This window comes from Candidatus Methylomirabilota bacterium (assembly GCA_028870115.1).
Taxonomy (GTDB): Bacteria; Methylomirabilota; Methylomirabilia; order Methylomirabilales; family Methylomirabilaceae; genus Methylomirabilis.
The window spans coordinates 1-42,518 of the sequence record JAGWQH010000041.1 but is presented as its reverse complement, the minus strand read 5'-3'; the positions used below and the strand labels follow the sequence as shown (position 1 = coordinate 42,518).

General features: G+C 58.5%; 42 protein-coding genes and 2 tRNA genes. 12 read left to right on the top strand and 32 right to left on the bottom strand.

Features of this window, described 5'->3' with window-relative positions:
• The 4 genes from KGL31_04535 to KGL31_04520 form a co-directional block, all read right to left on the bottom strand.
• Nucleotides 1-376: hypothetical protein (locus KGL31_04535; GenBank protein ID MDE2321169.1), on the bottom strand; the 376-nt coding region annotated here is incomplete at its 3' end.
• Between the two features lie 143 nt (nt 377-519).
• Nucleotides 520-969, bottom strand: a complete 450-nt coding sequence (locus tag KGL31_04530; protein MDE2321168.1) for a response regulator — start codon at nt 967-969, stop codon at nt 520-522.
• Between the two features lies 1 nt (nt 970).
• Nucleotides 971-1,291, bottom strand: a complete 321-nt coding sequence (locus tag KGL31_04525) for a hypothetical protein (protein ID MDE2321167.1) — start codon at nt 1,289-1,291, stop codon at nt 971-973.
• 17 nt (nt 1,292-1,308) lie between these two features.
• Nucleotides 1,309-1,587, bottom strand: coding sequence for a sigma-70 family RNA polymerase sigma factor (locus tag KGL31_04520; protein MDE2321166.1), 279 nt, complete (start codon nt 1,585-1,587; stop codon nt 1,309-1,311).
• 417 nt (nt 1,588-2,004) lie between these two features.
• On the opposite strand from KGL31_04520, the gene KGL31_04515 reads away from it, so the two are divergent.
• The 5 genes from KGL31_04515 (at nt 2,005) to KGL31_04495 (ending at nt 7,332) form a co-directional block, all read left to right on the top strand.
• A complete protein-coding gene (locus KGL31_04515) occupies nt 2,005-3,150 on the top strand; it encodes a DUF3300 domain-containing protein (GenBank protein ID MDE2321165.1) in 1,146 nt (381 codons plus the stop codon).
• Nucleotides 3,151-3,217: 67 nt separating this feature from the next.
• Entirely contained in the window at nt 3,218-4,204 is a 987-nt protein-coding gene (locus KGL31_04510; protein MDE2321164.1) for a DUF2950 domain-containing protein, read from the top strand.
• Between the two features lie 145 nt (nt 4,205-4,349).
• The gene (locus KGL31_04505) at nt 4,350-4,859 is read left to right on the top strand and encodes a hypothetical protein (GenBank protein MDE2321163.1); all 510 of its coding nucleotides are present in this window, start codon (nt 4,350-4,352) and stop codon (nt 4,857-4,859) included.
• Between the two features lie 251 nt (nt 4,860-5,110).
• Complete coding sequence (locus KGL31_04500; protein ID MDE2321162.1) at nt 5,111-5,692, top strand: PEGA domain-containing protein; 582 nt, start codon at nt 5,111-5,113, stop codon at nt 5,690-5,692.
• A gap of 170 nt (nt 5,693-5,862) precedes the next feature.
• The gene (locus KGL31_04495; GenBank protein ID MDE2321161.1) at nt 5,863-7,332 is read left to right on the top strand and encodes an RNB domain-containing ribonuclease; all 1,470 of its coding nucleotides are present in this window, start codon (nt 5,863-5,865) and stop codon (nt 7,330-7,332) included.
• 60 nt (nt 7,333-7,392) lie between these two features.
• Here the strand turns inward: KGL31_04495 and KGL31_04490 are convergent, their stop codons facing one another.
• From KGL31_04490 to KGL31_04435, 12 genes are all read right to left on the bottom strand, one after another.
• Nucleotides 7,393-7,608: a hypothetical protein gene (locus KGL31_04490; GenBank protein MDE2321160.1), complete on the bottom strand. Its 216-nt coding sequence runs from the start codon at nt 7,606-7,608 to the stop codon at nt 7,393-7,395.
• Nucleotides 7,609-7,642: 34 nt separating this feature from the next.
• Complete coding sequence (locus KGL31_04485) at nt 7,643-7,900, bottom strand: hypothetical protein (protein MDE2321159.1); 258 nt, start codon at nt 7,898-7,900, stop codon at nt 7,643-7,645.
• Nucleotides 7,875-8,159 carry a BrnT family toxin gene (locus KGL31_04480; protein ID MDE2321158.1) on the bottom strand — a complete coding sequence of 95 codons (285 nt, stop codon included), beginning with the start codon at nt 8,157-8,159 and terminating at the stop codon, nt 7,875-7,877. Before KGL31_04480 ends, KGL31_04485 begins: the two co-directional genes overlap by 26 nt.
• Before the next feature lie 246 nt (nt 8,160-8,405).
• Nucleotides 8,406-9,845: a hypothetical protein gene (locus KGL31_04475; protein ID MDE2321157.1), complete on the bottom strand. Its 1,440-nt coding sequence runs from the start codon at nt 9,843-9,845 to the stop codon at nt 8,406-8,408.
• Between the two features lie 233 nt (nt 9,846-10,078).
• Complete coding sequence (locus KGL31_04470) at nt 10,079-10,849, bottom strand: hypothetical protein (protein MDE2321156.1); 771 nt, start codon at nt 10,847-10,849, stop codon at nt 10,079-10,081.
• A 115-nt stretch (nt 10,850-10,964) separates the two neighbouring features.
• Nucleotides 10,965-14,036 carry an Eco57I restriction-modification methylase domain-containing protein gene (locus tag KGL31_04465; protein MDE2321155.1) on the bottom strand — a complete coding sequence of 1,024 codons (3,072 nt, stop codon included), beginning with the start codon at nt 14,034-14,036 and terminating at the stop codon, nt 10,965-10,967.
• Between the two features lie 136 nt (nt 14,037-14,172).
• Nucleotides 14,173-14,751, bottom strand: a complete 579-nt coding sequence (locus KGL31_04460; protein ID MDE2321154.1) for a hypothetical protein — start codon at nt 14,749-14,751, stop codon at nt 14,173-14,175.
• A 281-nt stretch (nt 14,752-15,032) separates the two neighbouring features.
• The gene (locus KGL31_04455) at nt 15,033-15,782 is read right to left on the bottom strand and encodes a hypothetical protein (GenBank protein MDE2321153.1); all 750 of its coding nucleotides are present in this window, start codon (nt 15,780-15,782) and stop codon (nt 15,033-15,035) included.
• A gap of 288 nt (nt 15,783-16,070) precedes the next feature.
• Nucleotides 16,071-16,295, bottom strand: coding sequence for a hypothetical protein (locus KGL31_04450; protein ID MDE2321152.1), 225 nt, complete (start codon nt 16,293-16,295; stop codon nt 16,071-16,073).
• 131 nt (nt 16,296-16,426) lie between these two features.
• Nucleotides 16,427-16,502: transfer RNA gene (locus KGL31_04445), tRNA-Glu, on the bottom strand.
• Between the two features lie 133 nt (nt 16,503-16,635).
• Nucleotides 16,636-18,690 carry a penicillin-binding protein 1A gene (locus KGL31_04440; protein ID MDE2321151.1) on the bottom strand — a complete coding sequence of 685 codons (2,055 nt, stop codon included), beginning with the start codon at nt 18,688-18,690 and terminating at the stop codon, nt 16,636-16,638.
• Nucleotides 18,691-19,346: 656 nt separating this feature from the next.
• Nucleotides 19,347-19,601 (bottom strand): hypothetical protein, encoded by a 255-nt coding sequence (locus tag KGL31_04435; GenBank protein ID MDE2321150.1) that lies wholly within the window; start codon nt 19,599-19,601, stop codon nt 19,347-19,349.
• A 479-nt stretch (nt 19,602-20,080) separates the two neighbouring features.
• On the opposite strand from KGL31_04435, the gene KGL31_04430 reads away from it, so the two are divergent.
• Nucleotides 20,081-20,518 carry an SUMF1/EgtB/PvdO family nonheme iron enzyme gene (locus tag KGL31_04430; GenBank protein MDE2321149.1) on the top strand — a complete coding sequence of 146 codons (438 nt, stop codon included), beginning with the start codon at nt 20,081-20,083 and terminating at the stop codon, nt 20,516-20,518.
• Nucleotides 20,519-20,785: 267 nt separating this feature from the next.
• Here the strand turns inward: KGL31_04430 and KGL31_04425 are convergent, their stop codons facing one another.
• The 7 genes from KGL31_04425 to KGL31_04395 all read right to left on the bottom strand — a co-directional run bounded on the left by KGL31_04425 (nt 20,786) and on the right by KGL31_04395 (nt 26,070).
• Nucleotides 20,786-21,010 carry a CopG family transcriptional regulator gene (locus KGL31_04425; protein ID MDE2321148.1) on the bottom strand — a complete coding sequence of 75 codons (225 nt, stop codon included), beginning with the start codon at nt 21,008-21,010 and terminating at the stop codon, nt 20,786-20,788.
• Entirely contained in the window at nt 21,000-21,260 is a 261-nt protein-coding gene (locus KGL31_04420; protein MDE2321147.1) for a BrnT family toxin, read from the bottom strand. Before KGL31_04420 ends, KGL31_04425 begins: the two co-directional genes overlap by 11 nt.
• Nucleotides 21,261-21,575: 315 nt before the next feature.
• Nucleotides 21,576-22,373, bottom strand: a complete 798-nt coding sequence (locus KGL31_04415; GenBank protein ID MDE2321146.1) for an acyl CoA--acetate/3-ketoacid CoA transferase subunit beta — start codon at nt 22,371-22,373, stop codon at nt 21,576-21,578.
• Nucleotides 22,370-23,341, bottom strand: coding sequence for a CoA transferase subunit A (locus KGL31_04410; protein MDE2321145.1), 972 nt, complete (start codon nt 23,339-23,341; stop codon nt 22,370-22,372). The genes KGL31_04415 and KGL31_04410 overlap by 4 nt, the downstream gene beginning before the upstream one ends.
• A 12-nt stretch (nt 23,342-23,353) precedes the next feature.
• Nucleotides 23,354-24,319 (bottom strand): methylmalonyl Co-A mutase-associated GTPase MeaB, encoded by a 966-nt coding sequence (gene meaB, locus KGL31_04405; GenBank protein MDE2321144.1) that lies wholly within the window; start codon nt 24,317-24,319, stop codon nt 23,354-23,356.
• A gap of 38 nt (nt 24,320-24,357) precedes the next feature.
• Nucleotides 24,358-25,509 carry an acyl-CoA dehydrogenase family protein gene (locus KGL31_04400; protein MDE2321143.1) on the bottom strand — a complete coding sequence of 384 codons (1,152 nt, stop codon included), beginning with the start codon at nt 25,507-25,509 and terminating at the stop codon, nt 24,358-24,360.
• A gap of 66 nt (nt 25,510-25,575) precedes the next feature.
• Nucleotides 25,576-26,070 carry a heme-binding domain-containing protein gene (locus KGL31_04395; GenBank protein MDE2321142.1) on the bottom strand — a complete coding sequence of 165 codons (495 nt, stop codon included), beginning with the start codon at nt 26,068-26,070 and terminating at the stop codon, nt 25,576-25,578.
• A gap of 450 nt (nt 26,071-26,520) precedes the next feature.
• Here KGL31_04395 and KGL31_04390 point away from each other — a divergent pair, with 450 nt between their 5' ends.
• Nucleotides 26,521-26,736, top strand: a complete 216-nt coding sequence (locus KGL31_04390) for a hypothetical protein (protein MDE2321141.1) — start codon at nt 26,521-26,523, stop codon at nt 26,734-26,736.
• A gap of 18 nt (nt 26,737-26,754) precedes the next feature.
• On the opposite strand, the gene KGL31_04385 is transcribed toward KGL31_04390, so the two are convergent.
• The 9 genes from KGL31_04385 to KGL31_04345 all read right to left on the bottom strand — a co-directional run bounded on the left by KGL31_04385 (nt 26,755) and on the right by KGL31_04345 (nt 35,312).
• Nucleotides 26,755-27,780 carry a hypothetical protein gene (locus KGL31_04385; protein MDE2321140.1) on the bottom strand — a complete coding sequence of 342 codons (1,026 nt, stop codon included), beginning with the start codon at nt 27,778-27,780 and terminating at the stop codon, nt 26,755-26,757.
• 234 nt (nt 27,781-28,014) lie between these two features.
• Nucleotides 28,015-29,058, bottom strand: a complete 1,044-nt coding sequence (gene pheS / locus KGL31_04380) for a phenylalanine--tRNA ligase subunit alpha (protein MDE2321139.1) — start codon at nt 29,056-29,058, stop codon at nt 28,015-28,017.
• A 75-nt stretch (nt 29,059-29,133) separates the two neighbouring features.
• Nucleotides 29,134-29,493, bottom strand: coding sequence for a 50S ribosomal protein L20 (gene rplT, locus KGL31_04375; protein ID MDE2321138.1), 360 nt, complete (start codon nt 29,491-29,493; stop codon nt 29,134-29,136).
• Nucleotides 29,494-29,511: 18 nt separating this feature from the next.
• Nucleotides 29,512-29,715, bottom strand: coding sequence for a 50S ribosomal protein L35 (gene rpmI, locus KGL31_04370; protein MDE2321137.1), 204 nt, complete (start codon nt 29,713-29,715; stop codon nt 29,512-29,514).
• Between the two features lie 15 nt (nt 29,716-29,730).
• Complete coding sequence (gene infC / locus KGL31_04365; protein MDE2321136.1) at nt 29,731-30,222, bottom strand: translation initiation factor IF-3; 492 nt, start codon at nt 30,220-30,222, stop codon at nt 29,731-29,733.
• A gap of 10 nt (nt 30,223-30,232) precedes the next feature.
• Nucleotides 30,233-32,302 carry a threonine--tRNA ligase gene (thrS, locus tag KGL31_04360; GenBank protein ID MDE2321135.1) on the bottom strand — a complete coding sequence of 690 codons (2,070 nt, stop codon included), beginning with the start codon at nt 32,300-32,302 and terminating at the stop codon, nt 30,233-30,235.
• A gap of 129 nt (nt 32,303-32,431) precedes the next feature.
• A tRNA-Val gene (locus KGL31_04355) sits at nt 32,432-32,506 on the bottom strand.
• A gap of 120 nt (nt 32,507-32,626) precedes the next feature.
• Nucleotides 32,627-34,003, bottom strand: a complete 1,377-nt coding sequence (locus KGL31_04350; GenBank protein ID MDE2321134.1) for a sigma-54-dependent Fis family transcriptional regulator — start codon at nt 34,001-34,003, stop codon at nt 32,627-32,629.
• 19 nt (nt 34,004-34,022) lie between these two features.
• Nucleotides 34,023-35,312, bottom strand: a complete 1,290-nt coding sequence (locus KGL31_04345; GenBank protein ID MDE2321133.1) for a hypothetical protein — start codon at nt 35,310-35,312, stop codon at nt 34,023-34,025.
• A gap of 406 nt (nt 35,313-35,718) precedes the next feature.
• Between KGL31_04345 and KGL31_04340 the strand changes: the two genes are divergently transcribed.
• From KGL31_04340 to KGL31_04320, 5 genes are all read left to right on the top strand, one after another.
• Complete coding sequence (locus tag KGL31_04340) at nt 35,719-39,198, top strand: molybdopterin-dependent oxidoreductase (protein ID MDE2321132.1); 3,480 nt, start codon at nt 35,719-35,721, stop codon at nt 39,196-39,198.
• A gap of 89 nt (nt 39,199-39,287) precedes the next feature.
• On the top strand, nt 39,288-40,415 hold the full coding sequence (locus KGL31_04335; protein MDE2321131.1) for a dehydrogenase: 1,128 nt from the start codon (nt 39,288-39,290) through the stop codon (nt 40,413-40,415).
• An 11-nt stretch (nt 40,416-40,426) separates the two neighbouring features.
• Complete coding sequence (locus KGL31_04330) at nt 40,427-41,284, top strand: hypothetical protein (GenBank protein ID MDE2321130.1); 858 nt, start codon at nt 40,427-40,429, stop codon at nt 41,282-41,284.
• Nucleotides 41,285-41,371: 87 nt separating this feature from the next.
• On the top strand, nt 41,372-42,109 hold the full coding sequence (locus KGL31_04325) for a molecular chaperone TorD family protein (protein MDE2321129.1): 738 nt from the start codon (nt 41,372-41,374) through the stop codon (nt 42,107-42,109).
• Nucleotides 42,110-42,274: 165 nt separating this feature from the next.
• Nucleotides 42,275-42,518 (top strand): hypothetical protein (locus tag KGL31_04320; protein MDE2321128.1); only part of this gene is annotated, 244 nt, incomplete at its 3' end.

The following is a 42,518-nucleotide window of genomic DNA, read 5'->3' as shown; positions in this document are numbered from 1 at the left end:
CTTCCGAACTTCGGCTATTTTCCCGGTCGAATGCCACCGGTGTCCCGTGGCCCGGCAGGCCAACTGGATAATGAATTCCCAGTTTCTTGCCATCGTCAGGCTCCAGCCATACGGTCAACCCCCGTTCCATCATCTGCCGTCGGAATTGCCCCTCTGAGGACATGAGACAGACATAGAGAAAGTCCGAGTCGTTTTGTATGCCGAGAAAAACCTGAGCATCTTTGAGATAGAAGAAATGGGATGTCCACTCGGCGGCGATGCCGTCAATTACTATCTCACTATTATTCCATACACTCGACAGTTCGGCTGTCGTGCTGCATCCTCCCATAAGAACGCCGACAAGCGCGACAAGGCATGCCACACCAATGTGTGACACCGCTCTTGCGGATCGAGAAACGGGACCCCATGTGTCAGACAGTGACGTATACTGTTTCATCGGCAGAGCTGTCCGCGCTCCGCAATAACCTGGGCGATAAGCGTTGCCTGGAACAGGATGATAACGCCGACCACGAACGCTGTTTATTCTATCGTAGGGGAGTACGGAAGAATACGCCTGATGATTCCAAGCAGCCGCTCGAGTTCGCAGGGTCTCGGGAGCACCGCGAAGGCCCCCAGCCGTCGAGCCCTGGATGTGATCTCCTCCTCAAAGTGGCCGGTGACGAAAACGACCTTGATCCGCGGGTAGGCCGTCTGAACCCTCTCCAGAAGCTCAATACCGTTCACTCTCGGCATCATGAGGTCGGTGATGACGAGCTCGAAGAAATCTCCGGATTGCTCCAGGAGGCTCCACGCGATCATCCCATCGGGAGCCGTGGTCACGCTATACCCGCGCACGCTCAAGATGTTTGCCAAGAGAGCGCGATTTTCCGCGTTATCATCAACCACGAGAATTCGGCCGACCACTCGTCTCTCGTGAGAAGGATCATCGCCGCGGGTGATTTGGCAAATAGCCGTCTGCCCTCTCTCCACCCTAACGATCCTCCTCAAGCCGTTTCCGCATCTCCGTACGCAGTTCGTTCAATCGTTGCCGACGCTGTTTCGCCTTGGCCAGTTGCTGGAGGGTAAGCACGTTGCGGACCTCCAGGGCAATCTGTAGCGATTCTTGCGCGAGAGGTCCATGGAGCTTGCTGATCTGCTGGATCAGGGGTGTGAGGGATTCGGCCTTCACTGGATCCGGAGTATAGAGTTGCTCGGCCAACTGGTCGCGCGCGGCCCGGAGTTCCCGCTGCGTCGCATGGCCCTCGCCGTAATGGACGAGGAGTAAGGCTCGGTCACGTAGACAGCGCGTCATGAGTATTCCCAAAGCTCCTAGCGTAGGCGCGCCACAGCCCGGAACAGATGACGCTTCGCACTTCCGGTGCTAAGACTCAACGCCTCGGCCACATCTTGAGTCGGCCACCCTTCCAGGTGGCGCAGCACGAAGACCTCTCGCTGCCGCTGGTGCAGTTGGCGGAAGACGCGCCAGATATGCCCACGAGTTTCGAGCGGGTCATGCCAAAAGCACCACCAGGCCTTGCGCTGCCGGTCACGACAGGCATTGATCGCAACTCGCGTAAGCCACCGGTCCCACGCAACCGGGCGGTCCATGGCACTGACTCTGCCATGGCGGCGCGGTCGTCAAGGCGTCCATCCGATACGTGATCTCACTTTGAGTAACGAATGAGGCCCCCTGTTGGTTGACAGGGATCGCGTCCCTGTCCCTGACCCCCGTGCGACTTTCTGCACGTCAATCCGCGAATGGGTAGGCCACCCCTCTATTGACCTATTACGCTGGAACTATGGCGCAGGTGACGCCAACGACACGGTTCGGTCCTGATCTCGTACTTGGCCAAGTTGGCCACGCTGCACAGGGGAAGAGGAATGATGGAGCCCGGTCCGCCCAGCCCCGGCCGGAGAGGGCGGTATGGCGAATTGTTGTCAAAGGTGTTAAGATGAGCCCAGGGTCATCGACCGATCAGCCGTCATCGGGCTGAACGACACCAAGAAGAGCGAGGCAGCAGCGTGATGATGAAAGGTGCGGTACGGCGCGGATTGCTTGGAGTCCTGATCCTGGTGCTGGCAGCGCCACCCGGCGCTTTCGGGCAGTTCCAGCCGCCGCCCCCCGCAGGGATACCCGCGCCGCCGACCTTCCGGCAGGAAGAGCTGGATCAGCTTCTGGCGCCGATCGCCCTATATCCCGATGCGCTCCTGGCGCAGATCCTGATGGCGTCCACCTATCCGCTGGAGGTGGTGCAGGCGGCTCGCTGGGTCAAAGCATATCCGAACGTCATAGGTCCGCAACTGGAAGAGGCGATGCAACAGCAGCCCTGGGATCCGAGCGTGAAATCGCTGACGGCATTCCCCCAGGTGCTCGCCATGATGGACGCGAATCTGGACTGGACCCAGAGACTGGGGGACGCCTTCCTCGCCCAGCAGCCGGCCGTGATGGCTACCATCCAGACGCTGCGGGTCAGGGCGCAGGCCGCAGGCTACCTCCAGAGCACCCCTCAGCAGATCGTCGTTACCGAACCGCAGGCCATCAGGATCGAGCCCGTAATCCCGGAGATCATCTACGTCCCCATCTACGACCCCACTGTCGTGTACGGGCTGTGGTGGGCGCCGGCTTACCCTCCGTATTATTGGTATCCGCCGGGATACGTGGTCGGGGCCAGCGTGTTGTCGTTCGGTGTCGGCCTGGCCGTGGGGTCGGTCCTCTGGGGCGGCTTCGACTGGCACCGTCACCACGTCACGGTCGTCAACGTGCACAACTTCAACACCTTCAACCGAACCACCATCATCACCCCCACCTGGCATCACGATGCGAGCCACCGCCGGGGTGTCCCCTACCATGATCCAGGCGTACGGCAGCGCTTCGGCCAGGGCCCGCTGCCTGGCGCGGGCGCCCGGGAGGCGTTCCGCGGCCGTGCGCCACAGGTGCCGCAGTCATCGGGGCCGTTACGCAGCCCTGTTGCGCCGTCGATCCCTCAGACGCCTCGCCCACCAGCCGTGTTCGAGGGGCTGGGACGCGGGGGCGAGATCCGGAACTTCAGCAACCGCGGGCGCATGAGCCGAATGGGCGCGAGCGCCGCACGGCAGGCTCCGAGCGTCCCGAAGGCGCCGGCAGGAGGCGGGCGCGGAGGAGCAGATAAGGGGCCCCGCGGGCGGCATTAAACGAACCCGCCGCCTTTCAGCATGTGCGGGGAGTCTGTGAAGCATGGCAGTTCTGCAGGAGGTAAGGATGTCTGCATATAAGCGATTTGCGTGTCCTACCCTGATCGGCCGACTGGCCATGATCGTAGTGGTGGCACTGTTTATCGGCGTCGCCGGAACCCGGGACGCTGTCGCTGCCGACCCGCAGCGTCAGAAGAGCTTCGCCTCGCCGGAGGAGGCAGTCCAGACCCTCGTCGAGGCCGTAAAGACCGGAGACATGGAGACCCTCGCTACTATCCTGGGCCCGGAGGGCAGGCCGCTCATCGCGTCCGGTGATGCGGTGGCCGATACGCAGGAGCGGGAGCGCTTCGTCCGCGCCTACGACCAGTTGCACAAACTGGAACGTCCCGCTGAGACGAAAGCGGTGATAATCATCGGCCAGGATGAGTGGCCACTGCCGATCCCGGTGGTAAAAGAAGGAGACACGTGGCGTTTCGATACCGCCGCAGGAAAAGAGGAGATCCTTAACCGTCGCATCGGCCGCAACGAGCTGAATACTATGCAAGTCTGCCTGGCTTACGTTGACGCCCAGCGCGAGTACGCGCGGGTACCCCGCGAAGACGACGGGCTGCTCACTTACGCGATGAAGTTCCGTAGCGACGAAGGCAAGAAGAACGGGCTCTACTGGCCGACCAAGGAAGGCGAAGAACTGAGCCCGTTGGGCGTGTTCGTCGCGAATGCCAGGGCGGAGGGCTACTCCCGCAAGCCATCGGGCGATAAGCCGACTCCCTACCATGGCTATGTCTATCGGATCCTGACGGCGCAGGGCCCCGCCGCGCCAGGCGGCGCCCACGACTACGTCGTCAACGGCAAGATGATCGGCGGGTTTGCGCTCGTCGCTTACCCGGCGCAGTACGGGGTTTCGGGCGTCATGACCTTCCTCGTGAACTACCGGGGCGTCATCTATGAGAAGGATCTCGGCCCGGACACGGAATACGTCGCTCGCGCCATACAGACCTACAATCCGGACCAGACCTGGAAGCAAGCGGGAGCGTCGTCACCACCCACCCGCTAGCTGACGCCCACCAAGACTTCACGAAGGATCCTCTGATAAACCCCGAGCAACAGTCCTCCCCTTGAGAAGATGTTCCCAGGGCCGCCCGGGAGACGTATTATATTTTAGATGTCGAATGCGTCTGGTTTCTCAAAGGAGAACGAACATGAGACTACCGAGGAAACGTGGCGGCTGGTGGGGTACAGTCACGGCCCTGGTCCTCACAGTCATTCTCACCCTCGCGATCCCGACCGCGGCGCTGGCCAGGAACGGGGGATTCCGAGGGGGTGGAGGATTTCACGGGGGTGGCCGCGGATTTCAGGGTGGCTTCAGCCATAGATTCCACGGGGGCTTTGGCCATCACGGGTTCCATGGGGGAGGTATCCGGTTTGGGATCGGGATCGGCGTCGGATGGCCGCTGTGGTACGGGTATCCCTACTACGGTTACCCGGCATACCCTTACTACGGGTATCCAGCGTATCCCTACTACCCGTATTACGGAAATCCGTATACCACCTATCCACCCGTACAGTATAGACCGGCCGCGCCCGTTGCCCCGTCTTCTCAAGGCTGCTATGATGCTTACGGCAACTGGGTAGCCGCGCCGTGCCAGTCGCCCTACCCCACCCCGTACGCGGGCCCAGCGCTGTCAACGCCGGCGTCCCCGGGGCCCTGACGGAGCGGCTAGGCCATGCACCAGTCTGGCCGGTCCAGCGACGGCAGGGGGGCTCGTGCCTATCTCCAGTCGTGCACAACTATGGTCCGTCGGCACTAATCTACGCTGTAATCCGCGTCTTGGCCGAGCGATGCCAGAAGCACGGTATTAATGAGGCATCACAGGTAGGAGGATTTAGGAGCCGTTGCTCCAGTCCGTATCTTAATCAATGAAGCCGGGAAGCGTAGTAAACAGCAAAGGAGGTGTAGCAGATGATAAAAACGACGCGGGTTCACACTCTGGGCGTGATCGCGGCCCTGATCTTGACAAGCCTGATCGTCATTCCGGTTGGTCCGGCCCTGGCGCGGACCCATTTCTCGTTCGGCCTGAATCTCGGCGTACCGCTCGGACCTTATCCGGGCTATTGGTACCCTTATCCGTATCCCTACGCGATTCCTTATCCGCCTCCCGGCTACTATCCGCCAGCCCCGGCCTATCCGGCTCCCTATCCGGCCCCCTACGAGGCGCCGCCGGACTATCCGCCCCCCACCGCTCCGCCCTCGTTTTCTCCTGATGCCTCTTTGCAGATCGAGGTAACGCCAGAGGAGACCGAGATCGTTATCGACGGGATAAAGGTGGGACTCGCCAAGGAGTTCCACGGGCCTGCCACAGTCCCAGTGGCAGCCGGTCCGCACGTCGTGGAGTTGTACTGGGGAGGGTTCAGCACTACGGAAATTATCGTGGCCTCGCCACAGACGACCGTCGTGATCAAACGAGGCCTGGGGCCAGCAGCCCCCGTCGCTCCCTCACCCCAACCTCCATCACCGGGAGCGAAACCGCAGTCACCACACTAAGGCAGGGTCACCCGCGCGATGCTCACAGATCTCGCGTACATTGTGCAGTTGACAACCAGCAACCCTTGAACGAGTCCAGGGAAATCGAACCGTACCGGCGGAACGACTCAGAGGCACATTGTTCGACGGCGTGCCATAGGTCCAAGCCCTGATCAGAGAAGTGGAATGAGATGAGTCACACCGGACAAGGACATCGCCACGATCTCCAGGCGATTGCGCGCCGCGTGATGCTGGCGCGTGGGCTACTCCCGGATTTTTCACCCGCGGTCGTCCGGGAACTCAGTGGACTTACACCCCCGGCGACCGAGCCTACCCAGGCCATCCGTGATCTGCGAAGCCTGCTCTGGTGCTCGATCGATAATGACGACTCCCGTGACCTCGATCAGCTCACGGTCGCAGAGCCCATCGGCGGAGGGGTCGTGAAGATCCTGGTGGCGGTCGCTGACGTCGACGCGCTGGTTCCCAAGGGCTCCGCCACCGATGGGCACGCTCAGCACAACACCACGTCGGTCTATACAGCGGCCGAGATCTTCCCGATGCTTCCCCTGACCCTTTCCACCGATCTGACGTCGCTGAACGAGGATGAGGAGCGGCTGGCCATCGTGATCGAGATGGTGGTCAACTCGGACGGCTCGCTCGGCAATTCGGATATCTATCGCGCCTGGGTCGTCAACCACGCGAAGCTCGCCTATCACAGCGTGGCCGCCTGGCTCGACAGCAGGGGCTCCGCCCCTGGGCGAGTGGCCACCGTGGCCGGGCTCGACGAACAGCTCCGTATTCAGGATCGGGTGGCTCAGACACTCCGGACCGTGCGGCACGTACACGGCGCACTCAGCCTGGAAACGATCGAGCCGCGCGCCGTGTTTGAGGACGACGTACTGACTGATCTGCGCGTAGAGGAGAAGAACCGGGCTCAGGAACTGATCGAGGATCTTATGATCGGGGCAAATCGTGTCACGGCCCGGTTTCTCGAGGCGCGTGGCCTGCCGTCACTGCGCCGGATCTTGCGCTCGCCGGATCGATGGCAGCGAATCGTGGAGCTGGCGGGCCACCTGCACGCGCGGCTCCCACCCGAGCCGGACGCCGCCGCTCTAGAGGCGTTCCTGTCGACGCGGCGTCAGGCGGACCCAATGCGGTTTCCCGATCTCTCGCTGGCCGTCGTCAAGCTGATCGGACGGGGCGAGTATGTGGTGGAGGGTCCCGGCCAGACGTCTCCGGGCCACTTCGGCTTGGCGGTCCAGGCCTACATGCACTCTACGGCCCCGAACCGACGCTTCCCGGATCTGCTCACGCAGCGGCTGCTCAAAGCCGCGCTGGCTCAACATGTGGTCCCGTACAGCCTTGAGGAACTCGGCGCGCTCGCGCAACACTGTACCGAGCAGGAAGACCATGCGAACAAGGTCGAGCGGCAGGTCCGAAAATCGGCGGCCGCGCTGCTCCTTGAATCGAAGATCGGGCAGCGCTTCGACGCCATCGTCACCGGCGCATCCAAGAAAGGGACCTGGGTACGTATCATTCACCCCTCCGCAGAGGGCAAGGTTGTCCAGGGATTCGAGGGGCTTGACGTCGGCGATCGCGTCCGCGTCGAACTCCTCGATACCAATATAGAGCAAGGGTTCATCGATTTCGCGCGGGTGTAACAATGGGCACAAGCAGGATGGCACAGCGGGCCTGGCGGAGCGTCCCTCTCGACCGCGAGGTTAGAACTGAAGATGCCTGTCAATCACCGCGTCCAACTCCGCAATCGTCGCGTCATCGCGCAGTAATTTCAAATCGACAGCAAGTTCTTGAAATTTGTCTTGGACAAATTGTTCCTCAGCAATCGATTTGAGCAGGCGCATATTGCGATCAGCACCGCTATCGTCAACAAGCCATTCCGTCTTCGGATTGCCGGAAAATGATCCATGGTTACTCATCGGATCCTCCTTGAGAGTTCTAACACGACCAAACTCAGCGGCGAGCAATCGCCCGTCCGCTGGAGTGTTTTGTTAGGCGCTGAGTCGTTCGTGTCAAATCAAGTAATGATCTCAACGCATCATTTACTGAGGCCGAATCAACAAATGCCTTGGCCACATCTGGCTCAAGCATGACAACGTTGGCTCCTTCGTCTAAAATGCGTTTGTAATACTTGCCACGAACAGCTTTTGAATAATCAAAATTGTATTCGGGCCGTAATTCATCGCTAATTTTTTTTGCTTTGACTTTCATGTCGTTTCCTTTCTTGAGTGGTTGCAAGACGAGCACTGATAATTCGTACAGCTCTGTCCCTCTCCGTATGTGAGACCACAAGCAAACGCCCATGAGAAGAGTAACCCACGGTTATTAATCTTTGCTCGCCGACCGAATGGTCTGGATCATCAAAAGTTGCCGATAACAGATCATAAAATACAGTCATGGCTTCATCAAATGACACCTTGTGTTTTCTGTCATTCTTTTTTGCTTTTTCTCTATCCCATTCGAATTCCATTCATATCTTCCTTATATCGGTATGTCAAAAAGTCCGATCATTCGAGGATAATAACGACAGAAACCGTTTGTGTGAAGTGTTAATGGTTTCTATCCCTATTTTCTCCCTTGACCGCTTCCAGTTCCGCCATGATATCTGCGGACAGTCTTTTGGGCTTCATGCCAGTCTCCAGTATGCCTCTACGGTTCATGAGTTGCCGGTATCCACCTTAGACCACACTGAGAGCGTAACTCGCTGCCTCTCAATTCAGGAATTGGTACGCTTCCATCTTGACGCGAGGAACGTCATAGCCTGCTGGGACTCACGTTGAAAGTCAGCATTCGCCATTTCCTCCAAAAGGTATACTCGTGACTTTTCTATCGGCCACCCAAGCGTTGCCAAGGTGAGGCGTTCTGCGGTCCACCGGAGGTGCTCCAGAGCGATTGCTAGCGCACGATTTTCCTCCGGGTTGATCCAATCGCCGTGGACCAAGCGGTGTCGAATGTCGGAAAGAGAAATTGCATTCGGCCCGGCGGAGGCCAGCGGCCACAAGTCAGAAAGCTCTACCGGGTACTTGGACAGGAATTCCTGCAGTGCCGTCGTGAATGCTACTCGGTTCAGCTCAGGAAGCTTTTCGTACATAAGTTTCCTCTCGTTAGAGCTGAGGTTATGGGACTTAAGAAACTTCCTCAGTTCCTTCTCGAGTTCCTTCTTGATCGGCTCCCATCGTTCGGCCGATAACACCTCTTCAGGCGCGTTCTTGCCCCGGAAGAAGAATACGAGTGTCTCAACGGCTGAATATAGCCGAAGAAAGGAGTGATCGAAGATCGAGTCCTCATCAAAAACAAGCCGTTGAAGGGCCTGGCGCAGGAGGTCCTGTTGAGGGCTGGTCGCAAAGCGTCGGTATGTGCACCGAATGAACTTCTTGAAGTCCTCCGGCAATATCAGGGCCTCGTTGAAACTGTGGTCCTTCCTAATTGTTGGAGCCCGCATACTTCTCCTGAAGTACCTCGTCAATCCGGAGGAGTCAGCCGCATCCCATCCGAGACAGACGCACCTCTGCCGTGCCGCAAATGAAACAAGGAGCAGGAGATCATCCAGGAGAGTAAGCGTTTCTGGAACCCGTTCCTTTGAGGCCAACTCGAATACTGCCACGAGTTCTGGAACTCGCAAACTCCCTTCTTCGTGGTCAATACTTCGATAGTGGGTGTCGAAGGTCACTTTAGTTCCGTTCAACAGTTGGAAACGAATACAACGATGCTTGAGGATTTTGCTCGCCCCGGTAATCTTGAGCAGAAGGAACTTGTCTGGAGCGAGGAAAATATTCGGTGTAAGCCAAAAGCTGCCCTTCGCCGCCTGGAATGTGTCGACTCCGGAGGGATTCCACAGATCGTCGACTGTCAGATCATGAGGATCACCTAGAATGACGTATTCGCGGATAGCTGGACCCCATTGGGTCGAGCCGCCATATTTCTGGAACACTTTATCAGCATGGATGGCGAAGACGGGCCTTCCCTCGGAGTCTTCGATTTGGCCTGAGACAGAGAATTTGAATGGAAAGCCGAGGAGATCAGCTTGCTCGCGGGTCGGGGCGAAGCACAACTCAAGCGGGTCGCTGAGACGAACGGGGATGGTGAATGTGCAGCGTACGTTCTTGACGGTACAGTCTCCAGATTGAATCGTCGTAAACAGTACCTGCTGTTTCATGTTGACACGGCCTTGCAGAGCGTCTCGGTAGTTATTGGTTTGTCGCCCAGCGCTTTTGGATTAGGCTTCCCCCTCTGTCTCACTTATATTGACACAGAGGGGACTGTCGAACGTCGTGCGTATGAGCCGCGTTTCTCGCGCGCCGGTCTCCATGCGCCTGTTAGACACGTTGTTCTCATAAACCTGCTTCCACGCCTAGCGACACCGCGTGAAATGGCGGTAGCGGTGAACTTTCATATCTTTGGAACCGGTAGGCCAGTGGCTCTCTTCCAGTTCTCGATGGCCTCATCCGTGATGGGCTGCAGGAGGTTGTCGGTGACATCTCGGCAGAAGTGACGATGACCGTCCAAAGTCAATGCATCGAAGAGCGACTTCTTATTCTGCCCCATAAGCTCACGGTGAGTAAGCCACGCGAGGTGGTGCGATAACCATAGGCCAGCCTGCTTCTCCGGGCTGCCCCACTCAAACTTGATGCAAGTGGCCTGAAGATTCTCATAATACCCGTCGATCTGGGCGGCGTGTTCGGGATGCGCAGACCTGAGTCGGAGAAGCTGGTCCTTGACGAGCGGGATAAGAGCGTCAACGCGATCTCGCATGAAGCGTTCTGTCTCGTCAGCCATCGTCTTTCGGTCCAGGACAAGCGTCACCTCGACCACTGGACCAACGAACAGGCTGCTGAGGGTTGACTGCAACAGAGCTTGCTGTGTCGCACGAATCCAAACGTGGTTGCGTCGTGGCATTCCAGCCTGGGGAAGGTAGTCATGTCGGCCGGTAACCAGTCTACGAGCACGAGCCATGGTGTCCATTAGATCGGTTTTGGCTGCCCAAGTCTTGGCGAATCCAGGCCGTGGCTTCACGTATGCGATAGACGGTCGGAGTTCCAGGGCGCGGATGCTACAGACGAGCCAATTAACGGAGCGAGACCGCCTCCCGACTTCGGCGATCGTGTTCCGCGACACCAGCAACGCTGCAACGAACGGCGCATCTCCGTCAGAGGCAGGCATTGTGCCAGACTCGTCGCCATATATCCAGATTCGCGTCATGTGTGAGTGCTCAACGCTCCGGTTCGGCGGTGGCGGAACACCGTCCACTGCAACCGGTTGTCGGGCGTCGTTTTTGTCATCGTTCACCTTCTACAATGGCGATTTCCTCGGCCGTCAGGCCGTACAGGTCGTACACCAGCCGGTCAATCTCCGCGTCCGTCGCGTCAATCTGGCGCTGGATGATGGCCTTCTGCGCGGCAGACTTTGCGGTAGCAAGTTGCTTGTGTAAGGTCTGCATTGAAGCGACAAGTGTTACCGTGCGGTCATGGCGGGCTTTGTCGGCGCTGTTGGAGAAATCAATAACTCGGATTGGGGCTTTCTCCATGTATTGGTAGATGAGTCGGTAGCGGTACTTGCCCGCCCGGACGCCGAACGGGATACTGATGTTGCTGATCGCAAACCAGAACAGGCGACTATTCAGGATGCCGAGCAGGTAAGTGTCGTCCACGCCGAGGCAATAGGCGGTATTGGCCAGATAAATGCCGCTCCGGTCGAGGTAGAATCGCGGCTCTTTACAGATGTCGGGGAAGATGATTTTGGAGCGGTCGAAATACTCGTAGTAGTTGCAAGGTCGAAGCTCCCACCAGTAGTCGCCTTGGTCTTGACGCTTGCGAAGAGCATCCTCGAATGGCTCCAAGTGCACGACGATGCTCGGATGCTCCGTGGAAAACCAAGCCCACGCGGCACGTTCCGAAATGTGTTCTGCCCTCTTTCCAGCCTTGGCCATTTCCTGCCGAGTCCAGCCAGACGGAATGACGATGAGATGCCGCCCATCGTCCTCGATGAGGTAGCGCCGAATCTCCTCGCCGCCTAGGAAGGGTTTGATGAGTTCCGCGCTTTTCGGGTGTTCGTCGGTCAGGCGATCGCGCATAGTGTGGTCGATGACGAAGGCCCCATTCAAGCCGGTCTTGATTCCATAGAAAATCTTGGCTCCAACATAATCTCCCAGCGGCTTTCCAGATTTCATCACCTTGGCGAAAACCCCAGCTTCCTCATCCGACGTCAACGCCCACGCCTCAGCGGAGAGTCGCTCGTGCGGAATGGTAAACCGGTTGGCGCTCACGATTGCGTTCATATCCTGGAATTGCAGCGAGGGAAGCCGCGAGACTTCCACGCGTGCGGGCTGCCTGGTTTTGGCCAATAGGGGAATGCACACGTAGGTGTCTTTGGCGTTCTCGAACACGGGCAGCCCGCCGAAGTCAACGATGCGCATCACGGCGGCGTGTTTCTTCAGCACGCGGCGGAGCATCTGGCCGTAGGTCGTACGAAGGAAGCTGCTGGACACGATAAAGCTAAAGCGGCCACCATCACGGAGCAACCTGACACCTTGCTCCATGAAATAGGTGTATAGGTCCGCAGCACTGACGTATGCCTCGTAATTTTGTTCCAAATAGTCCTTGATGCTGGATAAGGATTCCTGCCTGACATACGGCGGGTTGCCGATGATGCAGTCGAAGCCCCCGGCCTTCATCGCGTCTGGGAAGCCTTGGCTCCAGTCAAACGGGTTGACCCGCTTCATTTCCTCGGGGTCGAGATTCAACTTGCCGGTGAAGTAATCCGGGCCGATCAGGGAATTGCCGCACTTGATGTTGTCGGCGAGGTTGGGAAGAGCGCGGTCGCTGAAGGGCAATAGGCCTAAGTGCAGGCTTTGGTCGGTTTCGCCTTCCAGTACCTTCAGCAGCAGAGAGAGTTTGGTCACCTCCACGGCCTGGGCGTCGATGTCCACGCCGAAGAGATGCGTCGTGAGGATTCGTTTCTTTTCCTCGATGGTGAGCCGCCATTGGCCGTTGCGGGGATCCTTGTAGACGGCCTTCTTACAGATTTCCGGCTTGTGTTCGATGTACCACTTCAAGCAGTAGTCCAGAAGGCACTGGTACGCGCCTAACAAGAATGACCCGCTTCCGCACGCCATGTCCAGGACGCGGAGCGGGGGTCTGTCCTTGCCGCCAGCCAGTTGGGTGGGGCTTCGCCCTTCAATCTGTCGGCCAACGGTGTGCTTGACGATGTACTCGACGATGTAGGCCGGCGTGTAGTAGACGCCCCCAGCCTTGCGCACTTCGGGCTTTTCCTCAACCTTGGCTTGGTGACCCGCCGTCAGTCGAATCACCTTGCCCAAGAACCGCTCATAGACGGTTCCAAGGATTTCGACGGGCAGGACACCGAAGTGATAGGGCGAACCGTAGGCGAAGTACAGGCTTTGTAGGATCGACTTCAACACCTTGTCGTCCACTGCCAGCTTCGGCGTGATCCGGTCGGGATCTTCTGGTACTCCGGTTTCCTTCTGGAAATGGAACAGCCCGGAGTTGTACTTCTGGTCGGCCCGGCGACACAGGTCGCGTATGAAGCGGGGATAAATGTCGGGCCGTTCGCACAGCTTCAAAAGTTGCTGCTCAGGTTCAAGCCCCCGGTCTTCCGCCATGCGAAGGAACACCACGCGGTCAATCGTCAGTTGTACGGCCGCGTTCAGATCATCCAAAGACAGGTCCTTATTCCGAAGGGCGATGTTCCCGGCCAGCGCGAGCCGCCAGCCCTCGATTTCCTTCAAGAACTCCACGTCCACTTCGGACGTGCCGCGCTTGCGCTTGGACGCGGCGTACTGGTCAAACGCCCCGGACCAGACGGCTTCGCGCGAAAACACGTCCCACAACTCGCGCCAACGGTCGGAGTATTCGTCGAAACGGAAGTGTTGAATTCGGGCATGGCTCGCCTTGTCGCTCGGGCGGGGGCGCGCGGTGCAATCGTACACGCCCAGTTCCTCAAAGTCGGTCAGAATGGACAGCGCGAGCTTGGCGCTCCACCCGTATCGGCGAAGCTGATAGGCGGGAGCGGGATCCGCGCTGATATTGACGCCACACCTCTTGGCCTCAGCGTAAAACTTGCTCAGGGTGCCGACACGGAACGTATAATCCGGGGCCTTCTGTTGCCCTTCCACGTCCAGGCTGTCCTCGGGAATGACTTCCCGGTACTGGGGCGCGGTCATCGCGGTATTGCGGACGTCCCAGCCTAGCGATTCAAACAGGGGGTCGATCAGCGATTGGCGGATGTGAGCTTCCTTGACGCCTGGGGCAAGAAACGCCTGGCGGTTGGTCGCGAAGTACTGGCACAGCTTGGCGATTTCGTTTTTGCCTTGGTCAACAGTCTTGCTCATGCTCACCCTTATTTTTCCTGTCCAGCCATGTTCGTCTCGCCAAGCGTTCGCGCCGATTCGCCACTCTTGCGACCGTTAACCAGCCGCCCAACTTGGCACTGAGCGGTCGGCGAAACCGGACCGCTCCAGCGGCTCGTTAGACCGCCTCTTCGATCCGCGCTTTGAGCTGTTCAAGGGCCGAGAGCGCTCTTGCGGCGAACTCAAAGGCATTACCCACCTCTGCATCGCTTTGGTCGATAACGGGCAGATTAAACTCCACCAAACTAGGATCAGCAATCTCCACGGCGACTTCGAATGCACCGAAGGTGAGAGAACCAAGTGCGGCCTGTGGCGCGGTGAACGACATCACCCCGAACTTCGGATACCATCCCGACCTGCTGCACCTCAGCTCGCCGTGTTTAAGGCGATTAGCAAGATCCGCACATACCGCCAACGCCGGATCAGCGTTCACAACGTCCTCGACAATCTGCGCGTTTTGTCCGCGGATATCTGCTCTCCGCTTCAGATAGTCCTTTGCGTTCCAGATCCAGATCAGGAGGTTGAAGGCGCTGTCCTCGGCCTCTGCATGGGACTTTAGTCCGCGAATCACGTAGCGGTGAGTCTCGCCATCTGGGAAGGTGTAGTTCCAAGAGCTGCCTTCCCCGGTCTTCTGTTTGGTAGCGGCGACGAGACGACCTAGTCGCTCGAACAGTTCAGCGATCTGCGTCTCTGTCATGACCTGTAGCTCAGCGCTGGCGGTCCTATTGGTCTAACTATTAAGTGAGCCGCGTTAGAAGCCGACAAGGGCCGGTGGCCTATCTCCCAAGACGGCTCCACTTGTCAACGTCGAATTTATTCGCAATATCCCACACTTACCCTAACCGATCAAGACTATCCGGCCGACAAACGCTGCCAGCTTCGGCGGCCTATCTCGACAAGCTCTGTGCCATGCCCTTAAGGCTCACCGGCGGCACCCGCAGGGTGACGTCCTGTGCAGCCGCTGGTGAGGCACAATTTTCATTTGCTTACCTCCTGACTCAATACGCGCTTCTCTGTCATGTTCGTATATATGATGAATGTTGCGAGCAAGGAAACGAGGATGAGGGAAGACCCAACAGTGCCGAAGTCGAGTCCGCCCTTTTCAACGGGCTTTGTAAGAAGATCCCCAAAGGTTGCTCCAAACGGACGAGTCAAAACGAAGGCAATCCAGAACACCATGACTCGATTAAGTCGAGTGAAGGTGGCGACAAGGACGACCAACCCGAGCATCCCCCCGATGAGAGCGGCCCCGCCAAAAAAACCCAGGCCGGAATCATCGGCCAGGAAATCCCCCAAGGCTGTACCCAATGTGTTGGAAAACAATATGGCCGTCCAATAAAACAGTTCCGCTTTGGTTGTTTGGATGTTACTAACGGATAACGTCTTTTCGCTGATACGCCAAACCGCCAGCACCACCAGCAAACACGCAATCAAGATCAGTGAGCCTTTCATGTAACCAAGCCCCAGGGTTCGATCCATAAAATCTGACATTGTTGTGCCGGCCGTACTTGTCGTGAGGATCACGGTCCAATACAGTACAGGATGAAACCTGGTCGCCTTAAGCTGGACAACAACAGAAATCAGGAACAGACCGATCAGAATGATAGAACTCACGCCGTAACCGACGTTCATCGTCATCGAAAGGAGATCGCCGGCTGTCTCACCGAGAGTGGTTACACAGATCTTCATGATCCAGAAGAAGAAGGTGACTTGTGCGATCTTACTCATTACTGCCCCGGTTCACAGTTATGCCTCACTATCACATGAGCCGTTTCAGAGGTCGACAAAGGCCGGCAGCCTTGTATCGGAACAGAGGGTGCGGGTACTTGAAACGTGCTCACAGCATTCAGTCGGGCTGCGGGCCGTTCAGCTTGCCGCCAACACAGCGGGATGAGACAGGGGGAAATCTCGGGGGGGCTCACGTAGGCCGATATCGATCTTCAGGGTAAGACCGTCATGCTCCACAAGACCAAAAACAACGAAAGGTGAGTTGTACCGTATGACGCGGTGGCGCGACTAGGGGCCACGCCAGAGCCATTTCCCATGAATTCGTTCCAACCGTCGCGCCATAAAATATGCAATCCATAGCCATCCCACGAAGGCGCCAATACACCCAAAAAAGAAAAGCCAGTGACCAATGAAAAAAGCAGGGATCATCCCAAGGCCGAAGCTCACCACAGACAGGATCATGACGAGTCGCCGAAAGTTTCGCTCCACGCTCCATTTTTTTTCTTCGCTCATCAGTGTAGTCACCTCCAAATCAACACCACCTTCACCACGAGGCTAGGTCGGTTGCTGCGGCGGAATAGTCACTATTTGGTCACCGGAGACTTGTCCAAAGACAGACAGACTTCGTAACCACCTAAACATATTGGTGGCCCCAACGGGTTTCGAACCCGTGTTTCGGCCTTGAGAGGGCCGCGTCCTGGGCCACTAGACGATGGGGCCATGCGGTGAAGTGACTGGATAACCCCACTCACTATAGCGAAATATGGAATCACCGCGCAACCAAAATCTACTGTCTGCGTGCGACACACAGACGGGCGTGATTCAGCGGTCGTACGAACATGCTGGAAATACGTCACTGGCTGGGGAGAGGCGGAAGGACGGCGTTATCGCTCGGCCCCGGTGAAGCGGCGTTAGTCGTTGGCAGCACTAGGGCTGAAGGCGCCAGCTCTTCCTGTCCTCTAATAAAGTATTCGCCGAAGGCATCGGGATCGCTCGATGAGGTCGGCTGTCCCGTCTTTCGATTGACCAGCACCTGAACGACCCCTTCAGGCGGGAGAAAGGCCTCAACGGGGCTATTGCCAAGGCTCTGCTTCATAAAATCAACCCAGATGGGCGCGGCTACTTTGCCGGCCGTCTCGTGAGAGCCGATCGGACGGCGTTGATCGTAACCCAGCCAGATCCCCGCCACAACACTCGGGGTATACCCGATGAACCAGAGATCTTCTGCAGCCTGAGTGGTCCCGGTCTTCGCGGCGACCGGGCGCCCGATACGCCTGGCGGCCTTACCCGTCCCGCGTTCGACCACGCCCTCAAGGACCGAGGTCAGGACAAAGGCGACCTCCTCGCGCAAGACCTGTTGCGGCTGGGGCGACTGTTCTTCGAGTACGGTCTCGCCAGGACCCACTACCCGGCGGATGGCGAAGGGCGGTGTCCAACTCCCACGATTGGCGAACGCCTGATAGGCCGACGCCATCTCCAACAGACTTACCTCAGAGACTCCAAGGGCGAGGGCGTACTCCCGCCGAAGCTCCGAGGTAATCCCAAGCCGATGGGCAAGGTCGATGACCGGATCGACCCCGATTGCGGCAATCAGGCGGACGGTCGGAACATTGATCGACTCTTCAAGCGCCTGACGAAGCGTCACCAGCCCACGATACTTACGGTCCACATTCTCTGGGGCCCACGTTTCACTTCGCCTCCCCGCACCGATCTCAAAGCTGATGGGGGCATCGTCAATAACGGTCGACGGCGTAAGTCCCCGCTCAAACGCCGCCGCATAGACGAGCGGTTTGAAGGCCGAGCCGGGCTGGCGTCGCGCCTGCACAACCCGGTTAAACTGGCTCCGGCCGTAGTCTGAGCCGCCCACCCACGCCTTGATCTCACCGGTCCTGGCATCAAGGGCAACCAGCGCCCCCTCCGGTGCCGCGTTTCCACCCTCCTTTTGTCCGTCCTTACGCTTGACGATGGCAGCAATACCCCGGCTCATCGCCTTGACCGCTGCCCGCTGCATGCCGGCATTCAATGTCGTATAGATCTTCAGCCCACCTTGGCGGACCAGGGTCTGGCTCAAGCGCGTCTCAAGATACTGTCGGACATAATCGACGAACCATGGCGCCATGCCCTTCGATCGAAACATCGGATTCACCGAAACAGGCGTAAGATTGGCCCGGCGCGCCTGGGCCTGTTTGAGCGCGCCTGTTGCCGCCATCCGGTCCAGTACGTACTGCCGACGCGCCTTGGCGCGCTTGGCATCGATCAGCGGCGAGTACCTGCCGGGCGCGCGGGGAAGTCCGGCGAGCAGCGCCGCTTCCGGCAGGGTGAGTTCCGTGACGCTTTTGCTGAAATAGGTCCGTGCGGCTGCCTCGACCCCGTACGCCCCATGACCGAAATAAATGGAATTCAGGTACATCTCCAGGATCTGATCTTTTGTGTAGCGCTGTTCGAGTTCACTGGCAAGCTGCAGCTCCTTGACCTTCCGTCCGATAGTCCGCTCGTGGCTTAAAAACAGAGTCTTCGCAAGTTGCTGCGTGATGGTACTGCCCCCTTCCTTTACGGAAACAGACATAAGATTTCTCACGGCTGCCCTGGCGATCCCTTGCAGGTCAAGCGCCCCATGCTCATAAAAGCGGGCGTCCTCGGCGGCGATGATAGCCTGTCGTAACTTCAAGGGAATCCGGGAAAGCGGGACAAAGACCCGGTATTCCGGAACAACGGAGCTGAGCACCCTTTCTTCATCATCGTAAAGGAGGCTTGGCTCGCCGGGCTGAAAGATCGCCAGTTGTGGCAGGTTGGGCAGATCCTCCTCGCGCGCCGGAGGGGCTCCCCATGCAGTGGCGCCGAGTGTCGCGCTTATCAGAAGGGCAACGACTATCGCTCGCCATTTGGCTCTAGAGTAGTTCGTTCGCATTACAACGATCGATCTGAACCAAGCATCAGCAATACCAGGTGTTGGTAAAGACAGCTCTGGACCTTAACGCATGTTTCCCCGTCAGCGCCCATTCCAGCATGCACACACGCATCCCCTCGCGCTCTGTCATCTCGCCACCTCAGTGATCAATGAACATTTCGTAGTACGCACATACCGGCGGGCCACCAGGGGGCACTTACTCCGCAACCACATTCACTATACCACGGAATATCGCCCTATTGATGCATTCCATTGGCCGGGATTTGTCCTCGGGACCGATCGGCCGCGGCGATCAAAACATCGCCTACGAGATCCAGAGCGGTAGGACCTAAGCCGGAGACGTTACCGGCCGCTGTGGGACGTCCATCAGTCCGAATGGAGTGCGGAAGCGGTGGCCACCGGTCAGAATCTACGCCAGACCGAGTGGATGGGCGGGGTAGCAGGCGCGGTGGCGGCGCACGGGCTCGCCACCCGCGACGAATAGGGATACGCGGTGCGACGACAATGAGTCCATCTCCCTCGTTCTCGCAGGCTGCCTTCAGCCGTTTCCACCAGACGGCCGCGTTGGGCAATGCGGCCAGCCACTATGCAATGATTCGCTTCTCCGATCCTGGCGAAAAAGCTGATGGAGGGGCCGGGTCCCAACCAAGGGGCGCCTATCGAAGCAATTGCTCGTAGGTCGCCACGTCAAAGCCGACCACAAGCGTGCGTCCCTTCCGAAGGGTCGGGGCTCGCAGGTTCCCGCTCGGGCCCAGCAGGAGCGCCAAAAGCTGAGCCCTGTCCGGCTTGTCCTTCCGCAGGTCAACGTGGATAACCTTCTGCCCTTTCGTCGCGTAGATCTCGTCCACCTCTCGAACCAGCGCAAGCGCCTCCTGATCCTTCAGGGTTGTTTTCTTCGCATCCACCTGCACCCCGATCTCGACACGATGTTTCGCAAGAAACTCTTGCGTCTTGGTGCAGCTCTTTCACCCAGGGCGGTGGTATCTCCAATCAACTCGTCCCATTGGAATCTCCTCCATCAGGCCATCATGATAGATACAGACGGTCCAGACTGCACGCTCAAGGGTTCCGCTAGAGGGCGCTCGCAACAGCGCTAAGAGGCTTGCCTGGCCATCAATCCCTCCGTGTGATTTCCATGCCCCATCGTGACGGATACCCGCGTCGTGTGCAAGGAGAAAGTTCTCGTCTTCCCACGCCAGATGGGTGACCGACGAGTGTCGACTCTAGCCTTCGAGACTCTTGCCCCATGCAGCAGCATCAAGAGCCGTTACTGACGGACATCAAGTAGATCTTGGCCGGCAATCTGTTGAGACCGGTCTACCGGCTGCGGAGCGATGAGGTTTGACATGTTCACGCTGTCGGGTCTGAGGCCCCTGGGCAGGATGCACCTGTGTGCCACGTGAGTTACTTTGAGGCAGATGCCTTTACGAAGTGGGCGGGCAAGCGTCTGCCCACCGAAGCTGAATGGGAAGTTGCAGCGCAGGCCTTAGGCGTTCAGGTAATAGAGGGCAACTTCCTCGACTCTGCAGCGTACCATCCCGTCCCACTTGGCGACCGGAGAACAGGGAACGTACAACCTCTCCAGATGTGTGGCGATGTCTGGGAATGGAGCGACAGCGCGTATCTGCCGTATCCCGGCTATCGAGCGGCGGAGGGGGCGCTCGGAGAGTACAATGGTAAGTTTATGGTGAACCAAATGGTTCTCAGGGGTGGTTCCTGCGTCACACCAAGAGATCATATCCGGATCAGCTACCGCAACTACTTTCAGCCCGAGAAGCGGTGGCAATTCACGGGAATTCGTTTGGCCGAGGACATACGGGGAGATTAGTCCCCAGCCTTGCTCCCGATGATCGCCAGTTGCCTCGCGAGCAGGATGCTGGTCCAAGATACCTTGATGAAGGGTAATGAACCAAGCATGGGCAAGACAGGGCACTGCAACCGATACATGAGACTCAAGATGGCGGGGGTGTATTCTTTACCCCACTCGGCGGGTAGGCGCGGTTCCCGTGAGCATCATCAAACTACACTTTGGCGCCTCACGAGGCGCTTGAGCCGCCGAGCGCAGTGAGAACAGCTCTAAGCCTGGTTCGACCACCTATGCATGCTTCTGCAAACGCTCAGCGATCCAGACCTTAATGATTGATTGACGAGTCACGCCGAGTCGCTTGGCCTCTTTATCGAGTGATTCGATCATCCAGACCGGAAAATCAACGTTCACCCTTCGCTGTTGGCTCCCGGGGCGAATGGCCTTCGACAGATCGAGATGTCTCAGGATACTTTCGCCCTTATCGAATTTCTCGTCGAACGCTTTAGCTTTCATAAATGTGGATCTCCTCACGTCGTGAACGACGGACTGAGATAATTCGCGTCTTGTCGCTTCTGTGGGTAAAGACCGCGGACCAGTGCCTTCGATCGATAAGACCTATGACAATAGAGCGCGTTTCATCGTCTGTTTTCGCTGGGATTTCAACCCGTTCGGAGTCTTCCCAGAGACGTTGCGCTTCTATGAAGTCGATCCCGTGTTTTGCCTTGTTTCTTCGACTTTTTTCCTCGCCGTATTCAAATTCCATTAAAGTATAAAATATATACCTTTTTAATGGCTGTCAAGTCCGAATGCTGTTCCTCACTATGAGTCGAATGCCCCGATTGAGGCGCGAGCGATTATCGAAATCCTGTGCTACTGCACGGTCACTAAGCTGCACCAGTATCGGAACGCCTGGCCGAGTTCAATTGGAACAGATAGCCGGTTTGCGAGCGAAATGGGTGGGTTGGCGGAGGGTTTCGATAAGGGCACGTAACGCCGGCTCCCAGCGTTTGGAAGAATCTTGCCGAATGGGATCGGGCATATTCGCTGCCCCATGTCGAGTCGAGGAGCCCTACCGTCGTTAGTCTGCGGCGGTCCCGCCGATGATGGCTCGGTCGGGGTCGATCTCTTCCCGAAGGATGCGAAGCTCCTCAGCAGTCGGGGGTGCAAGCTCTTCAAGTTGTTGCGCAATGAGCGGCGTGAACTCCATCTCCTTCAGGGCGTCATCCACGGTCAGGCCGCGCAGGACCCCCAGCAGGGTCATCTGCTTGGTCTGCTCATCGAATCCGTACAACGCCTTGGATGTGACCACTCGCCAGGGCCCGGTATCTTTCGGTAAGCCGGCCCGCTCGCGCGCCCCGGGTGTGCCATCCAGATACCCGGGTGAGGTCACGAAATCGACCTTCTCCACGAAACGGCGGCGTTCGTGCTTGAAGACGATCACTGTCTGCCAGCACTGGGACAACACCTCGTTCGCCCCTCCGCTCCCCGGAAACCGCTTCTCCGGACGGTGGTAGTCGCGCCCGACCATGGTCGAGTTGATGTTGCCGAACCGGTCGATCTGGGTGGCGCCAAGGACGCCCATATCGATCATCCCGAGCTGGGCCTGCGCGAAGATGGTGTTCATGCTGGTCCAGGCGAGCGATCGATAGCAGTTGCGTGGCCCGCCCATCGTGAAGCGGACGAACGGAGTCTCTGGCAGCGCGCCGACCGCACCGAATTCGTAGACCTGGGCCATCCGGGGAGCATGCAGGCGCTGAGCCAAGATCGCGGCGATCTGCGGCATCCCATAGCCGATAAAGACCAACGTACCGTCCTTTATCAGCCGAGCGCACTGGCAGATCATGAACTCTGATTCGCTGAACTCGCTCCCGTTCAATGATACCCCTCCTTGATCATCGCCTGTCGCTTCAGTTCCAGGAGACTCACCATCCCCACCCGCTTCTCCAGAAACTCCTCATGCGAGGCCACGCTGTAGATATATTTGTCGAGATAGACGGCCATCTTCTGTTCGTCGCGTGAGGCGATCATGAACTCCAGGAAGTGCGCGGTATCCATCTCGTAGAGCCCCTGCGTCCCGCCGGGCAGACACCCAAACGGGGCGTAGACGACGGCATCCACCATGTAGTACGGGATGGTGGTCTTCGAAGGCTCCTTGCGGATATCGTCGGTCGTGATGATCTCCTCGGTTGAGAGGATAGTCCGTTTGGAGGCCATCGCCGTCTCGAGGGGTGAGACACCCGGACCGAAGCAGCGAGCGTTCCCATAGATATCGCACTGATGGACATGGATCAGCCCCACATCGGGGTTCACGGCGGGAATCAGCGCGATCGGCTTGCCGGTAAAGGGATCCTGCACCACCTTGGCGCCGGAATAGGTCAGCGTGTCGGTGGCCAGCAGATTCCTGGTCGGTAGAAACGGTACCCCCATCGCTCCGGCCAGGTGGCGTAGCGTCAAGGTCCCGTTCGTCCACTCGGTCACCTTGATCCGCCCATCCTCTACCAACTTACTGATCAGGCGGCCAAGACCCAGGAAGCCCACATCGACGCCTCGCAAGCAGCCTCCGGCCGCCAGCAGCGTGGTCTCCATTAGCGTGAACTTGGCCGCAAACCAGAGCTGCGTTCGCCGTTGGCGAATGATCTCACGAACGAGCGAAGCCGGGCCTCGGGTAAAGGAGGAGAAGTCGAAGCTGACGTAATCGCCGTCCTTCACGTACCGGCGAACCGCTTCAGCCTCGGGCATGACCTTATCCACCAGCTCCCGCCGCTTCCCGGTCCGCATGAAAGCGCGCAGATCGTCCGGGTCTGTCACGCTGAATTCACCGACTCCCGCCTGCAGCACATCCATGCTCATCACCCCCTACAGGCCGATCTTGGCGAGGACTTGTTCCACAGCGGTATACGGATCGAGCGCGCGATCGGCGATACGAGCGATCAACTCCTTCATCCCCCCGTTTCGATCGAACTGCTCCAACACCTTGGTCGTGAGCGTCTCCTGTAACAGCGTCCGAAATGTACGCTCACTTCGCTCCCGCCCCTTCTGCTTCCGCAGATCACGCTCATCCATAAAGGCCCTGTGCTCGAAGATCGCATCCAGGAGCGCTGCGACGCCTTCCCCCGTGGTGGCGACCGTCTTGAGAACTTTTGGAGACCAGCCGGCGCCCTCCGGCCTGCCTGTGCGTGGCACGCAGACAGGCGCCATCTGCAGCATCATCTCAAGGTCGGTGGCGATCCGGTTCGCGCCCTCCCGGTCGGCCTTATTGACCACAAACAGGTCGCCGATCTCCAGGACACCCGCCTTAAAGGTCTGCACTTCGTCGCCGAGGCCCGGAACCGAGACCACCACGCAGGTATGCGCCGTTCCCACGATCTCCACCTCATCCTGGCCGACTCCTACCGTTTCGATCAGAATGATCTCTTTCCCTGCCGCATCCATAACGTCCACGATCTCGTTGGTGGCGCGGGCCAGGCCGCCCAGGTGGCCTCGCGTCGCCATGCTGCGGATAAAGACGCCAACGTCAAGGCTGTGGCTTTGCATTCGGATCCGATCTGCCAGAATCGCCCCTCCGGTAAACGGGCTCGTCGGATCCACCGCCACAATCCCCACCGTCTTGTCGCGTTTTCGCAGCTCCTCCGTGAGCCGGTCCGCCAGCGTGCTCTTCCCGGAGCCCGGCGGACCGGTGATCCCGATGATGTGAGCCGAGCCGGTGTGGGGGTAGAGTAACTTCAGTGCAGCCCTGGCCTCGGCATCGCCGTTTTCGATCATCGTCATGAGGCGGGCCGCCGCACGTACATCACCCTTCAGAATTTTTTCCACCAGCTCCATGCGTTACCGCACATCGGGCGCAGCACCCCGCGCCGTCTTTATACATATGCTCGACCCAACAGCTCGCGGGCGATGATCAGTCGCTGGATCTCCGAGGTCCCTTCGCCGATGGCGCAGAACTTGGCATCGCGGAAATAGCGCTCAACCGGGTGTTCCTTGATGTAGCCATAACCGCCGTGGATCTGAACCGCCTCAGTGGCGGCCTTCATGGCTACCTCCGCGGCGAAGAGCTTGGCGTACGACGCCTCCTTCGTGAACGGCTGACCAGCATCTTTCAGGTAGGCGGCCTGCAAAACCAGGAGCCTGGCCGCGTCGATCTCGGTGGCCATATCCGCCAGTTTCCATTGAATCGCCTGGAAGTCCGCGATCGGCCGGCCGAAGGCCTGTCGTGCTTTGGCGTACTTCAGCCCCTCCTCCAGACAGCCGCGGGCAATGCCCACGCTGAGGGCGGCCATCCCGATCCTCCCCGCATCCAGGATCGTCAACGCATCAATAAAGCCGTGGTCCAGCTCGCCCAACAGGTTTGTCCCCGGAATGCGCACGCCTTCCAGGATAACTTGGGCCGTATCGGAGGCCCGAAATCCCATCTTGTGCTCTTTCCGGCCGACCCGCAACCCGGGCGTCCCCTTCTTGACAATAAAGGCCGAGATCCCCTTTTCCCGCGCCGCCAGATTAGTGCGCGCCATAATCACGTAGATACCCGCCACACTCCCCTGGGTGATGAAGTTCTTCGTCCCGCTCAGCACCCATTGATCCCCTTCACGTGTCGCAGTAGCCTGCATACCGGCTGCATCGCTTCCCGACTCAGGCTCTGTCATCGCCCACGCGCCAATGGCCTGCCCACCGGCCAGTTGGGGAAGATAGTCCCTCTTTTGAGCCTCACCTCCGAAGAGGTAGATATGGTTACTGCAGAGCGAGTTGTGCGACTCTACGGTCAACGCGACCGATGCATCGAACCGCGCAAGCTCCTCAAGGATCACGGTATAGCTGATGTAGTCCATCCCCGAGCCGCCGTACTCTTTGGGAAGAAGGATGCCCATCAGTCCCAGTTCCGAGAGCTTTCGGACGATCTCAGCCGGAAACGTCTCTCGCTCGTCGAGATCGGCAGCGACCGGCGCGACCTCCCGCTCGGCAAACTCCCGGACCATAGCCTGGATGGCTCGCTGCTCCTCGCTTAGCTCGAAGTCCATCCTTCGCCGCTCCGGTGTTGAGATCTGGCCGCCACGGTTGTTGAAAGGCGCGCGTCTGCCCGTGTTCTATTCATCCTCGTGAACGGGGAAGAATCGTATCGAGTCGGACACCTTCTTTTTACTCTTCTGTTCGCTCTTATGCTCGCTGCCGAATGTGGCAACCAATCCTGGGATGAACGCCTGCTTCTCGGAATCCGTGAGTCTTGCCGACGGGTGTAGGATGGTATAGCGTGTAGGCGGCATGTAGCCGCTTCGGACAGCTTCTGCAGCCTCGTCAGCTTCATTCTCCTCGCGTCCCCATTCTGATACATTGAGGACGGCGCGACCTTTATCGATGTCGCGTTTGATGATCCACGTAATCGGTGCGACGACGTCGTACCACGGCAAGACGGTTTGATTACTGTGACAATTGCCACAGGCGCGGAAGAACAACTCTCTCGTTTTGGGGCTGTCCCATTTCGGCTCTGCTTTCACAGGAAGGTTAATAGTCGCTCGACCCCAGGGCATGAACTGAATACCGATGAAAATCACAACGGCTTCCCCGATGGCCAACATGGCCATGACCTTTTTTACCCAAGATGTATGCTTCGCTTCTTGCGTTTCTTCTATCTCTTCCTTCTCTTCCATAGAGCTCCTCCACAAATAATGACAAGTGGGCTAATGCTCTCGTTGAGTGGCTTGCATAGCGCCAGTAGAGAAAATAGGAAAATGAGGCGTAGCCCGTGTATGCCATCAATCGTTATGTCTATTGATGCGCCAGCGACTCATATTGAATTGCAAACAAAGTAAAGCAATCTTCGCATTATTGCAAGTAGAGCTCCTCATCCTCCAACAGAAGTCGAAAGAGACTGTACGGATCACCGACGCCCATGGGGCGATCGCAATCCCATAATGTAGTATATCCAACGCTTCTTTATATTGCGTCACCAAAGGTTCATGGGCGAAACGATGCTTTTGTAGCTGCGGTGTTCTGGCTCATGAGAATGATCAGACGAAGCGAACGTTATAGGCGTGGAAGAAGCGGATATCTTTGATGTCGGCTTTGAGCATGGCGATACGCGCGAGCTCCAGCCGTGGCACAGCAGTCTAACTTGGAGAGACGGGGTGTCCCAGGCGCGCGCGGCCCACGAGTGTTCGGAGTTCCTCCATCGACTCATCGAGCCACCGTTTCCTGAATTCGATCTCCTTTTGGTCTATCAGGCGCCCCCGCATCGCATCAACAACTGAAAGTGAGTCAACAGGCTCCTACGGCTGAGTTCGGGTTTTTGCCTGTTCCATTGCGATCTGCTCAATATGCGCCAGGGCCTTAGCGCCAGAAGCGCCCTCGATGGCCTTGACCGCAATCTCCTGAACCTGCCGCTTCGCCTCCTCGAGGCGCTTCTCGACCGATTCGATATACGTGAGCTGCCTCGACACAGTTTCCTGAAGAGATGTAACCTGTAATGCCGCCACACGCCGCTCGGTCTCTGCATCTTTTGCCAACAGCGCGATCTGTTGCTCATGCCGCCGCTCGACCGACTGGACCGCCCCCGCAACAGCCTGCTGGACCTCTCGCTGGAGCCGTCCCGGGAACTCTTCGACCTCCTTCGACAACCGAGCGAACGCGGCTTCTTTCTCCTTCAACTCCGCTTCTCTCGACTGCCAGCTCTTTTCCAGAGTGTCCTGCCTCTCACGGTTCTTCTTTTCGAGCAGGCGCATCTCCTCCTCGTATTTGTCCTGCGCCTTCTTGCGGTCCAGCGCCTTCTTGTATTCGTACTCCTCGACCTCGCGTTGACGTTGCTTCTTTAGGGTATCCTCATACTCCTTCTGATCCCGTTCTCGCTGTCGATCCTGTTCGGTCCACGCCGCCTTCGCGGCTGCGATCTCGACTTCCAAGATCTCCTTCTGCTGTTGGTATTCCTTCACGAGCATATCCAGAGCCGTTGTGGCCACGTCGATCTTGTGCAACTTCTCCAGTTCCGTTTGTTCCAAAGCAATGGCCTCGCGGACCGATGCCAGCGTGTTCACCTCACGGACCAGCTTATCAGAGAGACCGGAGAGAAACCTGGAGATCTCCACATTCAAGCCCGTGATCCCCTGGGCCACCCCTTCTACGGTGAGATCTGAAACGACTTGGCGAATATCCTGCTCCTTCTGTTTTACAATCGCTTCGGCTTTCGCAGTCGATGCCTCCTTGGCCGCTGCGACCTCTTCAACAATCTCCTCAAACTCCCGTTTGACCTCGGCCTTTGATCGTTTTGGTTTAGCTGACGGCGATTTCGGCGTTGCCATGAACAGACCTCCCTCCATTCACGGATCCTGGGATGTTACGACAGTCTACTCGCTCTAAGCGTCGAACTCTCGGCCGCCACATTGGGGTTCCCGCAGTGGCCGGAACTGTCTCCTACATAAGCCGGCACGGTAAGTCCTAAACTACACTCCTGCGATGCTTACCGCGACAGCAGATTATGCCAGCGGTGGAACCATGTCAAGCAGTGGATGTGTAAGCGCGAAGGAAGAGAGGTCTCAGGGGAACTGCTGGAGGAAGCGAAGGTCGTTGCCGTGGAACAGGCGGATATCGTCGATGCCGTACTTGAGCATGGCGACGCGCGCCGGGCCCAGACCGAAGGCGAAGCCGGTGTAGCGCGCCGGATCGTACCCGACGCGCGCCAGGACATTCGGATGCACCATCCCCGCGCCCAGGATCTCGAGCCATCCGCTCTCCTTGCATAGCCGGCACCCAGCCCCCTTACAGCGGAAACAGTCGATCGACATATCGACGCCAGGTTCGACGAACGGGAAGTAGTCGCACCGAAAGCGGATCTTCCGCTCTTCGCCGAAGAGACGGCGCACAAAGGCATAGAGCGTCCCCTTCAGGTCGGCAAAGGTAATGTGCTCATCAACTGCCAGTCCTTCAATCTGGTGAAACTGGCTCTCGTGGCTGGCGTCTATTGCCTCGTATCGATAACACTTGCCGGGCACCACGACGCGGATCGGCGGCTTGGTCTGTTCCATGATGCGAATCTGCATCGGCGAGGTGTGCGTTCTGAGCAGCATCGGTTTGTCGGAACGGGCGCTGGCCGGATCGATCCAGAAGGTATCCCACATCTCCCGAGCCGGGTGATCCTCGGGAATATTGAGGGCCTCGAAGTTATAGTAGTCCCACTCCACCTCAGGCCCCTCGACGACGGCGAATCCCATCTCCGCGAAAATCTGACAGATCTCACGGATAATCTGAGTAAGGGGATGTAAACGGCCTACAGTCGGCCGCCTCCCAGGCAGGGTAACGTCGATCCGATCTGCCGCCAGCAGTTCATCGCTCGGGACTGATTCCAGGACTGCACGTCTGGCCGCGATACGCTCCTCAATCGCCTGCTTGACCTGGTTGGCCAGCAGCCCGATCGCCGGCCGCTCCTGCGGGGGAAGCGTGACCAATTGTCGAAGGATCGCCGTCAATCTAGCCTTACGGCCGAGGTACTGCACGCGCGCCTGTTCGAGCTGGGCCGAGTCCGCGCTCTGCTCAATCTGCGTGAGCGCCGCCGCCTTCAGATCCTCCAGTTCCTGCCGCAATGCCTCCACCTCTCCCCCACAACAACAAGCCCCGACACGGGTCGGGGCTAGTCTGGGCAAACCATATCGCGATCCTCAGGCTGCCAACTGCTCCCGGGCAGTCTCCGCCAATTTGGTAAACGCCGACGGATCCTGGATGGCCAGATCGGCCATGGCCTTCCGGTCTACCGCCACACCGGCCTTCTTAAGGCCACCCATCATGGCGCTGTACGACAGCCCGGATAAGCGGGCCGCCGCATTAATTCTGATGATCCACAGGCTGCGGAACTCCCGCTTACGGGCCTTTCGATCGCGATAGGCGTACCGCTTTGCCCGATCGACCGCTTCCTGCGCGCTCCTGTATGCCTTACTTCGTTTTCCAAAGTAGCCTTCTGCCTCTTTCAGAACCCTGTTCCTGCGACGTCTCGTCTTGAATCCACCTTTTGCGCGTGGCATCCTTCCCTCCCAGTCTCCTCACTTCCCCAGATAGGGAATCAATCGCTTCATTCGGGCCGTATCCTCCTTGGACACCAGACCCGGCTGACGCAGATTTCGTTTTCGCTTCCTCGACTTACCGGTCAGCAAGTGGCTTTTTGACGCTTTGTAGCGTCTGATCTTGCCGGTTCCCGTCACCTTGAACCGCTTGGCTGCCCCTTTCAGTGTTTTGATCTTCGGCACCGTCGCTCCTCCCTGTCAATGCTTTGGGGTGAGGATCATCACCATATTCCGGCCCTCCTGCCTGGGGTACTGCTCGATCGCAGCGACCTCCTGGAGCGCCTCCGCAAAACGGTCCAACTGCGCCTTCCCGCGCTCGATATGAACCATCTCCCGGCCCCGGAACATCAGGGTCACCTTGGTCTTATTCCCCTCCTTCAAGAAGCGCTCGGCGTGTCTGGCCTTGAATTGAAAATCATGATCATCGGTCTTGGGTCGGAGCTTAATCTCCTTGATCTGGATGACCGTCTGCTTCTTTCTCGCCTCCCGCGTCTTCTTGTTCTGCTCGTACCGATACTTCCCATAATTCATGATCCGGCAGACAGGCGGCTTGGCGTCCGGCGCCACCTCTACCAGATCGAGCGCGAGCTTCTGGGCGGTCTCAAGGGCCTCCTGGATCGGCAGGATCCCCAGTTGCGCCCCCTCCGGACTGATCACCCTCACCTCTTTGATCCGAATCCGCTCGTTCACCCGAACACTTCTACTGATGGATGCTCCCTCCTTCATATGAAGCCGGCACGGCGGCCTTCAGAGCCGGCTTGAGTTCCTCTTGAATCGCGGCTGCGAATTGATCGATCAGCATAACACCCAGATCCCGCCCGCCGCGCTTTCGCACCGAGACAGCGCCTGAAGTGGCCTCTTTTTCCCCTACCACAAGGATATAGGGGGTTTTCTGCACCTCCGCATCCCGAATCTTGTAGCCGACCTTCTCGTTCCGCACATCCACTTCCGTACGTATCCCTGTAGTCCTGAGTTGCTCGGAGACCTGTTGGGCATACGGCTGGAAACGATCCGCCACCGGCACCAGCCGCGCCTGCACCGGCGCAAGCCAGGTCGGGAAGGCGCCGGCATGATGTTCGACCAATACTCCAAAAAACCGCTCCAACGATCCGAGGATTGCGCGGTGCACCATGAAGGGTCGATGCGGTCGGTTGTCCTCGCCGACATAGGTAATGTCGAAGCGTTCCGGCAGGTTAAAATCGAACTGGATCGTAGTACACTGCCAGGCGCGGCCCAAGGCGTCTCTTACCTTGAGATCGATCTTCGGCCCATAGAAGGCGCCGCCCCCGTCGTCAACCTGATAGGCGAGGCCGGCATCGTCGGCCGCCCGGCGCAACGCTTCAGTCGCGTCATTCCAGAGCCCATGATCCCCGATCGCCTTCTCCGGTCGCGTGGCGATGTAGGCGTCATACCGGTCAAAACCAAAGCTGCCGAGAAAGGACAGACTGAAGCTGACGGCGCGGGCTACCTCGCTCACCATCTGCTGCGGCGTGCAGAAGATATGCGCGTCGTCCTGAGTAAACCCCCGAACGCGCAGGAGCCCATGGAGCACACCGACACGTTCGAAGCGATAGACCGTCCCCAACTCGGCAAACCGTACCGGCAGTTCCCGGTAACTGTGGACTTTGGATTGAAATAACTTGATATGAAAGGGGCAGTTCATCGGCTTGACGTAATAGTCGTTCCCTTCCATCTCCATTCTCGGATACATGAACTCCTGATAAAAGTCAAGATGGCCGCTGGTTTCCCACAACTTCGCCCGGCCGACGTGCGGCGTATACACAAGATCATAGCCGTTCTTGAGATGCTCCTCACGCCACAGATCCTCAATGAGCTTCCGGACTAACGCCCCTTTCGGATGCCACAGGACCAATCCACCGCCAATCTCATCATGGATGCTGAAGAGGTCCAGTTCGCGGCCCAGACGCCGATGGTCCCGCCGCTTCGCCTCTTCCAGGAGAAACAGATGCGCCTCAAGCGCCTCCTGTGTCGGAAACGCGATCCCGTAGATTCGGGTCAGCATCGGTCGCCGCTCGTCGCCCCGCCAGTATGCGCCGGCCAGATGCGTCAGTCTGAAGAAGCGGATCATCGATGTGTCCAGGACGTGGGGACCGCGACAGAGATCGATGAAATCGCCGGTTGTGTAGAAGCTGGCCCGCTGCGCCGCCGGGTCCACCTCATGCGCCAGCTCATCCTGCCCTGCCGGTGCGCTGCACGCAGACAGGTCGGCGGCTCCACATGCAGCCGTCGCCCGGTCACGAATGGTCTCCAAGAGCTCGATCTTATACGGCTGGTTCAGCGCCGCTGCCTTCGCAATCGCCTCATCCAGCGGGACCTCAAGCCTGACGAACGGCAGCCGCTGCTCCGAGATCTCGCGCATCGCGGCCTCAATGGCCGGCAGATCGTCCTGGGTGAGCGGGCGAGTCGGCTCGATGTCATAGTAAAAACCGTCCTGGACGGCCGGACCGATCGCAAATTTTGAGCCAGGCAGAAGCTTCTGCACGGCGGCTGCCATCAGGTGAGCGGCGCTATGCCGAAGCATCGACAGGCCTTCCGGCGACGTGGTGCTGATTAACGTCACGTGCGCATCTGCCTCGATGGGACTGCAGAGATCCACGAGACGGCCGTTGACGGTCGCGCCGATCGCCTCTTTCCTGGCTGCCGGATCCACGGCCTCCAGCACCGCCAGCACCGTCACACCGGCAGAGAATTCGTATCGCCGTCCGTCGTCCAGAGTGACAACAATCGATTGGGTTCGGGTCTCACTCACGCGCTGTCTCTGTCTTTGAACAGAACAGGGCACCAGCAACGATATGATGCCCTTTTCTGCTTAGGTGATTCTAACCGGCACAACAACCTGCCTGCGTACCACGCACAGGTCGCCGGGTGCCGCAAGCAATGGTAGGCGCGGGCGGTCTTGAACCGCCGACCTCTTGCGTGTCAAGCAAGCGCTCTCCCCCTGAGCTACGCGCCTAAATAGCCTCACCGCCTTCGCGGTCAACGACGCATATCTTCAATCACTTAGGCCCATCCTGTCAAGGGAAAAGGCGACCTTCCTCACCTATCATTGCACGCGACCCTGCGGGCCGGACCGCTACGAGAGCTTGATCCCATACTTCTTCATCAGGCGATGAACCGTTTTCCGATCCACACAGGCGGCCTTCGCAGCCTGCGAAATATTGCCGTCATGTCGCTTGAGGAGATGGATCAGATAGTCCCGCTCAAACGAGCCGGCCCATACCTCTTTTGCCCGCTTGAGCGGCAGCTCATTCGGCGAAAGTGGTGAGGCAGCCTCGACCTTGACGCGGATCTGTTCCGGCAGATCCTGTGGCTGGACCAGCTCGTATTCGGCCAGGACCACGGCTCGCTCCATAACATTCTGCAGTTCGCGGACGTTCCCAGGCCAGTTGTGCGCCTCTAAGAGCTGCATCGCCTCCGGCGTCACGCCTTTGACCTCCTTCCCGCTGCCGGCCGCATACTTTGTGAGGTAGTGATGCGCGATCAACTGGATATCTCCCGTGCGATCTCGCAGGGGCGGCAGCGGAAGTGAAATCACATTCAGGCGATAGTACAGGTCTTCCCGAAATCTGCCCGTGGCGACTGCCTGGGCTAGGTCGTGGTTGGTGGCCGAGATGACGCGCACGTCCACCTCGATGATCCGGTTGGACCCGACCCGCCGTACCTGACGTTCCTGCAGAACTCTCAGCAACTTCGCCTGAAGATTCAGGCTGATATCGCCCACCTCGTCCAGGAAGATAGTCCCACCGCTGGCAAATTCAAACAGTCCGGGACGGGTAGCCTGCGCTCCCGTAAATGCGCCCTTCTCGTGTCCGAATAGCTCGCTCTCCAGCAGGTTCTCGGGAAGCGAGACGCAGTCAACGGGAATGAACGGACCTGCCGCCCGGCGGCTGTTGACATGGAGGCTCCTGGCTATCAGCTCTTTGCCGGTCCCCGTCTCACCGATGATCAGGATATTGGCCTCGCTCTTCGCAACCTTCTTAATGGTCTCAAAGACCTGAAGCATCGGCAGGCTCCTGCCGATGATGTTGTCGAAGCGGTGAGTCTCGGCGAGTCGCTCCAGGAGTCGTCGGTTCTCTTCCCGCAAACGACGCTGACCCATCGCCCGCTCCACACACACCCTGAGTTGATCGGCCGAGAACGGCTTAGGCAGGTAGTCGAACGCCCCCTCTTTGATCGCCTCGACGGCGGTCTCGATCGTGGCAAAGGCGGTGATCAGGATCACGGTCGCTTCGGGATCGATCGCCCGGATCGCCTGAAGGACGCCTAGGCCGTCAAGGCCAGGCATTCGAAGGTCTGTGAGCACCAGGTCGGGCCTCTCCCGATCGTACAGCATGGCCACCTTGTCGCTCTCGGCCTCGGTCATCACATCGTAGCCAAAGCGGGTGAGAAGCCTGGCGCAGTTCTCGAGCATGTCCACCTCATCATCGATCACGAGTACTCGACCTAGCATCCTGTCCTTTCTCTCATCCTCACACGTCCCCCGCCGGCAACGTCATGATAAAGGTGGCCCCTTTCCCCGCCTCGCTATGGACATCCAATCTCCCCCTGTGCTCTTTGACAATTCCGTAGCTGATCGAGAGGCCCAACCCTGTACCGGTCTTCTTCGTGGTGAAGAATGGGTCAAAGATCTGCTGGACAAGCACATCGGGGATTCCCTCTCCGGTATCAGCGATCAGAATCTGCACGCTTGCCTCGTCTGCCGCTAAGCGGCTCTCCACGCGGATGCGACCGCCCGCGGTCATCGCGTCGCGAGCATTTGTGAACAGATTGAGCAGCACCTCCTCCAGTTGGCTGACGTTCCCCATCACCTTCGGCAGTGAAGGAGCGAGGCGCCGCTCCAGAACGATCTGTTCCTTTTCAAGTTGCCCCTCGATCAGCAGCAGGGTCTCCTCGATGACCCCATTCAGGTCCAGGGGCAGCAATTGCCCGGTGGCAGGCCGGGAGAAGGACAACAGCCCTCGCGCCACGCGAGCCGCCCGCTGCGCATGCTTCTCGATCACCTTCAGGTCATCAATAAACTGCTTCGGAACTTCCGTTTCATGCGCATCCATCAGGGCCAATTCGACGCGGGAGGTGATAATCCCAAGAGGATTATTGATCTCGTGCGCGAGACCCGCTGAAAGAGTTCCCAAGGCACTCAACTTCTCGGCCTGGCGCACCTGTCGCTCCAGGGCGACGCGCCTGGTCACGTCTTCCTCCAGCTCGCGATTAACGGCTTCCAGCTCGCGTCGCCCCCGCCGCTCCCGTTCGGAGAGGATCACGAGAGGCACCACCACCAGAATGATGAAGCCCAACCGTAGAGAGACGATGCTGGCGGAGGTCGGCTGCCAGGTAGGCCAGATAGTCATCACGTATAAACAGGAGGATGAGACCAGCACCGCAACGCCGCGCCGGAGGCCATAATAGTAGGCCTGCAGGGCGGCGATCAAATAGAGCGCCAGAAAAAAAGGACTCTCGACACCGCCGGTCAGTCGAATCAGGACCAGGGAAAAACCCAGATCGATCACCAGGACCAGGAGGTTGAGTCGCCTCATCTGCTCCTGGTGGGTTACAATCCAGGCGTACAGAAGGATGCAGTATAGTGTGAAGGCGTACAGTAAGAGGGTAACCGTACCTCGCTGGGGTTGGGAAAGAGGGGTCAACGAGAGCCATCCGTAGCTCGCAATGATGGCCGCAACTCGGAGGGCCGCGAAATCGTAAATCGGAGAGGGCGGATGGCTTCGCGTCAAGAGACCAAGAATGCTATCGTTTGCTTTCATTGGCGTTTCTTTTGTCTCCGCGATGACTCCCATGATACGAGTGCTGAATCAGTAGTATTCTAATCTCTTCAAAAGAGGCTGGTCAACTTCTATGCTACGCCTTCCTCCTTAGCGAACCCGATCCATCCCATCTGGTTGCTTGAAGAACTGGGACTTTTGTGAGTTATGTGGGGCATCACAACCCCAGCATACACCGGTTAGATCTTAATAAGTTACAGGCAGCTCCTTAAATGTGGGGAGGTGCCGCCCCATTACTCATTGCTGTTAGCCATGCTCCTAGCAGCCGTCCCGTAGCCGGATAATCACTCGAAAGCCTCTCGGGCGGGCGATCTCCCGATGGAGGCCGTCCAGAGCCGGTTGTGGCACGGCGATTGCTGACCTCAAATTACCAAACAAGGAGGTGGCCATGAGACGCAGACTTTCTCGGCGCGGCTTTCTCAAGCTGGCTGGTATGGCCGGACTCGGCGCGGTATTGATTCCTGAGGATCTGTTTGCGCAGTACCGTTATCTGGCCCCGGTGTCGGTGCCCAATCCCCTGGCCGCGTATCCCAACCGCGACTGGGAGCGGATCTACCGCGACATCTTCCGCACCGATAAGACCTTTGTCTTTCTCTGCTGTCCCAACGACACGCACAACTGCCTCCTCAACGGCTTTGTCAAAAACAACGTCCTGGTCCGGATCGAGCCTACCTACGGCTACGGCAAGGCCACTGATCTGTATGGGAACAAGACCAGTCATCGCTGGGACCCGCGCTGCTGCCAGAAGGGCTTGGTCCTGGCCCGTCGCTTGTATGGCGACCGCCGCATCGATGGGGCCTTCATCCGCCGCGGGTTCAAGGAGTGGGTAGACAAGGGGTTTCCGCGCGATCCGATGACCGGGGCGGCGCCGAGGGATCTGATGCAGCGAGGCTGGGATCACTGGGTCCGGGTCTCGCACGAGGAAGCCTACGCCTACCATGCCAAGGCGCTGTATAACATCGCGAGAACCTATTCCGGTGAGCAGGGCAAGGCGTACCTGCTTGCCCAGGGTTACGACCCGGATATGGTTGAGCAAGTGGGCGGGGCCGGAACCCGCGTCATGAAATTTCGCGGAGGAATGGCCCAGCAAGGGGCCGTACGAATCTTTGGAGCATTCCGGATGGGGAACAGCATGGCGCTCCTGGACCACCACATCCGGGAAGTCGGTCCCCAGGAGGCCAAAGGGGCCGGCGCATGGGATTCCTATTCGTTTCACACCGACCTCCCGCCGGGGCATCCGATGGTCACCGGTGATCAGACGAATGACTTCGAGCTGTTTGACGTCGAAAACGCCAAGCTGGCGGTGATATGGGGAATGAACTGGATCACCACCAAGATGCCCGACAGTCACTGGATGACAGAGGCGCGGCTTAAAGGCGTCAAAATCGTGACCGTGACCGTCGAGTACTCCGCCACCGCCAGTAAATGCGACAACGTGGTGGTTATTCGACCGGGCACAGATCCAGCCTTCGCCCTGGGTCTTGCCCAGGTAATAATAGCGGAGAAGCGCTACGACGCCGACTTCGTCAAGCGGTTCACCGATCTGCCTACGTTGATCCGAATGGATACGTTGCAGCGCCTCGCAGCCAAAGATCTTTTCCCGGGGTATCAAGAGAAGGCCTGGCAAAACTGGACCCAGATGGTGCCCAAGGGGAAAATCCCTCCGCCCACCCCACAACAAAACGGTGTGCAGGTGCCGGAGTATCTGGCACACGATTTGGCCGATTTCGCCATGTGGGATGCGCGCGCCAATCGTCCTGTGGCCGTGGGCCACGACGATCTTGGCGCGCACTTCACCAAGCTGGGGATCGATCCGGCCCTCTCGGGAAGCTTCGATGTGACGTTGGCCGACGGCCAAAAGGTCGTAGCGAGACCGGTATTTGATCTGATCCAGGAGTACCTCAATGCCAACATGACCCCGGAGCTCTGCAGCCGGCTCACGTGGGCGCCGAAAGATGCGATTCTGACGTTAGCGCGCGACATCGCCGCCAGCGGCGGCAAAACACTCATCGCCTGCGGCATGGGACCCAACCAGTTCTGGAATAACGACAACAAAGATCGGGCCATTTTTCTGGTTCTTGCGCTGGCAGGCAGCCTGGGTCGCCATGGGGGGAATATCGGCAGCTTCTCCGGCAACTACAAGAACACTCTGTTGTCCGGGATCGGTCGCTGGACAATAGAAGATCCGTTCCAACTCCAATTGGATCCCACGGGCCCGATCATAACCCGTTACTACCTTCGGCCTGAATCGATGCACTACTGGGCCAACGGCGAGCGGATCATGAAGGCGGGGAGCAAAAAGATTACGACGGGCGCCCATCTCCCCACGCCCACCAAGAGCATCTGGCAGGTCAACTCCAACTCTAGCCTGGGCAACCAGAAAGGCTTTTACGATGTGGCGTTCAACACCTTGCCGCGCGCCGAGCTGGTGGTCTACAACGATTGGTGGTGGACGGCCTCATGCGAGTTCAGTGATATCGTCTACGGCGTGGATTCGTGGATGGAGTTCAAGTATCCCGACATGACTGCCTCCAACACCAATCCGTTCCTTCAGGCCTATCCACGCACGCCGGCTCGCCGCGCCTTTACTACCGTGTCCGACAATGACACCTACCTGGGGGTGGCGCGCGAGCTGGGCAGGCTCACCGGCGATCCCCGCTTTGAACAGATGTGGCACTTCATCGCCGCCAACCGCGTCGAGGTTTACCTGCAACGCATTATCGACGGGTCTGCGCCCCTGAAAGGGTATCGCTTCGAAGAGTTGGAAAAGCTGGCGAAGGTCGGGATTCCAGCCCTCTTGAACACGCGGACCTACCCGCGCATCAACAGCTTTGAACAGGTGCAGGAGTCCAAACCCTGGTATACCAAAACGGGTCGCTTGGAATTCTACCGCCCGGAGCCCGAATTCATTGACGCGGGAGAAAATCTGATCGTGCATCGCGAGCCGTCAGAGGCCACCTTCTACGATCCTTGCAGCATCGCGGCGGCCCCTCATCCGGCGATTCGGCCTAAGCGACCGGAGGACTGGGGGATCACGCCGGATGATCGGAGCCACACCGCCCGTCAGATGCGCAATACGATCTATACCGTCGCACAGTTGCTTGCGTCGACACACCCGTTGAAGGATCGCGGGTGGGATCATGTGTTCCATACGCCAAAGTACCGCCACGGGGCTCACACCATGCCGATCGACACCGACTTTATGGCCGCGCTCTTTGGGCCCTTCGGCGATATCTACCGGCGTGATAAGCGAATGCCCGACACCGGCGAGATGTATGTGGACATCAATCCCGACGACGCCAAGGCCATGGGAATTCACGATGGCGATTATGTATGGATCGACGGCGATCCGGAGGAGCAGCCCTTTCGCGGCTGGAACGACCCGAAGCGAAAGGAAGAGTACAAGGTAGCCCGACTCTTGGCGCGTGCGCGCTACTACCCGGGCACCCCACAAGGCATCACGCGTATGTGGTTCAATGGCTACATGGCGACGCCGGGTTCGGTCAAGGCGCACGAAACCCGACCGGACGGCATTGCGAAGAACGCCGAGACCAACTATCAGGCCCTGTTTCGATACGGCGGCCATCAGAGCCTCACGAGGACCTGGCTCAAACCCACGCACCAGACCCACACGCTGATCTCCCGCAAGTCCTGGACCCACGAAATCACCAGAGGATTTAACGTGGACGTGCACTGCGTCACCAGCGCCCCAAGGGAATCGCTCGCAAAATTTACGAAGGCCGAGGACGGAGGTCTCGGCGGTAAAGGGCTATGGCGCCCGGTGACGTTGGGGCTTCGACCGAGCACCGAGAGCGACACCGTGAAGCAGTACCTGAGGGGCGGGTTTGTGAGACTGACCAAGGCATGACACCAGTATTCAGCCAACAGCTTTCAGCAGCAAGCAATAGCGCTTGCACTGATAGCTGACTGCCGGCAGTTACCCCTGGGAGGATTCTGATGCCGAAGGTATACAACTGGCAAATCAGCCGCGAGATGGAGTATCCGTATGAGGGGATAAGGCCCCATAAGCAGTTTGCCATGATTATGGATACCAACAAGTGCATTGCGTGTCAAACATGCACGGTAGCCTGTAAGACGACCTGGACGCCCGGACGCGGTCAGGAGTATATGTTCTGGAACAACGTGGAGACGAAGCCGTACGGGTACTACCCGCTGGGATGGGACGTTCGTATTCTCGAGAAGCTGGGCGTGCAGGATATGCGAGCGTTTCCCTACCAGGGACAGACCCTGTTCGAAGCAGCGCCCAGCGGGGAACGTATTCTCGGATATCTGCCTGATGACCTGGACTATGCCAACCCCAACGTAGGTGAAGACGACTCCTACGGCAACATGGCGCAGGGCGCCTGGTTGCAGATGCCCCACATGCAATGGTTGTACTATCTGCCGCGTATCTGCAATCATTGCACCTACCCGGCCTGTCTGGCCGCCTGTCCTCGTATGTCGATCTACAAACGCCAGGAAGATGGGATCGTGCTGCTGGACCAGTATCGCTGCCGCGGCTACCGCGAATGCGTGAGAGCCTGCCCTTACAAGAAGGTCTATTTCAATTCCATGACCCGCGTCTCGGAGAAGTGTATTGGCTGCTATCCGGCCATCGAAAATGGACGGCAGACCCAATGTGCCATCACCTGCATCGGCAAGATTCGCCTGCAAGGGTTCATCTCACCCCCGGACAAGGCGAGAGAAGATAACCCCTTGGATTACCTTATCCATCTGGCGAAGGTTGCCAAGCCGCTCTATCCGCAGTTCGGCCTGGAGCCCAATGTGTATTACATCCCCCCGGTGCACGTGCCCCCAGCCTTTCTGTATCAGATGTTCGGCTGGGGCGTTGAGGAGGCGATCGCCACCTACCGCAGCGCCTCCGAGAACCTCAGGCTGCTGGGCGCGCTCCTCCTCTTCGGCAGCACCCCGGAGATCATCTACCATTATAAGATCGAGGGCAGCCACGCGCTCGGCTATGACGAAAAGGGTACCGAGGTGGCGCGGGTACCGATGAATGAACCTATTCACATCCGAGCTGCCTACGACGAACAGTTTCAAACCTTTCGCACAAATATCTCGTGAGTGAGGAGATCATGAACAGACGGTATCACCTCAGTCCGTTGATATTCGCCGTCTTGACATTGAGCCTCGCGGTGGCAGCCTCTCCTTCCGACGCGGAACTGCTTCAAGCGATCCGTGTGAAAGATCAAGGGCATCTGACAGATCTCCAGGCAACATTCTGGAAACAAGCGCCGGCGGTCAACGTCACTATGCTGCCGCAGGTAATCGCCATCCCCAAAAATCCCAATGCGTCCGTCAGATCGCTCAGCGTGAAGGCTGCACACAACGGACAATGGCTCGCGATCCTGTTGGAATGGAAAGATCTTACAATGAATGACCGTATTGTTTCGGATAAGTTCGCGGACCAGGTGGCTGTCGAGCTGCCGGTCCGGTACAGAAAAGACGCCTTACCCAGCCCAATGATGGGGGACCCCGGGGGAAGGGTGATTATCTGGCAATGGCGGGCGGCGTTCCAGCGCGACGTCGATAAAGGCGAGCCGACAGTGCGGGACCTCTACCCCAATACCCTGGTGGATATCTACCCCGACCAGGTACTGAAGGCGATTGACGTTGGACCGTATACGGGGGCCTTAGGTCTTGACAACCCGATCTCGCGACATAAGCAATCACCCGTTCTCGATCAAATAGCGGAGGGTTGGGGCACGATGACCGTTCACTCCGACCAGCAGGCGGACGGCAAGGGTGAGTGGAGAGACGGTGTCTGGCGGGTCGTCATCACCCATCCGCTGGTCGGTGTGAGTGAGAACCAACCTCGTCTTCAGCCTGGCGACGAAACCGTCATCGCATTTGCAGTGTGGGATGGCGGCAATCGGGAGGTCGGAGCACGCAAGGCATGGTCCACCTGGATCCCTTTCAGATTAGCCAAGTAGAACATCCTGAATCGCCGGTCCTGGAGTCCGAGATCGAGGATCTCAGATCGATCATCTTTTGACTGTAAGCAGGAGATGGAGATCAAGATGCCGGATACCTATAGCGTGGTAAAGCAGGTCTCCACCGCATTGTTCCGTAGCGTTGCCTTTCAAGCGCTGGCCCTGGGATTCGCCTACCCTTCCAACGCCGTCGTACAACAACTGAAAGCACGGTGGAGCGCGCTGCTGACCGGTTCGCGTCCATGGCCGACGGGGGTGAAGCAGCCCTTTCAGCACGCCAACAGACTCCTCCTCAGTACGGATGAAGAGACGCTCGAACCCGAGCATGTCCGCCTCTTTGGCCCGGTTGCACGCTGCCCTTTGTACGAGACCGCCTACGGCGATGCCGGGCGTCTCCTGGGCCGATCGGCGAGCCTCGCCGATATAGCCGGTTTCTACTTGGCGTTCGGACTGTGCCCCACTACTGGCGATACTCATCGTGAAGATCATATCGGCCTTGAACTTGAGTTCATGAGTCTCCTGACCTTAAAGGAGGCATACGCCGTAGCAGAGGGGTGGCAGGAACCCATGGAGATCACCCGCACGGCTCAGCAGCGGTTTGTTCAGGACCATCTGGGGACGTGGATCGACGCGTTGACCGCGCAGTTGAGCCTATGCAAACCTCATCCGTTCTACGCCACCCTAGGAGAATCGCTATGCGCCATGGTGCGTGCCGAGGTGATACGCCTGCAGGTGTCGCCCGTACCTGTCGGCGGTCCGGTTGTCGATACCCTGATGGGGGATGATTCTCTGCAGTGCCCATACGCTCCCAGTAGCCAAGGGTAGCATAGCGATCCTTTTTTGATTACGTCGGTCCACTCCTTACCCCTAGCATCTATCCTCCCCCCTTCCACCTGGAACAAGAGTTGCTAGGTGTGAGACGAGAGCAGTGCCCGGCCACGAGGAGCGGGCGCCGCCCACCCCACCAGGGAGGACGAGGATGGACCGACGATGACGCGCACGCGCAAGGTCCGGTTTAAACCGCTGGGCATCACCATCGTGTGTGACGCGACCGAGCCGATCCTGCAGGTCGCCTTGCGCCTCCAGCCACCCCCCTCCCGCAAGCCGAAGGCGATCGTCGTGGGGGCCAAGTATACCTTCACCGATCTGGTCGGCGCCTCCGCCGCCTTCCGCAATGCCACCAAGATCGGCCTGATTGCCGCCGGCAATACGCTGTCGGTCCTGATCGCGGGGG

Excerpts from the sequence above, each read along its gene's own strand:
- KGL31_04525 (MDE2321167.1), bottom strand. The coding sequence starts at position 1,291 with ATGACGCGCTGTCTACGTGACCGAGCCTTACTCCTCGTCCATTACGGC.
- KGL31_04520 (MDE2321166.1), bottom strand. The coding sequence starts at position 1,587 with ATGGACCGCCCGGTTGCGTGGGACCGGTGGCTTACGCGAGTTGCGATC.
- KGL31_04515 (MDE2321165.1), top strand. The coding sequence starts at position 2,005 with ATGATGAAAGGTGCGGTACGGCGCGGATTGCTTGGAGTCCTGATCCTG.
- KGL31_04510 (MDE2321164.1), top strand. The coding sequence starts at position 3,218 with ATGTCTGCATATAAGCGATTTGCGTGTCCTACCCTGATCGGCCGACTG.
- KGL31_04505 (MDE2321163.1), top strand. The coding sequence starts at position 4,350 with ATGAGACTACCGAGGAAACGTGGCGGCTGGTGGGGTACAGTCACGGCC.
- KGL31_04500 (MDE2321162.1), top strand. The coding sequence starts at position 5,111 with ATGATAAAAACGACGCGGGTTCACACTCTGGGCGTGATCGCGGCCCTG.
- KGL31_04495 (MDE2321161.1), top strand. The coding sequence starts at position 5,863 with ATGAGTCACACCGGACAAGGACATCGCCACGATCTCCAGGCGATTGCG.
- KGL31_04490 (MDE2321160.1), bottom strand. The coding sequence starts at position 7,608 with ATGAGTAACCATGGATCATTTTCCGGCAATCCGAAGACGGAATGGCTT.
- KGL31_04485 (MDE2321159.1), bottom strand. The coding sequence starts at position 7,900 with ATGAAAGTCAAAGCAAAAAAAATTAGCGATGAATTACGGCCCGAATAC.
- KGL31_04480 (MDE2321158.1), bottom strand. The coding sequence starts at position 8,159 with ATGGAATTCGAATGGGATAGAGAAAAAGCAAAAAAGAATGACAGAAAA.
- KGL31_04475 (MDE2321157.1), bottom strand. The coding sequence starts at position 9,845 with ATGAAACAGCAGGTACTGTTTACGACGATTCAATCTGGAGACTGTACC.
- KGL31_04470 (MDE2321156.1), bottom strand. The coding sequence starts at position 10,849 with ATGCCTGCCTCTGACGGAGATGCGCCGTTCGTTGCAGCGTTGCTGGTG.
- KGL31_04465 (MDE2321155.1), bottom strand. The coding sequence starts at position 14,036 with ATGAGCAAGACTGTTGACCAAGGCAAAAACGAAATCGCCAAGCTGTGC.
- KGL31_04460 (MDE2321154.1), bottom strand. The coding sequence starts at position 14,751 with ATGACAGAGACGCAGATCGCTGAACTGTTCGAGCGACTAGGTCGTCTC.
- KGL31_04455 (MDE2321153.1), bottom strand. The coding sequence starts at position 15,782 with ATGAGTAAGATCGCACAAGTCACCTTCTTCTTCTGGATCATGAAGATC.
- KGL31_04450 (MDE2321152.1), bottom strand. The coding sequence starts at position 16,295 with ATGAGCGAAGAAAAAAAATGGAGCGTGGAGCGAAACTTTCGGCGACTC.
- KGL31_04440 (MDE2321151.1), bottom strand. The coding sequence starts at position 18,690 with ATGCGAACGAACTACTCTAGAGCCAAATGGCGAGCGATAGTCGTTGCC.
- KGL31_04425 (MDE2321148.1), bottom strand. The coding sequence starts at position 21,010 with ATGAAAGCTAAAGCGTTCGACGAGAAATTCGATAAGGGCGAAAGTATC.
- KGL31_04420 (MDE2321147.1), bottom strand. The coding sequence starts at position 21,260 with ATGGAATTTGAATACGGCGAGGAAAAAAGTCGAAGAAACAAGGCAAAA.
- KGL31_04410 (MDE2321145.1), bottom strand. The coding sequence starts at position 23,341 with ATGGATGTGCTGCAGGCGGGAGTCGGTGAATTCAGCGTGACAGACCCG.
- meaB (MDE2321144.1), bottom strand. The coding sequence starts at position 24,319 with ATGGAGCTGGTGGAAAAAATTCTGAAGGGTGATGTACGTGCGGCGGCC.
- KGL31_04400 (MDE2321143.1), bottom strand. The coding sequence starts at position 25,509 with ATGGACTTCGAGCTAAGCGAGGAGCAGCGAGCCATCCAGGCTATGGTC.
- KGL31_04395 (MDE2321142.1), bottom strand. The coding sequence starts at position 26,070 with ATGGCCATGTTGGCCATCGGGGAAGCCGTTGTGATTTTCATCGGTATT.
- KGL31_04385 (MDE2321140.1), bottom strand. The coding sequence starts at position 27,780 with ATGGCAACGCCGAAATCGCCGTCAGCTAAACCAAAACGATCAAAGGCC.
- rplT (MDE2321138.1), bottom strand. The coding sequence starts at position 29,493 with ATGCCACGCGCAAAAGGTGGATTCAAGACGAGACGTCGCAGGAACAGG.
- KGL31_04350 (MDE2321134.1), bottom strand. The coding sequence starts at position 34,003 with ATGCTAGGTCGAGTACTCGTGATCGATGATGAGGTGGACATGCTCGAG.
- KGL31_04345 (MDE2321133.1), bottom strand. The coding sequence starts at position 35,312 with ATGAAAGCAAACGATAGCATTCTTGGTCTCTTGACGCGAAGCCATCCG.
- KGL31_04340 (MDE2321132.1), top strand. The coding sequence starts at position 35,719 with ATGAGACGCAGACTTTCTCGGCGCGGCTTTCTCAAGCTGGCTGGTATG.
- KGL31_04335 (MDE2321131.1), top strand. The coding sequence starts at position 39,288 with ATGCCGAAGGTATACAACTGGCAAATCAGCCGCGAGATGGAGTATCCG.
- KGL31_04330 (MDE2321130.1), top strand. The coding sequence starts at position 40,427 with ATGAACAGACGGTATCACCTCAGTCCGTTGATATTCGCCGTCTTGACA.
- KGL31_04325 (MDE2321129.1), top strand. The coding sequence starts at position 41,372 with ATGCCGGATACCTATAGCGTGGTAAAGCAGGTCTCCACCGCATTGTTC.